Origin of the sequence: Sporosarcina sp. HYO08 (assembly GCF_001563475.1) — a bacterium.
In the GTDB taxonomy this organism is placed as follows: Bacteria; Bacillota; Bacilli; order Bacillales_A; family Planococcaceae; genus Sporosarcina.
Genome location: NZ_LPUT01000031.1, coordinates 1 through 57,671, shown reverse-complemented (window position 1 = coordinate 57,671; position 57,671 = coordinate 1). Strand labels below are relative to the sequence as shown.

The 57,671-nt window shown below is 41.4% G+C and carries 54 protein-coding genes, 1 tRNA gene and 2 rRNA genes (1 of these 57 running past the window's edge); 12 read left to right on the top strand and 45 right to left on the bottom strand.

Features of this window, described 5'->3' with window-relative positions; translation table 11 throughout:
- The 5 genes from AU377_RS15590 to AU377_RS14785 all read right to left on the bottom strand — a co-directional run.
- On the bottom strand, nt 1-100 hold the 5' portion of the coding sequence (locus AU377_RS15590; RefSeq protein WP_156450464.1) for a hypothetical protein. Its footprint begins 56 nt before the window's first position; the window shows 100 of its 156 coding nt (coding positions 1-100); its start codon is at nt 98-100; its stop codon lies off the left edge, out of view.
- Between the two features lie 168 nt (nt 101-268).
- The gene (locus tag AU377_RS14800) at nt 269-2,956 is read right to left on the bottom strand and encodes a hypothetical protein (protein ID WP_156450463.1); all 2,688 of its coding nucleotides are present in this window, start codon (nt 2,954-2,956) and stop codon (nt 269-271) included.
- An 82-nt stretch (nt 2,957-3,038) separates the two neighbouring features.
- Nucleotides 3,039-3,350: a hypothetical protein gene (locus tag AU377_RS14795; RefSeq protein WP_067408616.1), complete on the bottom strand. Its 312-nt coding sequence runs from the start codon at nt 3,348-3,350 to the stop codon at nt 3,039-3,041.
- Nucleotides 3,343-3,912: a hypothetical protein gene (locus AU377_RS14790; RefSeq protein WP_067408614.1), complete on the bottom strand. Its 570-nt coding sequence runs from the start codon at nt 3,910-3,912 to the stop codon at nt 3,343-3,345. Before AU377_RS14790 ends, AU377_RS14795 begins: the two co-directional genes overlap by 8 nt.
- A 79-nt stretch (nt 3,913-3,991) precedes the next feature.
- Entirely contained in the window at nt 3,992-4,648 is a 657-nt protein-coding gene (locus AU377_RS14785; protein WP_067408611.1) for a hypothetical protein, read from the bottom strand.
- A 175-nt stretch (nt 4,649-4,823) separates the two neighbouring features.
- Between AU377_RS14785 and AU377_RS14780 the strand changes: the two genes are divergently transcribed.
- On the top strand, nt 4,824-5,732 hold the full coding sequence (locus tag AU377_RS14780; RefSeq protein ID WP_067408609.1) for a hypothetical protein: 909 nt from the start codon (nt 4,824-4,826) through the stop codon (nt 5,730-5,732).
- 250 nt (nt 5,733-5,982) lie between these two features.
- Nucleotides 5,983-6,648, top strand: a complete 666-nt coding sequence (locus AU377_RS14775) for an exosporium glycoprotein BclB-related protein (RefSeq protein ID WP_172794074.1) — start codon at nt 5,983-5,985, stop codon at nt 6,646-6,648.
- A 251-nt stretch (nt 6,649-6,899) separates the two neighbouring features.
- Here AU377_RS14775 and AU377_RS14770 read toward each other — a convergent pair whose 3' ends face one another.
- The gene (locus tag AU377_RS14770) at nt 6,900-7,577 is read right to left on the bottom strand and encodes a hypothetical protein (RefSeq protein WP_067408605.1); all 678 of its coding nucleotides are present in this window, start codon (nt 7,575-7,577) and stop codon (nt 6,900-6,902) included.
- Nucleotides 7,578-7,881: 304 nt separating this feature from the next.
- On the opposite strand from AU377_RS14770, the gene AU377_RS14765 reads away from it, so the two are divergent.
- A complete protein-coding gene (locus tag AU377_RS14765; RefSeq protein WP_067408604.1) occupies nt 7,882-8,565 on the top strand; it encodes a hypothetical protein in 684 nt (227 codons plus the stop codon).
- A 332-nt stretch (nt 8,566-8,897) separates the two neighbouring features.
- Here the strand turns inward: AU377_RS14765 and AU377_RS14760 are convergent, their stop codons facing one another.
- The 4 genes from AU377_RS14760 to AU377_RS14745 form a co-directional block, all read right to left on the bottom strand.
- A complete protein-coding gene (locus tag AU377_RS14760; RefSeq protein ID WP_067408602.1) occupies nt 8,898-9,554 on the bottom strand; it encodes a hypothetical protein in 657 nt (218 codons plus the stop codon).
- Between the two features lie 198 nt (nt 9,555-9,752).
- Nucleotides 9,753-10,229, bottom strand: a complete 477-nt coding sequence (locus tag AU377_RS14755) for a thioesterase family protein (protein WP_067408600.1) — start codon at nt 10,227-10,229, stop codon at nt 9,753-9,755.
- Between the two features lie 63 nt (nt 10,230-10,292).
- Complete coding sequence (locus AU377_RS14750; protein ID WP_067408598.1) at nt 10,293-11,255, bottom strand: 3-hydroxyacyl-CoA dehydrogenase NAD-binding domain-containing protein; 963 nt, start codon at nt 11,253-11,255, stop codon at nt 10,293-10,295.
- A gap of 1 nt (nt 11,256) precedes the next feature.
- Entirely contained in the window at nt 11,257-12,150 is an 894-nt protein-coding gene (locus AU377_RS14745; protein WP_067408595.1) for a 3-keto-5-aminohexanoate cleavage protein, read from the bottom strand.
- Nucleotides 12,151-12,511: 361 nt separating this feature from the next.
- Between AU377_RS14745 and AU377_RS14740 the strand changes: the two genes are divergently transcribed.
- Genes AU377_RS14740 through AU377_RS14725 form a run of 4 tightly spaced genes read left to right on the top strand, consistent with a single transcriptional unit; the run spans nt 12,512 to nt 15,949 of the window.
- Nucleotides 12,512-13,663: a betaine/proline/choline family ABC transporter ATP-binding protein gene (locus tag AU377_RS14740; RefSeq protein WP_067408593.1), complete on the top strand. Its 1,152-nt coding sequence runs from the start codon at nt 12,512-12,514 to the stop codon at nt 13,661-13,663.
- A gap of 1 nt (nt 13,664) precedes the next feature.
- Nucleotides 13,665-14,318, top strand: coding sequence for an ABC transporter permease (locus tag AU377_RS14735; protein ID WP_067408591.1), 654 nt, complete (start codon nt 13,665-13,667; stop codon nt 14,316-14,318).
- Nucleotides 14,319-14,334: 16 nt separating this feature from the next.
- Complete coding sequence (locus AU377_RS14730; RefSeq protein WP_067408589.1) at nt 14,335-15,249, top strand: osmoprotectant ABC transporter substrate-binding protein; 915 nt, start codon at nt 14,335-14,337, stop codon at nt 15,247-15,249.
- A 16-nt stretch (nt 15,250-15,265) separates the two neighbouring features.
- Entirely contained in the window at nt 15,266-15,949 is a 684-nt protein-coding gene (locus tag AU377_RS14725; RefSeq protein ID WP_067408587.1) for an ABC transporter permease, read from the top strand.
- 79 nt (nt 15,950-16,028) lie between these two features.
- On the opposite strand, the gene AU377_RS14720 is transcribed toward AU377_RS14725, so the two are convergent.
- On the bottom strand, nt 16,029-17,795 hold the full coding sequence (locus tag AU377_RS14720; RefSeq protein ID WP_067408585.1) for a choline/carnitine O-acyltransferase: 1,767 nt from the start codon (nt 17,793-17,795) through the stop codon (nt 16,029-16,031).
- Between the two features lie 215 nt (nt 17,796-18,010).
- On the opposite strand from AU377_RS14720, the gene AU377_RS14715 reads away from it, so the two are divergent.
- Nucleotides 18,011-18,964 carry an alpha/beta hydrolase gene (locus tag AU377_RS14715; RefSeq protein ID WP_067408583.1) on the top strand — a complete coding sequence of 318 codons (954 nt, stop codon included), beginning with the start codon at nt 18,011-18,013 and terminating at the stop codon, nt 18,962-18,964.
- A 62-nt stretch (nt 18,965-19,026) separates the two neighbouring features.
- Here AU377_RS14715 and AU377_RS14710 read toward each other — a convergent pair whose 3' ends face one another.
- Nucleotides 19,027-20,106 (bottom strand): Rpn family recombination-promoting nuclease/putative transposase, encoded by a 1,080-nt coding sequence (locus AU377_RS14710; RefSeq protein WP_253724506.1) that lies wholly within the window; start codon nt 20,104-20,106, stop codon nt 19,027-19,029.
- A gap of 356 nt (nt 20,107-20,462) precedes the next feature.
- On the opposite strand from AU377_RS14710, the gene AU377_RS14700 reads away from it, so the two are divergent.
- The gene (locus tag AU377_RS14700; RefSeq protein WP_067408577.1) at nt 20,463-21,506 is read left to right on the top strand and encodes an AI-2E family transporter; all 1,044 of its coding nucleotides are present in this window, start codon (nt 20,463-20,465) and stop codon (nt 21,504-21,506) included.
- A gap of 256 nt (nt 21,507-21,762) precedes the next feature.
- Here the strand turns inward: AU377_RS14700 and AU377_RS14695 are convergent, their stop codons facing one another.
- From AU377_RS14695 to AU377_RS14640, 12 genes are all read right to left on the bottom strand, one after another.
- Entirely contained in the window at nt 21,763-22,242 is a 480-nt protein-coding gene (locus tag AU377_RS14695; protein ID WP_067408575.1) for an antitoxin YezG family protein, read from the bottom strand.
- 7 nt (nt 22,243-22,249) lie between these two features.
- A complete protein-coding gene (locus tag AU377_RS14690; protein ID WP_067408573.1) occupies nt 22,250-24,085 on the bottom strand; it encodes a T7SS effector LXG polymorphic toxin in 1,836 nt (611 codons plus the stop codon).
- A gap of 293 nt (nt 24,086-24,378) precedes the next feature.
- A complete protein-coding gene (locus AU377_RS14685; RefSeq protein WP_067408571.1) occupies nt 24,379-24,654 on the bottom strand; it encodes a hypothetical protein in 276 nt (91 codons plus the stop codon).
- Between the two features lie 9 nt (nt 24,655-24,663).
- Nucleotides 24,664-26,406, bottom strand: a complete 1,743-nt coding sequence (locus AU377_RS14680) for a ribonuclease YeeF family protein (protein ID WP_067408569.1) — start codon at nt 26,404-26,406, stop codon at nt 24,664-24,666.
- Between the two features lie 119 nt (nt 26,407-26,525).
- Nucleotides 26,526-26,828, bottom strand: a complete 303-nt coding sequence (locus AU377_RS14675) for a YwqI/YxiC family protein (RefSeq protein ID WP_067408567.1) — start codon at nt 26,826-26,828, stop codon at nt 26,526-26,528.
- 18 nt (nt 26,829-26,846) lie between these two features.
- Complete coding sequence (locus AU377_RS14670; protein ID WP_067408565.1) at nt 26,847-27,209, bottom strand: DUF5082 family protein; 363 nt, start codon at nt 27,207-27,209, stop codon at nt 26,847-26,849.
- 24 nt (nt 27,210-27,233) lie between these two features.
- The gene (gene essA / locus AU377_RS14665; RefSeq protein ID WP_067408563.1) at nt 27,234-27,755 is read right to left on the bottom strand and encodes a type VII secretion protein EssA; all 522 of its coding nucleotides are present in this window, start codon (nt 27,753-27,755) and stop codon (nt 27,234-27,236) included.
- A gap of 4 nt (nt 27,756-27,759) precedes the next feature.
- Complete coding sequence (gene esaA / locus AU377_RS14660; protein WP_067408561.1) at nt 27,760-30,588, bottom strand: type VII secretion protein EsaA; 2,829 nt, start codon at nt 30,586-30,588, stop codon at nt 27,760-27,762.
- Nucleotides 30,585-35,066, bottom strand: coding sequence for a type VII secretion protein EssC (gene essC / locus AU377_RS14655; protein ID WP_067408559.1), 4,482 nt, complete (start codon nt 35,064-35,066; stop codon nt 30,585-30,587). The genes esaA and essC overlap by 4 nt, the downstream gene beginning before the upstream one ends.
- A 65-nt stretch (nt 35,067-35,131) precedes the next feature.
- Complete coding sequence (essB, locus tag AU377_RS14650; RefSeq protein ID WP_067408557.1) at nt 35,132-36,451, bottom strand: type VII secretion protein EssB; 1,320 nt, start codon at nt 36,449-36,451, stop codon at nt 35,132-35,134.
- 15 nt (nt 36,452-36,466) lie between these two features.
- Entirely contained in the window at nt 36,467-36,706 is a 240-nt protein-coding gene (locus AU377_RS14645; RefSeq protein ID WP_067408555.1) for an EsaB/YukD family protein, read from the bottom strand.
- 93 nt (nt 36,707-36,799) lie between these two features.
- Nucleotides 36,800-37,093 (bottom strand): WXG100 family type VII secretion target, encoded by a 294-nt coding sequence (locus AU377_RS14640; protein ID WP_067408553.1) that lies wholly within the window; start codon nt 37,091-37,093, stop codon nt 36,800-36,802.
- A 530-nt stretch (nt 37,094-37,623) separates the two neighbouring features.
- On the opposite strand from AU377_RS14640, the gene AU377_RS14635 reads away from it, so the two are divergent.
- Nucleotides 37,624-38,175, top strand: coding sequence for a DUF420 domain-containing protein (locus AU377_RS14635; RefSeq protein ID WP_156450462.1), 552 nt, complete (start codon nt 37,624-37,626; stop codon nt 38,173-38,175).
- Nucleotides 38,176-38,232: 57 nt separating this feature from the next.
- Here the strand turns inward: AU377_RS14635 and AU377_RS14630 are convergent, their stop codons facing one another.
- From AU377_RS14630 to groES, 8 genes are all read right to left on the bottom strand, one after another.
- Complete coding sequence (locus AU377_RS14630; RefSeq protein WP_067408551.1) at nt 38,233-38,670, bottom strand: GNAT family N-acetyltransferase; 438 nt, start codon at nt 38,668-38,670, stop codon at nt 38,233-38,235.
- Between the two features lie 110 nt (nt 38,671-38,780).
- A complete protein-coding gene (locus AU377_RS14625) occupies nt 38,781-39,770 on the bottom strand; it encodes an aliphatic sulfonate ABC transporter substrate-binding protein (RefSeq protein ID WP_067408549.1) in 990 nt (329 codons plus the stop codon).
- Between the two features lie 26 nt (nt 39,771-39,796).
- Nucleotides 39,797-40,549: an ABC transporter permease gene (locus tag AU377_RS14620; protein WP_067408547.1), complete on the bottom strand. Its 753-nt coding sequence runs from the start codon at nt 40,547-40,549 to the stop codon at nt 39,797-39,799.
- A complete protein-coding gene (locus AU377_RS14615) occupies nt 40,482-41,324 on the bottom strand; it encodes an ABC transporter ATP-binding protein (RefSeq protein ID WP_067408545.1) in 843 nt (280 codons plus the stop codon). The genes AU377_RS14620 and AU377_RS14615 overlap by 68 nt, the downstream gene beginning before the upstream one ends.
- A 108-nt stretch (nt 41,325-41,432) precedes the next feature.
- Nucleotides 41,433-42,359, bottom strand: coding sequence for a cysteine synthase A (gene cysK / locus AU377_RS14610; RefSeq protein ID WP_067408543.1), 927 nt, complete (start codon nt 42,357-42,359; stop codon nt 41,433-41,435).
- Between the two features lie 126 nt (nt 42,360-42,485).
- Nucleotides 42,486-43,766: a mechanosensitive ion channel family protein gene (locus AU377_RS14605; protein WP_067408542.1), complete on the bottom strand. Its 1,281-nt coding sequence runs from the start codon at nt 43,764-43,766 to the stop codon at nt 42,486-42,488.
- A 286-nt stretch (nt 43,767-44,052) separates the two neighbouring features.
- Nucleotides 44,053-45,681, bottom strand: coding sequence for a chaperonin GroEL (groL, locus tag AU377_RS14600; RefSeq protein WP_067408540.1), 1,629 nt, complete (start codon nt 45,679-45,681; stop codon nt 44,053-44,055).
- Between the two features lie 58 nt (nt 45,682-45,739).
- Nucleotides 45,740-46,024, bottom strand: coding sequence for a co-chaperone GroES (gene groES / locus AU377_RS14595; protein ID WP_067408538.1), 285 nt, complete (start codon nt 46,022-46,024; stop codon nt 45,740-45,742).
- A 186-nt stretch (nt 46,025-46,210) separates the two neighbouring features.
- On the opposite strand from groES, the gene AU377_RS14590 reads away from it, so the two are divergent.
- Nucleotides 46,211-46,948 (top strand): CPBP family intramembrane glutamic endopeptidase, encoded by a 738-nt coding sequence (locus tag AU377_RS14590; RefSeq protein WP_067408536.1) that lies wholly within the window; start codon nt 46,211-46,213, stop codon nt 46,946-46,948.
- A gap of 33 nt (nt 46,949-46,981) precedes the next feature.
- On the opposite strand, the gene tatC is transcribed toward AU377_RS14590, so the two are convergent.
- The 3 genes from tatC to AU377_RS14575 form a co-directional block, all read right to left on the bottom strand.
- Entirely contained in the window at nt 46,982-47,782 is an 801-nt protein-coding gene (gene tatC / locus AU377_RS14585; protein ID WP_067408535.1) for a twin-arginine translocase subunit TatC, read from the bottom strand.
- A 21-nt stretch (nt 47,783-47,803) separates the two neighbouring features.
- Nucleotides 47,804-47,986, bottom strand: coding sequence for a twin-arginine translocase TatA/TatE family subunit (locus AU377_RS14580; protein ID WP_067408533.1), 183 nt, complete (start codon nt 47,984-47,986; stop codon nt 47,804-47,806).
- Between the two features lie 64 nt (nt 47,987-48,050).
- Nucleotides 48,051-48,704 carry a redox-sensing transcriptional repressor Rex gene (locus tag AU377_RS14575; RefSeq protein WP_067408531.1) on the bottom strand — a complete coding sequence of 218 codons (654 nt, stop codon included), beginning with the start codon at nt 48,702-48,704 and terminating at the stop codon, nt 48,051-48,053.
- A 118-nt stretch (nt 48,705-48,822) separates the two neighbouring features.
- On the opposite strand from AU377_RS14575, the gene AU377_RS14570 reads away from it, so the two are divergent.
- Nucleotides 48,823-50,754: an ABC-F family ATP-binding cassette domain-containing protein gene (locus AU377_RS14570; protein ID WP_067408529.1), complete on the top strand. Its 1,932-nt coding sequence runs from the start codon at nt 48,823-48,825 to the stop codon at nt 50,752-50,754.
- Between the two features lie 508 nt (nt 50,755-51,262).
- On the opposite strand, the gene AU377_RS14565 is transcribed toward AU377_RS14570, so the two are convergent.
- The 10 genes from AU377_RS14565 to AU377_RS14520 all read right to left on the bottom strand — a co-directional run.
- Nucleotides 51,263-52,618 carry an arsenic transporter gene (locus AU377_RS14565; protein WP_067408527.1) on the bottom strand — a complete coding sequence of 452 codons (1,356 nt, stop codon included), beginning with the start codon at nt 52,616-52,618 and terminating at the stop codon, nt 51,263-51,265.
- A 266-nt stretch (nt 52,619-52,884) separates the two neighbouring features.
- The gene (locus tag AU377_RS14560; protein ID WP_067408525.1) at nt 52,885-53,562 is read right to left on the bottom strand and encodes a hypothetical protein; all 678 of its coding nucleotides are present in this window, start codon (nt 53,560-53,562) and stop codon (nt 52,885-52,887) included.
- A 79-nt stretch (nt 53,563-53,641) separates the two neighbouring features.
- Nucleotides 53,642-54,115, bottom strand: coding sequence for a hypothetical protein (locus AU377_RS14555; RefSeq protein WP_067408523.1), 474 nt, complete (start codon nt 54,113-54,115; stop codon nt 53,642-53,644).
- Between the two features lie 175 nt (nt 54,116-54,290).
- Nucleotides 54,291-55,313: a tRNA (adenosine(37)-N6)-threonylcarbamoyltransferase complex transferase subunit TsaD gene (gene tsaD / locus AU377_RS14550; RefSeq protein ID WP_067408520.1), complete on the bottom strand. Its 1,023-nt coding sequence runs from the start codon at nt 55,311-55,313 to the stop codon at nt 54,291-54,293.
- A complete protein-coding gene (gene rimI, locus AU377_RS14545; protein ID WP_067408518.1) occupies nt 55,310-55,762 on the bottom strand; it encodes a ribosomal protein S18-alanine N-acetyltransferase in 453 nt (150 codons plus the stop codon). The genes tsaD and rimI overlap by 4 nt, the downstream gene beginning before the upstream one ends.
- Nucleotides 55,755-56,465: a tRNA (adenosine(37)-N6)-threonylcarbamoyltransferase complex dimerization subunit type 1 TsaB gene (gene tsaB / locus AU377_RS14540; protein WP_067408516.1), complete on the bottom strand. Its 711-nt coding sequence runs from the start codon at nt 56,463-56,465 to the stop codon at nt 55,755-55,757. Before tsaB ends, rimI begins: the two co-directional genes overlap by 8 nt.
- Nucleotides 56,462-56,917, bottom strand: coding sequence for a tRNA (adenosine(37)-N6)-threonylcarbamoyltransferase complex ATPase subunit type 1 TsaE (tsaE, locus tag AU377_RS14535; protein ID WP_067408514.1), 456 nt, complete (start codon nt 56,915-56,917; stop codon nt 56,462-56,464). Before tsaE ends, tsaB begins: the two co-directional genes overlap by 4 nt.
- 154 nt (nt 56,918-57,071) lie before the next feature.
- A tRNA-Asp gene (locus AU377_RS14530) sits at nt 57,072-57,147 on the bottom strand.
- 94 nt (nt 57,148-57,241) lie between these two features.
- Nucleotides 57,242-57,357: ribosomal RNA gene (rrf, locus tag AU377_RS14525) — 5S ribosomal RNA — on the bottom strand.
- Nucleotides 57,358-57,544: 187 nt separating this feature from the next.
- Nucleotides 57,545-57,671, bottom strand: a 23S ribosomal RNA gene (locus AU377_RS14520); the annotation flags it as partial.

Below are 57,671 nucleotides of genomic sequence, written 5' to 3'. Positions count from 1 at the left end.
ACAACTCAACTTGTTGACTGCCCTTAATGTTTTTCACTATACAATAATGGTTATCCATCTTCTGGATTGTTAATTGTTCATTAATTTTAATTTGTTCCATGCTAAATCACTCCTTCACGTTCTCATATAATATACTGCCATAAATACTATATAAAAGTCAATCGTTAGTAATAATTATTATAATTAAGGTGAAGATTTAGTGAACACAAAGACAGCCCCAAAATGCCAGATGCTTTTGGGACTCTCTCGCTCTTCTTTACTATTTGTGTTAATCTTCCACGGCATCGTTCCTTTTCAACTCGCTAAGTTCCGCCGCAAGTTCATCTAGTTTTTCTTCCAAATCATTGACAAGAAGAATCTTGGCATCTAGTTTCTCTTCGTATTCGAATGATTTTGCTAATAATGTTTTAATTTGTTGTTCCAATTGAATCACCAGTTCCGAAGGCTCATCGGACTGTTTGGCATTTAATGTTTCAAGTTCCCGCAGTCGATTACTGCTTTGTTCAAGCTGGTTACGCAACTGATCGCATTGTTCTTTCAAATCTTTGACATTTTGTTCAAGTTCTTCGATTTTACGATTTTTCCTATCGATTTTACGACGCAACTGCTCTTTTGCCTTTTCAAATTGCATTTGGTTTTCTTTAGATAACCGCAGTGTACTCATTTGCTTACGGGCTTGGGCCATCTTTTCATGAATGAGTGTGGTAAGCTTCTGTTCGAATTGTTCAATTGTTGCTTGTTGAAGGATTAGTTGTTCATGAAGTGAAGATACTTGCGCGTCTTGTGTTTGGCTTCGATGTTCTTCAAGCTGATCGCGCAAACGTTCACTTTTTTCTTTCAAGCTTGATACGTCGCGATGAAGCTCTGCTATTTCCACATTTTTCACTGCTATTTCTTCGCGGAGTTGATGCTTTTCTTTTTCATGTTGGATTTGATCTTCTTTAGAGTTTTTAAACGTATCAATCTGTTCATTCGTTTGTTCCAGCTTGTCATGAATAAACGAGAATAGCTTCCCTTCAAATTGTTCAATCGTTGCTTGTTGAAGAGCCAGTTGTTCTTGAAGTGACAAAACTTGCGCGTTTTGTGCTTGGTTTTGGTTCTCCTCAAGTTGATTGCGTAAACTTTCACTTTGTTCTTTTAAGTTAAACACATCAATCTGAAGCTCTTCTATTTTCACATTTTTCCCTGCTATTTCCTCGCGAAGTTGCTGCTTTTCTTTTTCATATTGGATTTGATCTTCTTTAGAGTTTTTAAACGTATCAATTTGTTCATTCGTTTGTTCCAGCTTGTCATGAATAAACGAGAATAGCTTCCCTTCAAATTGTTCAATCGTTGCTTGTTGAAGAGCCAGTTGTTCTTGAAGTGACAAAACTTGCGCGTTTTGTGCTTGGTTTTGGTTCTCCTCAAGTTGATTGCGTAAACTTTCACTTTGTTCTTTTAAGTTAAACACATCAATCTGAAGCTCTTCTATTTTCACATTTTTCCCTGCTATTTCCTCGCGAAGTTGCTGCTTTTCTTTTTCATATTGGATTTGATCTTCTTTAGAGTTTTTAAACGTATCAATTTGTTCATTCGTTTGTTCCAGCTTGTCATGAATAAACGAGAATAGCTTCTCCTCGAATTGTTCAATTGTTGCTTGTTGAAGAGCCAATTGTTCCTGAAGTGACGAAACTTGCGCGTCTTGTTTTCGTATATGATCCTCTTTCAATTGTTCGCTTTGTTTTTTCAAATTCGAGATGTTTCGCTCAAGTTCTTCTATTCTCTCATTTTTCGATGCAATTTCATGACGCAACTGGCGTTCGTGTTCATATTGAACTTTTTCCTCATTAGATGCCCGCAACGTATCGATTTGTTTATGGGTTTGTTCTATTTTGTTATGAATCAGTAAGAGCAGTTTCTCTTCAAATTGTTCGATCGTTGTCTGCTGTTGGCTAAGCTGTTCACGAAGCGCTAAAACTTGCTCATTCTGTTGCTTACTTTCACGATTTGCAAGCTGATCGCGCAATTGGTCATTTTGTACCTTAAAGTTTGTAATATTGCGTTCAAGTTCTTCTATTCTTTCGTTTTTCAACGCGATTTCCTGATGTAGTTGTTGTTCTTTTTCAAATTGAACCTGTTCCCCATTAGATACCCGCAGCGCATCAATTTTTTCATTAGTTTGTTCTAACTTGCTGCGCATCAGGAAGATTAGCTTCTTTTCGAATTGTTCAATTGCGGTGGATTGCCTGCTAAGCTGTTCGTTAAGCGTAGAAACTTGCTCATCTTGTTTCCGTGTGCGGTCATTTTTAAGTTGCTCACTTTGTTTGCTTAAGTTTGAAATAGTCTCTTCAAGTTCTTCTATTTTACGATTTTTCAACTCTATTACTTGGGACAGTTGTCGGTCTTTTTCAATTTGAAGTTGCCCTTCATTGGATAGTCGCAGCGTCTCGATTTGTTCATGTGTTTGTTCCAACTTGTTATGTATGAGTAAGAGTAGCTTGTTTTCAAATTGTTCGATCGCCGTATGTTGGATGTTCAGTTGTTCATGAAGTGAAGAAAATTGCTCACCTTGATTTTCTCCCCGATCCGCATTGCGTTCTAGTGCAACTTCCACCTGTTTCGTAAGTTCCGCCAACTGTTTGTGTATTAGTTGTACATCGTTTGCAGAATTTCTTAATTTATGAATCGATGTGATATACTTTTTTCGCTGCACTTCATAGGTCTGAATTTTTTCTTGATACGCATTGGCCTCTACTTTAAATTCCTTCATAGACTTATAATATTTTTGCTTCAACACTTTTTGCTCTTTTTTTAATTGGCTATTTTCTTGTTCGAGTTGTTCAACTAGTGAATAGTAGTAGTCATCGTCTTTGTGCTTTTTCACTTCGTGTTTGTACTTTGCCAATTCCGCCCTTAAAAAAATGATCATTTGTTGCAGTTGAATGGGGTCGCTATTTTTAATGTATTCACTATTCACGTCTGTTCCTCCCGTCACAGAAGTTCCCCAAGTATTAGATACATGTTAACTGTTGGCTACAAGTTGATGACTACTACGGACATCAATTCTCTTTCAACAACGTGTTCAACTCTTCAAATTCCTTTTTGTGCTCCGCAATGACTTGTTCAAGTTCATTCATAATTTTCAAATGATCTAATGTTTCATTCGCTGAAGCTTTTTGTTCGGAAGCTTGGCTTTTCCTATCCACTAAAAGATAGCGCAGCAAAGTTTTCAACGTGTCACTTTCTAAAAAAACAAAACTCTGATCTTTGTCCTGTTTTCCTTCTTCCCGACCCTCAAACCGGTTTTCTATTAACTGGCGGACCACATTCGTCGCCGCTTGTTTTTGCTCTCTTTCCGATGATTCACCCATTTTCACCCTCCCGTATACGTACAGTCCCATTCAGACTAATCGGATTCATAACAGCGATGCCTTCTTTTATCTCATCACAATAGGTATAAGCCATAACACTTCCGGCATACGATTCTTTTGGAGACCATCGAATTTGAAAATCAGAGAAAGAAATTCTTTCACCTGGTTCAATAGATTGCTTCCCCAACGGCTTTAGCCAAAATTCCTCCTGATCTTCCTTGGCATTCATCCGTTCCCATCCATTTGCTGGCTTTAACGATTGTTTAAAATCTCCATATACATATTTTCCAGAAAAGGAAAACGGAGATTCTTTAGGCAGTTGAATGAGTATAACAGGATTCGTAATAACCTGATCCCCCATATTATGTATATGAAAAGTGCCAAAGCATATACTTTCCTCTTCTCCATCGTGTGCAATGTCTAGTGAGTACGTAAAATAACAGATGATCTGTGAGCGCTTAGACTGTCGCTGTTCAATGATCCATTTTTTCAGTTCACCAAGATAAGCCATCGTCTGCAGATGGAGCTCTGTAATCTTCCCTTCTATGTCATGTCCAGACATTTTCAACCTCTTTTCTAAAAAAATAAAGAGAGGGATTATCCTCTCTTTAAGATATGCTTGGCAATTCAACTCTATTCTTTTAGCGGCAATGGCCGAAGTCTGGAAAAACATGAGGACATTGCTCTGGACGTCCAGGTGAAGGGCAAGCCGTTGGTAAATCTTCCCTTGGCTCGCAGTAGTTAGCATGAAACTCAACAGTGACTGGATATGTTGATTGAATGCTCTGGCACGTTGTAACCGAGATGGCTAGGCCTGTAAAGTCAATCGCCCCGCCTCCAGTAACCAAAGTAGCAGTACCGACCGAGCAAATAAAGCACTCAAGCGACGTATACGTTACCTCAACGCTTGTTCCTTCTGGTGCACATAAGACGACTTGTTCGCAACGTGTAACTGGGATTTCTTCACTACTTGTATACGTTACGCCATTCGCCAATGTTACTGAAAGCGTAACGACAAAATTCTTTTGAATATGAAGCTGTTGTAACACGACAGTTCTTCCATTAATGGATAATGTGCGATCTTCGCGGCTTAAAATGACAACAGGAAAATCGTCAGCAGGAGTTACTTCACATTGGTACGTTGCGCCAGCGAGTTGTGCATCAGCTGGAAGTCCAGTAAACCCAATCGTTTCTGTCAATGTAATATCGAATGATTTTTCTTTGACAATCCAATCATAGACCTGATCAACATTTATACAAATCAACTCTCTGTCACCGTGATAATATTTTTCTTCCATGGTTTTAGACACCTCCCAAGTTTCAAACTTATTCGTAGCGTATGATGTTAAAAGTTTTGTGTCTTGGCGATTGCTGATCTTTTAAAAAATATTGTGTTTTTCCCGTAAAACAAAGAGTCACTTAAAGAGATGTGCACCAATAGAATAATAATGTACTGTAAAGGGGTGAAATCTAATGGCTAATGCCAAGTTGAATTTCGAAAATGACATAGAAAAATTAAAACAAAAAATCACTTCCTATAAAGAAACTTTAATATCGTTAAAAGCGGGAGATATCATTGATGATTATTTGTTAATGAAAGATGAACACAGCAGCCTTAAATCGAAAGCGGGAAATTTGGAGGGACGGACGGAGAAGATGGATGAAAAACAAATTATGCAGCATGAAGATTACGAACAAAAAGCAGAACATTTTTCAGTCCAATTAGAACAGCTAAGTCATGCAATTGGTCAATTAAATGAGGGGCTTTCATCGTTCACGACAAATTTGAACAATAAGGACAATCAGATTCAGCAAACAGAACGAACAGAATTGGGTATTACCCAAGATCCTTCTAATTTTAATACATCAGAAAAAAATAGGACGCCAATCAAATTACCAAAAACACCTTCTTTTCAATCGGATACATTTTTCACTTCCTATAATGAACTAAGGGAAGTTGTCAATTCCGCCAAAAACGTGAATGAGATTTCAGCTAGTCAATCACTTGACCACAATCTAGATTACAAAAATGAGCAGCAATCGTTACCCAACCATCGTTTCCCTTCTGCAAGCAATCTCCCACACCATACATCCAATAGATCTTTTAGAAACTTTAACGCACCTACAAAGAAACACATCATTCAGGCCGCCGCTCCACAAAACTTTTCACAGAACAATCACACCCAACACGCAGATGTTAAGACGAATCACACACCAAAAACGACTGTTGAAACTTTCAATAAAGTACATGCGATTGTTGAAAATGAAAAAAAGATCAATACGCCAAACATTTCGGATACAACGAAAAAGAAAGACAATGATGGCTTATCATTCTTCAAATTCTTTTCGAAAATGAATTACTTTAAAACACCTAAAGACTAATGCACAGATTTCTATAAAAAGTCGGGTATTCATCTAACCCTCGACTTAATAGATCATTAGGCGCCTCTGTTACAGGGGCGTTTTTTCTTTTTCAGGAGATTAGTTGCACTAAGTTCTTCGTTTCACAACTCAATTTACGGGATTTTCAACAGAAGAGACTAAATAAATGGAAAAAATTACTTTTTCAAAGTCGAATGCCCGTCCTTTTTTCCACTTCGTGAATGGATTAACAAAGAAAGGAGGTGATATTATGAATTTTCGACATCATGGATGTGGATGTAGCAGTAGACGTAGAAATATTAGCGCCATGGGCAATGGATCACTTGCTTGTAATCGCGGACCAATTATAGCGGTTGACGTAAATTGTCTTCCCCCATCGAATGGTAATGGTCCTACTCCTCCGGCAGTTGCTGGCTCCATTATTCCATTTGCATCCGGAGGTCCAATGATTTTAACTTCCCTTTTGGGAGGAGCTTTGGCAAGTCTGGGAGGGCTTGTTGGGTTCGGCAGTAACTTTGTCACGGCTAGTGCCCTAGGGCTGACGATTGACCTAGGTGCTGCTGGACTTGAAAACTTTGCTTTTGCTGTTCCTAGGGCAGGCAACGTGACAGCCATCTCCGCGTACTTTACAGCAGCGGCAGGTATTAGCATTCTCGGGCCAACAACGGTAACTGCTGAAGTTTATCGTGCACAAGCAGGGAGCAACACCTTCAGCCCTACAGGTGTTGCTGTGGATTTGGCACTTCCAACTGGCTTAGTTGTAGGTAATCCACCTGTTTTCGATAGTGCTTCGGACTTCAACGTTCCGGTAGCTGCCGGGGAGCGACTATTGATGGTGTATTCAGTGAATACAACTGGTCTTAATGTTTTGACGGTCGTGGCCGGAACTGCTAGCGCAGGAATTACGATCGAATAACGCAATAAGTCGACAGCAAAAGAATGTTCAATTCCTGGACAACTGTTTAGGATAATCAAACCGACTGCTTTCACATTGTGAAAGCGGCCGGTTTTTTTACGTGCATAAGCAATAACAAGTTCCAATAAGCTTAAAACTGTATTAGTATTTGTAATTTACCCCTGCATTTTTAGCAATCAATAAAAATAAAGAGAGGATCTTCCTCTCTTTGGAATATGTTAGGTACTGACGTTCATCATCATTAGTCTGTTTCAGTGGCGGCGATGATCAGTATCCGGGAAAATGGCTGGGCATTGTTTGGGATGAGTCGGCGCAGGACAAGCAGCAGTCGGAAAATCTTCTCTTGGTTCACAGAAGTTCGCTGAAAATTCAACAGTGACCGGGAATGTTGATTGAATGCTTTGGCAAGTTGAAACTGAGATATTAAGATCAGTGAATCTGATTGAATTTGGCGTCACATTTGGCGTACCCGCAACAAATTCGAGAGCTCCCGTACTGCAAACGAAACAATCTAAATCGGTATACGTAACTTCAACGTCTGTTCCCTCAGGTGCGCATAGTGTAACTTGTTCACAACGTGAAACTGGAATCCCCACACTTCTGAGTGTTCCGCCTGCCACCGTGACGATCACCGTTAGAGTGAAATTCTTTTGAATGGTGAGTTGTTGAAGACAGACCTTTTTCCCATCAATGCAAAACTCTCGATCTTCACGATTTAGAATGACGACAGGATCCATTGCCGCAGGCGTTACTTCACAGGTTACGACTGCGTTGGCAAGTGATGTGTCTGAGTGCAGGGCCGGAAAAGCAATAGCTTCCGTTGGGGAAATATCAAATGACTTTTCTTTTACAATCCAGTCGTATACCTTGTCAACATTTATACAAATCAACTCTCGCCCATGCCCTTCATTACATCTTTTGTCTTGCATGCTTAAAAGCACCTCCAAAGTTTTCTCTTTCGTCGTATCATATGATGCAAATGAGTTAGCGTCTGGGCAAAATTAGATTTGAGAAATTTATTAAAATGGAATCGTCTTACTATAGATGCTCATTGTGGATGATAATAACGACTTTATATAAGATCCCACGAATCAACAAATCGTGATCAATAAATTTATCGGATGTCCTGATAACCTGTCAGAACAGCCGTTTTTTCTTATTCTTCCTTGAGTTGATAGCCCGTCCGAGCCGTGATTCCTTGAATAGTATAGCAAGGAAAGGAGGTGTTATAATATGTCAATTTTTCACCGTAATGATGGATTTGGCGGCTGCAGTGGATGTGGTAGACGTAGTAGACGTCAGGAAGATCACCAGTGCACACCTGGTTTTACTTTTAAACCAATTGGTCCATTTACTGCGATTGACAGGAGGTCTACACAGAGTCCTTGTCCGCCGGCATGTGACATTCAAACAAGAACATTCACAAATCCTGCTAACATTGTTATACCTGACAGCGGCCCAGCAACGCCTTATCCATCACCAATCACCGTCTCAGGGATGACAGGTAATATTGTTCAAGTTACTGTGAGACTTATCAATTTAAGCCACGAATACCCAGACGATATCGATATAATGCTTGTCGGACCGAGTGGACAGAATGCAACCATTATGTCGGATGTAGGGGGCAGTGATGATGTTACCAATATAACTCTTACACTTGATGACTTGGCACCAACTGCAATGCCGGGTAACAACACCCTGTTCACGGGCACATTCAAGCCAACCAACGCCGGCGCTGTATTTGATAACTTCCCAGATGCCCCATCGCCATCTGGAGGCTCAATGTTAAGCTCCTTTAACTTTACAGATCCAAATGGGACATGGAACCTTTATGTCATCGATGACGAAGGTTCGGACAGCGGGAGTATTGCTGGCGGATGGGAGTTAACCATCACAACAAGCAACTGTACTCCGTAATATCTTCGCTCCGTACCTCTGCCTAGCCTTTCAAAGCATCTTTAACCTCCCAATCGAATAGAAAATTATCCTACTATTCGATTGGGAGACATACATAAATTGAACATTCAAATCGATTCTATTTACCAACAACGCTACCTGAATCTGCTAAGTCGTAAAGATCTAACAGGTTTCAAGAAATAAAAATGACCCACCATTGTACGCATTATACCGTTGCGTAACAAGGTGGGTTCTGTTGTTTTAACTATTCAGTATCGGATCAACCACAAATACCGTTCGATCCTTACCGGCAGAACTTCTACACATTTCATTGTGTTCTGAACGTATTTGTTCTACGCTAACTTTAAAATCACAATAGAGGCGCTGTCAACTGGGATGCCGTTGTTGTCGCTTGGCGGGACCCTATGATTCAGGTTAGTCGCGCCATCGATATTAACTAGCGTGAGAATATCCCCTTGATCTAGAGGCGTGATCACCTGACCACTGTACGTTTGATTACCAGATTCTGCTCCATACGCGGAACCTGGTATTTCAGTGTTAGTCATACCATCATTCCGAAATAAAGCAAATGCAGAAGTTCCTTGTTTAGCAAATACTTCATAAGTGATAAGATACGTACCGGATTCGTTAATTATCATTGCTGATGTGTTTACGGCATGTGATAAAAACGGTGGCAGTGGAGTATTCCCGTTATGATCAAAAGTGACTGCCTCATTTTGATCAAGATCTTGGTTGGTAGTGTCGTAAAGAAAGGCAAAGCCAAGTGAGCCTCCTGGTGGGCCTTGGTTTCCTGGTGGGCCTTGGTTTCCTGGCGGGCCTTGGTTTCCTGGCGGGCCTTGGTTTCCTGGCGGGCCTTGGTTTCCTGGCGGGCCTTGGTTTCCTGGCGGGCCTTGGTTTCCTGGCGGGCCTTGTGGTCCTTGTTTACCTTGTTTCCCTTGTTGACACGGGTTGGAACTGCATGGGTGAATTCGTCGTTTACGTGAGCTCAAAAAAATCATCTCCTTTGTTCTATCATTGGTAGTCTATTCGGCTAATGATCCTTTGCTTTAGGTTATGCCCCGGATTCCTTTATTAAATGCATTTCTAAGAAACTTCAATAGATCGATAAGTCGTTAAACTGCCGATGTTTCCCCATACAAAAAGTCGAACGACCTCCCCCATAAAATGCAAGGATGGTCGTTCGACATTCATTTTTTTCTTATTCCAATTCTACGCCCTACTTCCTTAGGCATTGTCCAATTCGCATGCATCCCTTGCAAATCCGTGACATTTTTTTGTATAGGTGCTGGAAATGGAGCTGGACGCCCCCCGGCTAGATTCATTCCCATAAGCATTTGCTCGCTCGTTGCGATCCGATTGCCGTTCGTGTCTTCCATGATGAAAAATACGTGTAATCGTTTTTCATCTGCGTCTAACAGCTGCAGATTGACTTTGAGCAGTTGCCCTTCATGTGCTTCATCCAAATAACAAAGATGCGTTTCTAAAGTAAAGATTGAGTACTGAAATTGTTCACGGAATGGCGCGTCAATCCCAAGGTCAATCATGAACTGATCGACTGCCATACTAAATACAGCCGCATAGGCAGCATCGTTCATATGACCATTGTAATCTACCCAATCTGTACGAACCTTTTCTTGAAGAATGGGATTTTGAATGATTGACACCGAATCCACCTCCAATTAATCAATTTCGCCTATACGAAGAGCCAGGCACTTCTGGGGCGACCTTTAAATCGGTCCGTTCAAATTAGCTGCCGGCCAGTATTTTTCGAGTATTTGCGTCAGTTCGATTAAAAAATCATCTCTTCGTTTTTCCAAGTCTGAAATGGCGTGTCCAATTGTTTGCTGTTCACAACCCGCGATGACTTTTTCTTGAAGTTCTTCCGTCAGTTCCGGTGCTACGAGTTTTGTCCATGGAAGTTTTAAAGCAGGTCCAAATTGCGCGAGCATATGCGCCATTCCTTTTTGACCGCCAGCTAAGTGAAGTGTTAAGAACGGCCCCATGAGTGCCCAGCGCAATCCCGGTCCGTAAACGATGGACGCGTCAATTTCTTCCGTCGTTGCCACACCATCATTCACAAGATGCAGTGCCTCGCGCCAAACCGCCTCCATCAAGCGATCCGCAACATGACCATCTATTTCCGTAGAAAGAATAAGTGGTTTCATCCCAATGGAATGATAAAATTGCTCCGCCCTCTTCACGACTTGCGTGGATGTTTTTTCACCGCCGACCAGTTCCACAAGCGGGATTAAATAAACAGGGTTAAACGGATGTGCAACAATAATTCGCTCAGGATGCGCGCAGTCTGCCTGTAAAATACTTGGCTTAATACCCGAAGTACTTGACGCAATAATCGCATCTTCCTTCGCATGCCGGTCAATTTCCGCCAAGATCAAGCGTTTCATTTTTTCTTGTTCTGGCACGTTTTCTTGAATCAAATCAGCCTCTGCAACCGCCTGCACAAGATTTGCTTCAAAATGAAAGCGGTCTTTTGAAGATCCGTCGACTATCCCCTGTTTCACTACCGAAGGCCAAGCACGTTCAATTGCATGGCGGACCCGCCCTTCCGCATTCGGTGCAGGGTCAGTCGCAACGACGTCATATCCCTGTGATAAAAAACGAATAATCCAACCGTTTCCGATCACGCCTGTTCCCACTACTGCGACACGCTTAATAGGATCAGCAGTCATGTTACCCTTCCCTCTCGTGCGGATTTCTTAACCCTAACTGTACACGTGCCTCTGCTGGCGTCATTGGCGTTGCATTTAAACCATTCATAATAGATACAATTCGATCAACTAGCTGGGCATTGGTTCCCAAAACGCCCCGATCCAAATATAAATTATCTTCTAATCCTACTCGGATATTTCCACCGAGCAGCATGGATTGAACAGCCATTGGCATTTGCTGACGCCCAGGTCCGAATGCTGACCAATGAGCATGGGTCGGAAGTTTATCATGCATATATAGCATGGTTTCCGCATCCGCATCAGCCCCCCAAGGAAGCCCTAAACAAAATTGAAACATTGGATCCCCATCGATTAGACCCTCGTCTACTAACTGTTTAGCGAATCGCAAATGACCTGTATCAAAACATTCTAGTTCAGGTTTTACACCGCTTTTTTGGATAAGGCGGGCATGCTTGCGAAGCCATTCCGTCGGGCTAATATATACCTGATCGCCGAAATTTAGACTGCCGCAATCCAGCGTACAAATCTCAGGCAACAAGTCGCCAATCGGTTGGTGTCGTTCTTCTGGCGTTTGCATAAAAGTGCCGGGGCCTCCTACTGCTGGATCATCCAAACTTGGGATCCAGTCACCGCCGCCACCAGCAGTCATATTAATAATCACGTCTGTTTCCGATGCTCGAATTCTTTCAACGACTTCTTTGTACAAGGCCGGATCGTGGCTTATACCACCAGTTTCGGGATTACGAACGTGAATATGGGCAATAGATGCACCAGCTTTTGCAGCTTCAATTGCCTCATTTGCAATTTCCTTCGGTGTAATCGGTATATATGGGCTTTTTTTTGCCGTATCTGCCGCACCAGTTACAGCACAAGTGACGATTACTTTGTGGCTCATCATAACTCCCCCCTTCTTTGCATGTTATGTCGGACGAGTAATTTCATGATTTTAAAGTGGGGATAAAATTAAATTTCCGGGTTAAAGTTTTTCTGCCCACTGTCTAGGGAAAACTAAATTGAAAAACACGTATGCGGAACAATCTTTTATGAAAAGTTTTGGGGCAATACAATGGCAAAACCTTTCATCGATTGTCAATGTATGTTAATTTGGATAAGTATTTACCATGCGGACGTTTGACAAAAAAATACTAAATTGGCAAATCGTGTAGTTTATTTTTTAAATTTGAGGTGCATTGATTTTCCACAAAAATAACTAATTTCTCATCAATTACTATTCATAAACAACGGAGGTGCCTTATATGCTTAAATTCGAAAATGTATCGAAGGTATACAAAGGAGGAAAAAAAGCGGTTAATAATATAAATTTGCATTTTAAAAAAGGCGAATTTATTTGTTTTATCGGACCTAGTGGCTGTGGTAAAACGACGACGATGAAAATGATTAACCGACTGATTGAACCGACTTCAGGAAGTATTTATATTGACGGTGAAAATATTTTAGACCAAGATCCTGTGAAGCTGCGCAGGGAAATTGGCTACGTTATTCAACAAATCGGCTTATTCCCGCATATGACGATCCAAGAAAATATTGGGCTTGTGCTGAAATTACTCAATTGGCCAGAAGACAAACGGAATGCCCGCGCACGTGAACTGATTAGCCTCGTCGATTTGACACCTGATTATTTAGATCGTTATCCGCATGAGCTAAGCGGTGGCCAGCAGCAGCGAATTGGTGTTTTACGTGCATTAGCCGCGGATCAGCCGCTTATTTTGATGGACGAGCCTTTCGGAGCGTTAGACCCCATTACACGCGATTCCTTGCAAGATGAATTTAAGAAGCTTCAACAAAAGCTAGGGAAAACAATTGTTTTTGTTACCCATGATATGGACGAAGCATTGAAATTGGCGGATCGAATCGTTATTTTACGTGATGGCGAGTTAGTTCAGTGCGCTACGCCGGATGAAATATTACGCCATCCAGCCAATGAATTTGTTGAGGAATTCATCGGTAAAGAAAAATTGGTGCAAACAAAACCTACCATTCAAACGGTCGAGCAAATCATCAACCCGAATCCAATTACCATTACGAAAGATCGTACGCTCTCAGAAGCCATTCAACTGATGAAGCAAAGTCGAGTCGATTCCCTTCTAGTTGTTAACGAACAGCGCGTGTTGGAAGGTTTTATAGATGTAGAAATGATTGACCAAAAACGAAAAAAATCGACATTGGTCGCGGAAGCTTTCGAATCAGAAATGTTAACGGTAGCAGAAGGAACGCTCGTACGTGATGCGATCCGCAATATTTTAAAAAAGGGCATGAAATATGTGCCTGTCGTCGACAATGAAAATCGTCTTGTCGGTATCGTTACGAGAGCAAGCCTTGTAGATATTGTCTACGATTCTATTTGGGGCGATGAAGATGACAACAATCCAACTAATGGAGGGAGATGAGATGGACAGCATTACGAGTTTTTTAAGTAGTAATGGTTCCGAGATGTTAGTAAAAACATGGGAACATTTATACATCTCCTTAGCCGCCGCTCTATTAGGGATTGCCGTTGCCGTTCCGTTAGGTGTCGCTTTAACGCGACTGCCAAAAATCGCCGGCGTTGTAATGGGGATTTTAGGGATTGTTCAGACATTCCCTAGTTTTGCGATCCTTGCCTTTTTCATCCCGCTATTTGGGGTTGGTAAAATCCCAGCGATCATTGCCTTGTTTTTCTATTCCGTTTTGCCGATTTTGCGCAACACTTATATCGGGATCAACGGTTTGGATAAAATATTGCTGGAAGCAGGCCGCGGGCTTGGCATGACCGGATGGGAAAGAATTCGTTATGTGGAATTACCGCTGGCGGTTCCCGTCATTATGGCTGGCATTCGTTTATCGATCGTCTATTTAATCGGTTGGGCGACGCTTGCTTCCTATATCGGTGCAGGCGGGCTCGGGGATTATATTTTCAGCGGACTGAATTTATATCAACCTGAATACATTATTGCCGGGGCGGTTCCCGTAACCATTCTGGCTTTATTGACAGACCTTTTATTAGGCCGAATTGAAGATTGGGCGATCCCAACTGGTATGAAAAAATTAAAAGAAGCGAAATAGGAGGGACTCTACCAATATGTTGAAATTAAATAAAAAACTAATCATTTTAGCTGTTTCGTTGGTCCTCCTGTTAAGCGCTTGTTCGCTGCCTGGATTAGGAGGTCCTTCCAAAAACACAATTGCAGTCGGTACACTTGGCACTTCTGAATCTCAAATAATGGGGCAAATGGTTCGATTGCTCATTGAACACCATACAGATGCAAAAGTGTCGATGGTGAATAACTTAGGATCATCGATTGTCCAGCATAAAGCGATGCTGAATGGCGATGTCGACATTACGGCTACCCGCTACACTGGGACCGATTTATCAGGTGCATTAGGCATGGAGCCGATGAAAGATCCACAAAAAGCGCTTGAAGTTGTTCAAACAGAATTCCAGGAAAGATTCGACCAAACTTGGTTTGACTCGTATGGATTTGCGAATTCCTATGCGTTCACCGTTCGGAAAGAAGTTGCCGAGCAAAATAATTTGCAAACCGTTTCTGACTTACAACCGCTTGCGACTAGTTTGAAATTCGGTGTCGATAATTCGTGGTTAAAAAGAAAAGGTGATGGCTATGAAGGTTTTGTCGAAGAATACGGCTTTGAGTTTGGCGAAACGTTTCCGATGCAAATCGGCTTAGTTTACCAAGCGGCTGCCAGCGGAAAAATGGATATTGTCCTTGCTTACACAACGGATGGTCGTATCAAAGCTTTTGACTTAAAAGTATTGGAAGATGACAAACATTTTTTTCCGCCTTATGACACTTCTTTAGTCGCTCGAAATGATGTGTTAGAAAAATATCCCGAACTGCGTGAGATCCTTCAAAAATTATCAGGACAAATCTCGACAGAAAAAATGCAAGAAATGAACTATGAAGCAGATGGATTGATGAAAGAACCCGTGAACATCGCGAAAGCATTTTTAGAGGAAAATAATTACTTCGAATGATGGGAGGTGACCCGCTATGAAAACAACTGAAGAGATTTTAGTTTATTATTCCCATAACGCTTGGTACGTATGGGAACAATTTTATAAACATTTACTGATGTCCGTATACGGCGTATTGTTTGCAGCGATTGTCGCCATACCAATCGGCATCTTAATCGCGCGGTATCGAAAACTTAGTCCTTGGGTACTTTCTTTGGCCAACGTAATTCAAACGATTCCTGCTTTAGCGATGCTAGCGGTGCTTATGCTTGTGATGGGACTTGGACCCAATACGGTCGTATTTTCACTTTTCCTCTATTCCTTATTGCCAATTATAAGAAACACTTATACAGGCATTTTAAATGTGGATCAAGCCTTGCTTGAATCAGGGAAAGCGATGGGCATGACGAAATTCCAAGTGCTGCGCATGGTTGAATTGCCGCTTGCCTTATCGGTTATTATGGCTGGGGTTCGAACTGCTCTTGTCATTTCGATTGGGGTCGCAACGATTGGAACATTTATCGGCGCAGGTGGGTTAGGCGATATTATTTTACGCGGGACAAACGCGACAAATGGAACGGCCATTATTTTAGCCGGCGCCATTCCAACTGCGCTCATGGCAGTCATTGCGGATATTGTCATGGCTTGGGTAGAACGAAAGCTGTCGCCGAATAAAAAGCGGAAAGGCTTTATTCCAAAACCAGAAGAAAACGCAGCATAAGAAAATAGAAAAATAACGACCTCCACCATTACAAACGTGGAAGGTCGTTATTTTTTTCGGTAAATGTTTTACTATCCGTTCACTGCTCGCGATCGGCAATTGTTCTTAATTCGTGTAATGCATCGATTAAATGCCTCATTAATTGTTGACAAATATGTTTGTCTTCCATATGGCTAGAAATGTTAATGGACATCGAATTTTCCAATAAGATGTACGCGACACCGAAGCCCCCTTTTACGACAGGGGCAAACATTCGGTATTTCACATTGTCATAGGCCATTCCGCTCGTTGAGATGGAATCATGACGCAATGTGACATATCCTTCGTCCTTGAAAATCTCTGGCAACGATGGAATACCAAGCTCTGCGCCAAACAAATGATAGATTTTTTCTAAACCGTACATATGTCTTTCAACACCAAAGCCTTTTTGACAATCATGGATCCGCGCGGAATGGGCTGCGCCGGCTTTATTCATGAGTGCATATAGCCTATCAACCGTTTCTTGACGATCATCCAACGCTTCTACAAATCTGCTCTTTTCCATACTTGTTGCGCGTGCGCATTCTGTTCTTCCTTCGTAGAAGTAACGAGTTGCCACTGGCTCATACACACTTCTAAACTCGCCAAATGTTCGGTATTGCGCCACTTGCAATGCGATATGGAAAAAGGCATCGGGACTAAAACGCAAACTTTTAATCTTCTCTGCTCCAAAGTCCATGAATGTTTGGGAATGAAGAAAATAGCGTTTCTTTCGCTGTTCATGGTCTTCGTGAAATTGAATGAATAAGTCCTGAAGCTCTTGCGTCAATTCCCATTGTTGCTTTTCAATATTTGGCTTTGCAGGCAGCTGAACCAGTTGTGGGGAAGGATCCTTTTTCAATCCTTTACTGATGTGTCGAATGACTGAATAAATCGATGTGCCGTCTACGGCAGAATGTTCAATGTTAAAGCCTAATTTTCCGGCCTTTGTAATAATGATTTGGATCGTTTTATCAAAGTATTTATTGTCCTCATGTAACATTAAGTTTTGGATTGCTTCTTCCGCATTTTCACTTTTTTCGTCAATTGAAATAACAACAAGCGCATCGGCAATCGTTTGCAACGTTTTTGCGTTTACTTTGGACAGCTTCAGCTTATCATAAGCTTTAGCAGCCTGATCCCTTTTAGCTGTCGTGAAAATCCCAACGTTGACCCCTTCCTCCCGCTCATTGCGGAACATCTCCTCAATCACTTTAGCAATGGCTTCGCCTGGATAGAGGTCGCCTTCTTCATTCGTTACATCTATTTTATATACGTTGTTTTGATAAAGAAGGATGACGTGGTTATTTTTCTTTTCATACTCCGCAACAAAAATCTCATCTCTTTCAGGACGTGGAATTCTAACTGAGCGGAAGAATTTCTTATATTGGCTCATATCGAGCGGCATCCCTCTCACAATTGCCGGCTCTATTTCCTCGTCGATGATCATGTGATAATATTGCGCGCTTAAATAGCAAACTTGCCCAATCATTTCCGAAAGTGCATATCGTTCTTTATGGTTATTTGTTAATAGGACATTAAAATTCATACTCGATGGCAAGGAATCACGATGTTTTAAATACAAATCATCCCAGAAAGGTTTTAACCAACTGCCTGACCTATTTTCTTGCCACTCCAGCAATTTTTCTTGGAGCTTTTCCGCTTCTCCATTTTCCACAAAAAAGCGCTCGATCACTTTCGTTGTTTGTTTATATTGATCCACGCTTACTAAAGGCTCAATCCATTCTAACAGCTTAGATTTTGTCATTTCTAAGGGTGGGATTGGTAATGTTGGTAATTCGTTTTGATAAGTAAATGTCTTTTTCATAGCTCATCTCGTTTTCTTTACATAATAGTTACGATTGTTATGCCGTATCCCCTATTATATCAGCATTTGTTGAATATGGCTTGCAAATACAGGGGCGCTGCGAATAGGTATAGTGATAACTTTACGGTAAAGCAGAAGGTTTTAGCTAGCAAATCGAGAAGTAGTACAAAACAGTACTGGGGATTTAATTTAATAATAATAAGGGGTTATGCCTAATGACTATTGATGAATCAGTAAAGTACATTCTTGAATATTTGCCCGATTATCCCGCAACATTGACACCGGAATTGATCGTTCAAATTCGAAAGGATCAGTTACTGCTCCTTCCCGAAGAGGCTGATCGGCCAAAAGTGAAAAAGATTGAAAATCAGCTGATTGATGGACCACACGGCGATATTCCTATACGAATTTATACACCTGATGGACAAAGGGAGATATTTCAAGCGGTCGTCTACTTTCATGGCGGCGGCTGGACAATTGGAAGCGTTGAGACACATGATGTCGTATGTCGAAAGTTAACAAATGCAACCGGCTGCAAAGTCATTTCCGTCGACTATCGACTCGCACCGGAACACCGCTTTCCAAAAGGGTTAGAAGACTGCTATGCTGCAACACAATGGGTGTTCGACAATGCTGATTCATTGCAAGTGAGTCAGCACCATATTTCGATCGGAGGAGATAGCGCGGGCGGCAATTTTGCAGCGGCCATAACGTTAATGGCGAAAGAACGGAAAGGACCAAAACTCAAATCTCAGCTATTAATCTATCCCGCGACGGATGCTTTGCGATCCATTACGGATTCACCCTACGCATCCATACGTGAAAATGCCGCCGCTCCGATCTTAACAAGTAAGCTAACAAAAAGCTTCTGGGATTACTATCTTTCAAATGAAAGTGACGCAGCAAACAAGTACGCCTCACCGATCAAAGCCGAAGATTTAAGCGGATTACCGCCGGCACTCATCCTCACAGCCGAATGTGACCCCATTCGGGATGAAGGAGAAGCATACGGAGAACGATTGCGAGAGAGCGGTGTTGACGTCAAAATGATCCGATACGATGGTCTTATTCACGGCTTTGTTCAATTGCCCCTGCCGATAAATGAAGAAGTCTTTCAAAAGATGGGCATGTTTTTGAAAGAAAGCGTGCTGTCTATCCCTACCAAGTAAAACACATCCCCCTAACCGGAACACAGCCGATTAGGGGGATATTGCATTTGGGTGCCTGTTTGTTATTGAAGATACTTCTTAATATCCTCTACCGTTTGAGAATCCCAAATATCATCAATTAAAAGCTCTAAAGCTATAGTGTCTAACTTAAAGATCCCTTCTTTGACCTCTTCAGGAACAGTATAGAATTTTTTTGTCAACAATCGAATGGCTGTTTTGGCCAACGCTTTGGTCCCACCTATTTCCAGGCCTTGTTGCATACCTTGTTGCATACCTTGTTGCATACCCTCGTCTCTCCACATATCAGCTAATGTCATTGCTATTTCACTCCCTTCAGGATAGGTCTTTTCAAATTTTTTGATGATTTTTTCCACATCCTTTTTCGTCAAGTCTTTTGCGGCACTAAAGATATATCGCATCATCGTTTCAAAATATTCCACGCCTGTTTGCTTATCTTCCAATTCATTCAAGTAGTGGATAGAGCGCAGGATAGATTGTAAAAGTTCATTTTTATCTTTCGTGAATATATCTCGAAAAAGTGTCAATAAGATCCGTGTTTGTGCTTTTCCTTTGATATCTTCGTCGTCATAGGTGGTTAAGTCATAGATTAAGTAGTCGAAGTTTGGCACATAAATTTTCAATTCTTCCGGAAGATCTTCGTATCCATCTAGCATGGCGCCCAAATTAGAAGGTATGCGCCAGTTGAACCTGCTATGGTGAATGACGAGCGGAATGATAATTGGCAGTTCCTTCGCTTCTTCTTTGTTCATTTTAGCTTCCCAAATTTCAACCATGTATTTTAATAATTGAAATGCAATTCCTTTGTCTGAGTAACTTTTATGTTCAAAAAGAAAATAAAGATAGCCCTCTTTGTTACAAATATCGACTTTGAAAAGTAAATCAGAGAAACTTTCTTCCAGTTCTACGTTGATGAAACTGTCCATTTGTGGATCTAAGGTGTCCACATCGATGACGCTCATGATGTTTTCTGGTAAGTAATGGGTGAGGAAATCCTTTGCTGTCGATACATTGCCTAATGTTTCTTTGAAAAATTTATCGTGTGGATTTTGTATCTTCATGAATAATATTCTCCCTCCTCTACCTATACTTTCAGTCAATTCTTCTTGCTTTACATTATACAATCTAGCCATATTCTTTTCCAATCATGTTGGGATAGGATCCATTTGAGCTTTCTTGCCATAGCCGCCAATACCAACACAAAAAAGCTCCTCGACCGATTCCTCGATCTTGATCCGATACGATGGTCTTATTCACGGCTTTGTTCAATTGTCCCTGCCGATAAATGAAGAAGTCTTTCAAAAGATGGGCATGTTTTTGAAAGAAAGCGTGTAATTGCATGAGTGATTGTCACTAATAATATTAGACTTTCTGGGTGCCTTCTCCCTTGTAATCTTTAACAGACAAGTAGATACTAATAGTATAGTAGAAATCTAACCACTTTTTAAATGAAAATTCAACATGAGGGGCATTGTTTTATATGGAAGCAATCACAGAATTCTTCAAAAGAAAAGAAGTAAAGCGAGTTATTATTTTCGCGTTGATTATCTTCATCCTTTTTAGTGTCAGAAGCATGATGAATTTACTCTTACTCACTTTTATTTTTTCATTTTTAATGAATCGACTCGTCAACTTTGCAGCGAAGCGGGTTCGGCTTAATCATAAACTAATTGTCATAATGCTTTATACATTGATCGTTGGCATATTGACGGTCGGGCTTGTAAGATACTTGCCGCTGATCACATTGGAAATCAGTCAACTGATTAAGCAAATGACGAATTTCTTCACGCAACCGCATGAAAATCCATTGCTTAGTATTGTCGAATCGATTATCTCCGGTGAGCAGATCAAAGCTTACATCGAAAATGCTTTTTCATTTTTACTAAAGTATTTTTCAGATATTAGTAAGATCAGTATCCAAGTACTCATTGCTTTGATTTTAAGTTTGTTTTTCCTTCTTGAAAAACCACGCTTAATCGAATTCACAAGCAAATTTAAAAACAGTAAAATTGCTCCGTTCTATTATGAAATTGAGTTTTTCGGAAAAAAGTTTTCACGCACGTTTGGGAAAGTGATCGAAGCACAGTTCATCATTGCACTTGTCAACACATTTTTAACTGTCATTATCTTGATCGTACTTGGCTTCCCACAAATTATTGGATTGGCGATTATGATTTTTTTCTTAGGACTTATACCCGTCGCCGGCGTCATTATTTCTCTGATTCCACTCACAATTATTGGTCTGACAATTGGCGGGTTCTTGACTGTCATCTACCTGCTCATCGCCATTATGATTGTCCATGCGATTGAAGCGTACATTTTAAATCCGAAGCTGATGTCATCTAAAACGGATTTGCCGGTTTTTTATACATTCATCGTACTGATCTTCTCGCAAAACTTTTTTGGCGTCTGGGGCTTGATCATCGGAATTCCGGTGTTTGTCTTCCTGCTAGATATCCTCGATGTAACAGACAAAGATCCAAATCAGACACAATCCATTCAAAAAGACAAGGTGGATTACTAATGCCCCTCCAATAAAAAAAGAAACCTTGAATGGTATATTTGAACTGAACCCTAAAAAGTGGACACTTTAAAAAAGTACCCTTTTTAGGGTTCAGTTCATGGCAACTAATCAAGGAGATATTCTAATGATTGTTAAAACAAACGAGATGTTGTGTTTGTCTCGTTACTAGTACTAAATATGACCATAGTTGAAAGGATTGGAAGTCATTTACGCAAAACTACTAGCGAGACTTTAGTTTTAGAGGTTCCTTTCCTCATTACTTATTTTTACTATTTACATAATCCTGTACAAACTTTCTGTTCCTCTCATTTTGAGGTAGTAATCCTAAAAATTGATATTCAAAAATCATTTGACGTTCAGTCGAAGAAATTGATGAATTTATTACATCCTCATAATCATAATGAATTTTTATCTTTCCTGGGTATCTTAAAATTAGGGTTAAATTTGTCCAAGGCTCTTGACCATTCTCAATAAATATTTTTCTTAATTCATTAAATTTCTCTTGTAGTTCTAACAATAAATCATCATAAATTTTTTCACTTACATTATATTCTTCAGGTATATCATGTGAATATATAAAATCCTCATTCTCGGAGGTATTAAAATAAAAGTATACTTCCCTAGAACCATCTAATATTTCGGCATACAAGTAAATCTCATACCATTCATCTTCAGGTATCATATCTAAAACATGTTCTGCTATCGCAGGGTATAACTGGTCCATCTGTTGTTCCATAATTTTACTAACCCCCAATTTGATTTTTTATTGTTACCTTTTTTGTCCTTCCGCCGTCTATTGCATACTCGACCATGAAACTATCTGGTCTTGCAGAATTACCAGTGTATTGAGGCTTTATTTTTACTTTTGCACTTCCTTCTTCCCTATTTAAGGCAGCTGCCCACTCCTGTTCCATCTGATGCCATTTTCCGCCTGCTTGATTTATTTGTGAATTCATCGGAACTAAATTATCAATATCTCCAGAACCTTTGAATTGACTACCAATTAAGTGCCCACCGTCATCTCTCTCCGGGTAATTACCTCGAATGCGGTCCGTTTCTCCTACATTGCTTTGAGCATACGGATTTCTTTTTCCTTTTCCAAGTTGTAAGTCGGCATCAACACTTTCAATACGGCCAAACTCGTTGGTTTCATAGGTATATCCTTCTTTTGTTTTATATCTTACATTCGATTGTAATACTTTTTTATTACCTACCCTACCAATATGCGTTCCATAAGCTACCTCAATTTTAGTTCCTTTACCCATTACCATATCCTTAGATTCAATCGCCTTCGCCTGCTGAATCACCTGTTCTTTAACAACAGGCCCATTCATCACATTAAACGGCACCGGTGCATCCCCCGCCATGGCAAACTGCGTGCGGGGATTGTAAGGCATCAGCCTCAACAAATCCGATGACTGTAGCGCGTTTTGCACAGTTGCCGTGCCTTTGTTAATGGCAGTCCCTGCCCTAACAGCACCTGCTTTTCCAAGGTTGCCCGCGCCCTTTGTTCCTACAATGGATGTCACTGCTGTCCCGGCCGCGTATGAGAACCAGCGCGAACGAGAATAGGAGTCTCCATTGATGACATCCCTTTCATAGGATTCAACAATGGCATTTTTCAAATACGTATACGTTTCTACCGGATGTGTGACGGCATGGACGACGCCTTCAATCGACTCTTTGGGATTGGTAACGAAATCCCAGATCCCCGATACAAAGTCTTTTCCTGCATCCCACAGGCCTGCGCCAATTCCTTTGGCAACATTGGCGCCGACATTGCCTTCAACAGCTTCCTCTTCAGAAGACGTACTGACACCCATCAGACCTCCAGCAGCCGGGACGTATGGAAAGCCCAGCGAGCCGTCTATTCCTTGCATTGATTGAAGACTGCCAAGTGGCATTGTACGGTGGATCAAATCTGTCCATAATGTATTGGTAGCAGATAACATCGCCCAGCGATCCGCTGAGAAATTGACACCTGTTAATCCTTCCTTAAATAACCCTTGAAGATCCGCCAGCCACATTTCCATCGTGGCGAGGTCTTGCTCGATCGTTGTCAAGGCATATGTTTGACTTGCGTCAAATTCGTATAGTCCCGTGTTCGTATCATCTCGTTTTATTTTAGCATGCCGGACCCCCTCTTGCACTTCGCCGTCGTCTAAATGCGGCAAAGCAACGATGTCTGAAACTTGATCCATAATCCCATTCGCTTCTAGTGTCAAACTGTCAGTGAGCTGTGCGATTTGCTGTAATCCTTGTTCGATTTCCCCCTCCAAGAAGCTTTCTCGGATGAAGCCTGCAGCATCCGGTTCAAACCCTCGAAGGGCTGCTTCCATAGCTTTCAAGACTTGTGTAAAGCTCTCCTGAAATGTCATCAGAAATTGAAGAAAGGGCAAGTGGCATTCTTCATAAAATGCCCGGATCGCATCTCCGCCTTGCCCTTTTAGCGCTTCTTCCATCGCAACAAGCGCACTGATCGTATTAGAAACTGCCTCTATTTCATTCCGTTGACGACTAAGCATCGCGACATTTCGCTGAATTCCTTCTTGCAATAAATCGACATCTAATACTTTCATAAGTATCTCTCCCATAATTCCCCGACATGATTGATACCCAAGTCCTTTTTATCTTCTTTAACATAATACTAGTAGACTTCTTTGATCAGCATAGCAACCGATCAAGGAGATATTTTGTTAATCGTTGCCATTTCAAAACTTTATCTTGGAAAGTAGCGCTTTTTGAAAAAATATCCCCCGACTAGCGTAATAGCTGATCAGAAGGATATTGAATTTACTGGACAAAAACAACTATGAGTATTTGAATGACGTTGGTGCCCAGATGCGATTAAACTTTATTAAATTTCAGGAGACTATTGTGATAGTAATTCTTTATTTATTTTTTCAGCCTTATGCAGTTCTTCTAGTAACGGGTTTAGATAGTCGCTATAACTATCCATATAAGCACGTACACCGCCAATAATATTCATTTCTTTAATATCTTTATTATTTTTCAATATATCCAATGCATTTTTATATCTTATATATATAAGTTGTAAGACCCCACTATTGATTTCCGTACCGTAATCTTTTTCAAGATAATTGATCACTATTTTTATTTGTTCGATTAACTGCTTTTGCTTATCCATTTTATCCTCCTATCGGCTCGGAACTTCCCTTATCTCTTTAATCCACTCTGAAGGCCATCCTTGAGGTAATAGTATTTGATCTCCATTCCCTTCTAATAATGCCCCTGTTTTTGTAAATTGCTTTTCAACCCTACCAATATTTAGAATTTGTCCTTCGGGCACTTCAATAACAGCTTCAAATTGTCTGGAATTTTTCCAATCTGGTACTAGAGCCGTACTTATTTTTGCATTTATTCTATTTCCAGCTGGGCTAGTAGACACAAATGATCCATCAATTTTTGCGCCACCACCGTAAGTTCTATACAATGTAACATTTTCTTTTGTCATTACAGTTCTATAATTTCCATCAGTAAATGACTCGCTAATCCAATTCGGTAAATCCACTTTTTCAATTACTTTTACTTTATCATCAATTTTAGTTGAATACTTTCCAAAGTTTTCAACTTTCCCCGTACCTTTAGCTTCAATGACCTTCGCTTTGGAAATTAATTGTTCTTTTATAACAGGACCATTCATCACATTAAAAGGTACATCGCCTGGCATTGCTACTTGCATTCGCGGACCGTAAGGAAGAAGCTGCGCCATTGATGACTGTATCGAATTTTGCGCAGTTGCTACACCTGTTTTTAATACGGGCTTCGCCGCTGCCACAGTTGTTTTAGTAAGCGCCCCTGCACCTTTCGTTCCTACGACAGAACCCACTGTTGTGCCAATAGCGTAAGAAAACCAACGCGAACGTGAATAGGCATCACCATTGATGACATCTCTTTCATATGATTCAACAATGGCATTTTTCAAATACGTATACGTTTCTACCGGATGTGTGACGGCATGGACGACGCCTTCAATCGACTCTTTCGGATTGGTAACGAAATCCCAAATACCTGATACAAAGTCCTTACCAGCATCCAAAAGACCTGCGCCAATTCCTTTGGCAACATCAGCCCCGACATTCCCTTCAACGGCTTCTCCTTGAGATGACGCACTGACACCCAACAGGCCTCCAGTAGCCGGGACGTATGGAAAGCCTGGCGAGCCGTCTATTCCTTGCATTAATTGCAGGCTGCCTAAAGGCATTGTGCGGTGAATCAAATCTGTCCATAATGTATTGGTAGCAGATAACATCGCCCAGCGATCCGCTGAGAAATTGACACCTGTTAATCCTTCCTTAAATAAACCTTGAAGCTCCGAAAGCCACATTTCCATTGTGGCGAGGTCTTGCTCGATCGTCGTCAAGGCATATGTTTGACTTGCGTCAAATTCGTATAGCCCCGTGTTCGTATCATCTCGCTTTATTTTAGCATGCCGGACACCCTCTTGCACTTCGCTATCGTCTAAATGTGGCAAGGCAACGATGTCTGAAACTTGATCCATTATACTGTTCGCTTCGTCTGTTAAACTTTCAGTGAGCTGCGCGATTTGCTGTAATCCTTGTTCAGTCTCCCTCTCCAAGAAGCTTTCTCGGATGAATCCAACAGCATCCGGTTCAAACCCTCGAAGGGCCGCTTCCATAGACTTTAAGACTTGCGTGAAGCTCCCCTGAAATGTCATCAAAAATTGAAGAAAAGGCAAATGACATTCTTCATAAAATGCCCGGATCGCATCTCCACCTTGCCCCTTCAGCTCTTCTTCCAGTGCAACAAACGCATTGATCGTACTAGAGATCGCTTCAATTTCTTGACGCTGACGACTAAGCATAGCGACATTTCTCTGAATTCCCTCTTGCAATAAATCGACATCTAATACTTTCATAGCAATCGCCCTGCCATTCCCCAAATATGACCGACGTCAAGCCGACAACTCTCTTTTTCTATAAAGAACTTTCTGTAACTGAACATCTAATCCCTCCCCAAGAAGAAACCCGCATGATTTTACCGGATTGGCCGTGGGCCGCCAGAAACAGCTCTGCCAATCCCCGAACCAATTTCCTCATCCGATTCGCGCAAAAACTGCACAGAATTTTCAGTTGTTTGAATGTTTTGTTGCACTACTTCTTGGTATTTCGTCAACAGCGTTTCCAACTGTGTAGAAAGTGTTGTTAATTTGGTCACTACATCAAGCACATTTCCCGTAATAGGCAGCTCTGCCTTTGGATTAAGTGCTTCGACCGCACTTTTCATTTCACCAAGTTGGCTTTCAACATCTGCATAGATCACTTTGATTTCTGTAGACACGTTTTCCCCTCCCCGTCATTATGATTGAGTGGCCCTTGCCCTCCTTGCCGCCTGTTCCGCCAACAAACGATCGATCGTTTGCTGAATTGAAATGACTTCAGCTTGAAGGGCTGCAATTTTTGTGGCAATTGCATCATAGACTTTCGCAAATTGTGCACCGGCAATTTCCAAATAAGGCGTATGAATTCCGGCTTCACGTATATCTTCAAATTCAGACGCATGCTGACCATGCCAAGTAGCCGTTGTCAGTTCTGGTTCCAAGCATTTATGCTCATTGTCATTAAATTCCCCTTGCTTCGACTGTAATGAACTTTTACAGGCATTGAGTCGTTCAATTTCTTTTAACTTCTTTGCTTTCAGATTGATATAATAAGCGATCATGGTCTATTCCCCTCCCACTTCCTCTTAAGGGTTCCTTTTTCTTGTTTTAATTGCAGCCCGGGACTCCACTGCCAATTTTGGTATAAAAAATGTAAACAAGACGATTAACACAATGACAATCATACCGATAAAGATCGTTGTTCTGATCGATGTGCCAGCCGGCTCGTCTGCCGGCATTTGCACACTGTCTTTCTTCTTTAGATTGATTTCATTCTTAAACAACCCAATTTCCCGGGATTTGACTGCCACCGTACTTGCTTTTTCACGATTTGACGATTGAAAAAGATAAGAACGATCGCTCCGATCCGGCAGCTTCTGACTTCCATCAAATTGGATGTCGAATTGCCGAACGGGAATGGTATTCTTCATTTCTATTTTCTTTTGATCATGCAAATAATCGGTGTTCTTCTTAAACTTTAGCCTTTCATAAAGTAAAGGCTCTAGATCTTCTATCGATTCATTTGAGTCGGCTTTCCCAACGATTGCTGTCAGCGTCCATCCGAACATACTTATGAATAAAGCGATACACATGATCTTTATTTTCATACGTTTATTCCACCGCGGAATGATCGATCATTCGATTTCGATTGATAAAATAAGAAATGGTCAGCATGACAATAGCGATCGCACCTGTAATTGTCACTCCCCAGCCAAATAGTGTTTCTGGGTCATATTTAATCGATAGGAAGACTTTTGAAAGCACATCTGGCATATTGATTTCCGGAACACCCAGAATGAGCAACGGGCTAATATACACACACATCAATACGATGCTTGCAATCCATCCCGCAGTCGGACTCATATCGAGCGCTGTCCGGATCACTGCTGCGCTTGCCAATAGCAACAGTACTGTGAAAATCGTCCATTCGATGGCACGATCATCTCGTAAAATGTACATATTGACACTGTACAAACTAATGACTAATCCAACGAGCAGCGATAGCATGGCAACCATCCCTAAACGAATGCCAAGCGATCCTTCTTTGAACCTGTGGCTAAAGAAGCCTATTAATAGACTGCTAATGAGTAAGATGATAAACAAAATCATCGGCGGCACTTTTTTCATTTCAGCCGCCACAGCAGCCTCGCCTTTTACTTCGAGCGGATTGACAAAATGGTTGAATACATAACCGTTTTCCTGGCCATCTACATAAGTGTTGGCTAAAAATGACTGGATGTCTTCTGCAAATGCAGACATCGCTTCTAAGTTGGTGTTCCATTTTGTATCAAATTCATTTGACGTGTTTTTGATCCCATTCGCTTTTCCGTGAAGATCAACTGCATAACTAACCAGTTCATTTTGCCGATCCGATAACGATGTCATCAAGGTGCTAAGTGACAACAGCTGATGACCGACATTTTGTTGTCCCGCCGTAACTTCCCCTTCTCCGACAGTTTGAGCAGGCTCACCTGATGCAATCATGTTCGACGGTGTTCCAATCTGCGCCAGTAAAACTGCCGCCTGGTCATTAATCGAATCTAGGTCTGTCATCAACGCAGAATGTTGTTCTTGCATCGATGCCTCGTACCCGGACATAATAGCCGCAAATGTTGAACTTAAGTTACTCATGCCCAGCTTCGTTTCCGGAATCCCTTCTCCGACAGACGCCCAGCCTTTAAGTTCTTCTTCATTGATTTCTACAACGTTTGCCAAGAGCGTTGTCAAAATCTCGTCTTTTAACGTTTCATCCCGATGAATCCCTGCTTTTTGTTCATCCAGCATGAAGCCTAGCTGCTGCAATTTTACGTAGTAGGCTAATAGTGCATCAGCTTGCTGGCTTGCGGGGCCTTGCGCAAAAAGCTTCTCCAACTGTTTCCGCTTATCGGTTGATAGCGCCGCATGCTGCAATAATGCAGACTCTTTAGTACGTATTTCATACAGTAATTTTGCTGTGTCATGTGAATAGTTCTTCAAAATATATTGGATAGATTCATACTCTGCATACAGCGATGCAAAACCTGCATACAGATTCTGGTATTCCGTCGCAGCTTTTGCATAATCCTCACGATCCGCACTGACCAATCCGTTCCAACTACTTGCCGCTTGCGTTAGATTGTCCGACACTGTTCGCAACGCCGCCTCAAGTTGGGTCAGCTCATTTGCCATTTCGGATTCAGGATCTTCTTCCGTCACTTTCAACTTTAAAGCCGCGACAGCTGCCGCCAATTCCGTCATTTTCGTCTGCTCGACTGATAGATCCGGTAATGCTCTCGCAGATTTTTCTTCTGTTTTTTTCTGCAGTTGATCGCTGGTCGCTTGCGCGTGCTGGCGATCAAAGAGGTTCGTATTTCCAACTACCGTTTGAGAAGATCCGCCTTTTCCTTCTGCGATTCCTTTTTCTAATCTCCTCAAAATGGATTCGTTATAACGGTCAATCGCAGCACCCTGTACGGCGATCAGTTCTTCTAATTGTCGATTGACTTGTTGTTTTCGTATCGCAGTCAGTGCCTCAAACTTTTCTTTGTTGGCGTCAATCACTTCATTCACTTGTTGAATTTTCCCATTGAGTTGGTCATTACTTTCTTCAAGTACAAGCACAGACTCATTAAATTGCTGCATCTGGGTAGCAGCGGCAGCTTGAATTTTTTCTAAACTGTTACTCTGGACTTCTAATAGTATTTCTTTTTGAAGTTGTTGGAAGTCTTTGTACTGTTCAACATATTGGACAAAACCGTTCAGCTGCTCTTCAAATGTTTGCGCATCTTCAATTCGGGCATCATGCGTGCTGCTGGCAGTTCCAATTGTCGTTCGGAGCTCTTCCATTTGATCTTTCTGTCGCTTCATCTGTTCCGCAAGCGTTTCAGACTCCGGCTTATAATACGAAGTCAAGGCATCAAGAAATTCCGTTTCTTTTGTTAAAAGATTCGAGAATTCCTTTTTAATATGATCCATTTCTTGCGCAACGTAACTCCAATACAATGTAGAGATTTTTTGGTTCACACGCCCTGTTGCTGATTCGATTTCTTGCAACACTTTCTGTTTTGCAGAACCATTACCTTGACGTTGAACTTGATAAGAAAACTCCGCTTTCTCCGGATTTTCCTGATCATAAGACATAACGTTTTCCGAAAAATCGGATGGAATATAGACAATCGCATCATACTGATTGGCTTTCAATCCATTGACAGCCGCCCCGCGCGCCATTACTTTCCATTCGTACGGCGAGTCTTCCGATAAAATGGAGACGACTTCTTTCCCCATTTCGATCGTCTCCTCATCCTTTGCATCGCCAAGGTCTTCATTGACAACGGCAATGACCCGCTTCCCTGAACCACCGAAGAGGCTCCCCCCTACTAATTGAAAAAACAATATAGGGACAGCCAATATCAATAGAATGCCTGCTATGAGTTCAATGACTCGTTTTTTACTGCTGTTCATTGCATAATCTTCCTTTCAACCTTGCATAACGGTGTTAACACTTTTGTATCATTGCCATTCAACAAGTAATGGGCATACCCGATCGGAAGTTCTTGTTCCCTTCGTTCGTATGCAACTGAAAAAAGTGTCTGCTCGGACTTTTTCATAAAAATGAGCGCTTGACGAACGAGCTTTAGCTCATTTGTAAATGCGTCGTAACCTTTCGTAATTTCCGCGTTATTGCCGGAAACAATGACATTGAAGCCTAAATGTGTGTAGTTTTTCATCATCTTACTGAGTCGATCCTGAATGCCAATATCCGCCACTTGTAAAAATCTTGAATAACCATCAATGACGAAATACGAAGGAACGATTTCTCCCGCACCTTCCCCTCTCTGCATTCGTTCCACATAGATTTGTTCCATTTGACTAAAATACTGCTCCGCTACTGTTAACCACGCGGTCAGCTGCTCTTTCGTTTCTAAGTAGTCAATATTTTCTTCATGTGCAAATGCAGACAAACCGCGCTCAAAAGAATCAAAAATCACGACGAAAGCTTTTTCCTGCTCCACGATCGTTTGAATCATCCATTTCAGCATATTGGTCTTTCCACGCTGCGCTTGTCCAATCAGTAAACAATGACGATTTTTTTGGAAATCGATGGCGATGGGCTGTACGGTTTCCTCATCCAATCCAATTGGAATAAGGCCTGCTTTTTTCGGTTGATCAAGATACGTCACAAAATTGAGGGTTGTCAATTCATGCGGCAACATCGGAATTGGCTTCGGTGAATCAATTTGGTAATATTTGCGCTTCATTGTTTGGACGATTTTCTTCACAGATTCCAACACTTCAAAATCGTTGTCACCTTCTGCCGGCAAGTATATTTGTGAGAAGAATGATGCTTCTTTCTTGATCACTGCCCTGCCCGGGAAAGGTTCCTGATCAAACGGCACGCGCCCAACTACCGTAAATGCTTCCGATGCATCCATTAAGTAATGGACAATTTTCGTCTTTAAGTTATTCATTAGTGATTGCCTTACAGATAGCGCTCTTGTTGCGCTGATAAACAAGTAAATCCCAAGCGATTGTCCGTCTCGGCCCAGTTGATTCATCTGTATTTCAAAGTCTTCCATTTCTTCTCGGACGATATCGTAATTATCAATGACGATATACAATAGCGGGTAAGGGATAGATGCCACTTCGTTATACATGTTAATATTGCTGACTTCCGCTTGTTGGAATGCCATCTTTCTTTTTGCGATTTCCGATTTTAACAATTTCACTAATTTATCTCTTTTTAGTTCTTCGTCTAAAGTGAAGTAGTCTGCCGTATGCGGAAGTTGACGAAGCGGCAGTAGAGAGCCGTTACCATAATCAAGGATGTAGAAATTCGCTTCAGCCGGAGAGAGATTGTCTGCTATACCAAGTAATGCGGTAAGAAGTGTATAAGATTTTCCATATCCAGAAGATCCAAACACCCCTAAATTCCCGTCACTCATCAGGTGATACATAATCGGTGTTTGACGCTGTTTCTCTGGTTCATCAATCATGCCAATCGGTACTTGTAACTGATCCGTAACCGTCCTTTTATGGCTGGCAATCCTAAACGGCAATGGCGGTAACCATGGACTCGGTAATCTTTGAATGTCCATATCTCTCTGCGTTTCAGCGATTTTAGCCGTTACCGCTTCAATTTCCGTCAATTTTGTTTTCTTTTTCCCCGGATTCGCCTCGATTTCGGAAAGTGGATCGTATCCAAGATCTGTCACAATCGCAATTTCATCTTCTCCATCAACTGTCTCTTCCATATAAGGGGCCCCACTCCAAGCCGATTGGAAAAGCTCATACACTTCATTGTTGCCGACTTGTAAGTAACCGCGGCCAGTTACCGTAATGGAAGCCGCATCAGCGTTTTTCAAGATTTCTTTACTATCCGATGCGTCCTGCACTTTTAATGCCACTCGGAAACGGGCGTTACTCCAGATCTGGTCATCGATAATACCGCCGGGCTTTTGCGTTGCCAAAATAAGATGTACACCAAGACTTCGGCCAATCCGCGCGGTACTGACAAGCTCCCGGATGAAGTCTGGTTCCTCACTCTTCAGCTCAGCAAATTCATCTGAAATAAGGAAAAGATGCGGCAACGGTTCTTCCGCCTTCCCTTCTTTATACAAAGTCGTATAATCATCGATATGTGTAACTGTATACGTATCAAAAAGACGCTGTCTTCTTTTTAGTTCACTATTAATAGAAGCAAGCGCACGCATACTAAAGTTCTTACTTCCTTCAATATTCGTAATCGTGCCGAGCAGATGCGGAATATGTCTGAACGGCTGTGCCATTCCCCCGCCTTTATAGTCAATTAATAGAAAAGCAACTTCATGCGGGTGAAAATTGACGGCAAGTGACAAAATGTATGTCTGCAGAAATTCACTTTTCCCCGAACCGGTCGTTCCGGCTAAGAGCCCATGCGGTCCGTGTGCCTTTTCATGCAGGTTCAGTTCGACAAGATCCGTTTTTCCTTTAAAGCCAACGGGTACAGCGAGTGACTTCGCCGACTCATTCGTTAACCAATTCTGTTCAATTGGCAAGTCTTCTACTTCGTTTACGTCAAACATTTCCAAGAACCCAACGGAATTTGGAATGGAATTTGTAATGCCGACTTGGTGATTCAATGTCTTTAGCATTCTTGCAAAACGTTCATTCGTTGCACGTTCGTATGGATCCAATCTAAAAGGAATGCGGACTGCTTTTTTAGCATCGATTAAGATTTCTCCTTCTTGCTCATTCACATACTGGATCAGTGTATGGACATTTTCGGTCATTCTCTCTTTGGCAGAAGCTGCGAAAATCACAGATATCCCGAGTTCTGCATGATCTTTTCCTTCCAAATACTCTAAAATGACGTGTTCGGCGAGTAATTGATAGTCAGATACGATAAAGACAAGATGCGGCGTGAAAACAACTTTTCCTTTATTTTCATCGACATCGCGCTCTCGAATCATTTCGTAAATCCTCGATAAAAGCTGATCCCTTGTTTGCTCATTATGGATGAGCCCTTTCGCATGCATATGTGGCAATGTAAAATGTGGAAGCCATTTCATCCATTCCATTTGTGCATAATGCGTATGGTTAAAAATATGGATCATGCGAACATCGTGATAACTGTGGAAAAAAGCAAGTTGACCAATGAGCTGATGGAGTTCGCGCTTAATGACAGCCTCTTTACCGATCAGGCCAACGATTCCTTGGGACAAGCCAGCTGTGATGGGTGCATCAGGAATTTCCTTAAATGCAGTTTCCATTCGTTGAGATTGTTCTAACAGATCATCCACTTCCCTGTTCGCCAAATCATTTGTGGCTAACGAAATGTCATAACTTGACGGCACATTGCCGGTTCCCAATCGAAACTCGAGAAGGTCATGACTATCCATCGTCTTTTCCCAAATCCTGCCCGACAACTGGTTTGTCATATGCTTCATCCGTTCGAAGGATGGAAAATGGTAGTCTAGTACATCCTTCTGCTGTTTGGAAAGCGCATAGAGCTCCTCACGCATATTTTTAAGATAGGCTGTATAGACACGCCTTCTTTTTTCCTCATTCAGTTTTCTTCTTTTTTTCTCTCTAAAATATTGTACAGTTGACGTGACAAGCGTCATCATAAACATCGTTAACGAAATGATGATGAAAACGCCTCGGGGGATTAAAAATGCTACAAGTCCTAGAACAATTAACATGACTAGGGGTGGAGTAATGATGAGCCAGAGCCCGCGACCGGAATGTTCACTTTCTTGCGAAGGAAATGTAATGGAGACTTTTTCCTCCGGCAAGTCATAAATCATTCGGGGTGTACGTCTATAGGCCGGGTACACTTTTGCCGTTTCGGATTGGGGCACGTCAAATTCAGGAAGCTTTGAGTGAAAATTAGCAACAGACAACACTTCCAGCACATCTTCGTCTACTAATTTCACTTCCATAAATGCCCATTGAATGACATCGCCCTTTTCTACTATCGGGTTTCCCTCCTGCTGTTCCCCATTCAAATAAAGTGGACAATGAGGCGGCATCTGCACCTGCCAGCCTGCCGCAGTTTTTAATAATGAAAAACTGCCTGTTTCTCGATGATGATTGGCATTTTCATCTTGACTAATGGATGCTGTTGGATCACTTAGTCCGAATGTTATTTCGTTTTCAAAGCCTATATAAAAAGTTTCCCGATAACGCCAAGCCGATGTTAAGTAAAGATGTAATACTCTTCCTTTTCGTGGTACGGATATTGGCGTTTCTTTTGTCAAAAAACCTAGTCGCTGATTGTCTTCTGAAACAAAAAAACCATCCTCTCCAGCGTCAATTGTCATCGGACCCCGCGGAAATGGGAACGTCAGCATTGTGATATCATCGGCAATATCGTTGCCAATGGATAATTGTTTCTTCTCGTACTCGTTAAATTCGAGTCGTTGATAATGCCGATCATAAAATAGCCAAAGTTGTAACACGGCATTCACCTTCTTCTATTAATCAATTACGCCTCGGCGTTCCGCTGATTTACGTTAAATCTATTTTAAGTAGCCGGTTGCCCCTCTGTGATCTGTTCTTGTTCAGGCTCCGGCTCTTTTGTTTTCGAATCGTCTTGCACTTCTTCTGGCTGCTCCGTTATTGTTTCCTGGGGAGCAGTGGTTTCTTGTTTCTCTTGCTTTGGTTCTTCTTTTGTTTCCATTTCACTTTCTTGTTCTAGCAGTTTTTTGTACTCGTCGACTTCATCATCGATTTCTTTCAGCAATTGCTGCTTCTTTTCGCCTGATAGTTTCTTTTCAGCTTGTATTTCTTCGCGCCTTTTCAATAGGCCATAGGTGATCAGTTCACCATCTTCCATCGAACGGGCTAAGTCAACTGCTTTCGCCGCTTCTCCCCGTCCTATGTAAATCCAATATTTTAAGTAATCCTCATCTGTTCGAAGGGTAATATTCATCAGCACATTTTTCTTTTGTTCTTCTTCCAGCCTTTCATTCACCACATAGGAATGGGCAAGTTCATACAAAACAATGTATGGCATGCTTTTCACGCTTTGCGGTGATAGTACTGTAACGACTTGACTGTAGTTGTGTTCTAAAAAATGTGAATGACTTTGTAGATACGCCTCGTGTTTCGGCTTGTTGTATATAAAGTAATAAATGGTAAATAAAAGTGCGGGAATAAGCAATGCCCCAAGACCAATTGTGACAAGCTTAAAAATTTCCCACTTTTTATTTGGAAGCGCTATGTGCTGTTTCTCTTTTTCCTCAAGCAATTTAATTTGTTGTTGAATATATTGCAATAATGCTTCATGGTCGGTCATTGACATAATTGCCGCTCCGACTTCATTTAACTTCAAAGCATCACTGTATTTTACATATTCATCGAATGCAACGGCTCCATCTACCACGGCAGCAACTGTTGCTCTGGATTCCAGCCAAACACGTTCTTCATCTTTTACGAGCGGCGGCAATCGATCCACTACCCCATAATGAAGAAAATGAGGTGTCATACCGGTGCTATAGACGATGTTTTCTGGACAAACAACGAGCGTCAAACGGTCATACACATGCGCTCTTACTTTCTCGATCAGTTGATACGCAAAAATCCATCTCGACTTCTCGTCTTCCAACTGGAGTTCATCGAACCTTTTCAATGATTCAGGTATTTGTGCGGTGATAATTAACTCATCCTCAGACATATGAGTTTCTTTTCGGATGGCTGTTTCTACTTCTTTCAAAAAATTAATTTCCGCTTGATTTTTTAATCCGATCCGCTCATTTTGAAATATGAAATTGGTTGTATGTTGTTCTTGATGGATGTCTGCGTCAAGAAGGCTTTCTAAATAGCCGATCACTTTTTTGGACATGATACGATTTCTCCTTCAAATGATTTCAAGCCGATCCCCTGTCGTGATCCCACAGTGTGCCAACGTCAAATCTCCTGGGAATAGTTTGTCTTTATTGACCACACGAATCCAATGTCCTTCACGCTGTTTTTCTGTAATTGACTGCGCTTGTCTAGCAATATCAATCATTTTTTTGATCGTGTGGTAATCCGATAACCTAAGGTCAAATGCATCCCCGTCGTAATTTGTAAGATCGACTGTAATTTCTATATACATTTTTCCACCTCATTATTTTTCCACCTCATTAAAGGAAGGAGCGTCTTCTACTTGCGAGAAAGACGCCCCTTAAACCGATAGTATGATTGGAACTTAACCGCGAATTTGGCTAGCAACTTGCTGGTCTGCATCTTGTAATGCTTCTCCAGCACGATTCAATTGAATGCCAACTTCACTTAACAGTTCACGCATTTCATTAAAATTTGGCTTTAGGCGCTCGTACTGCTCCGCAAATGCAGCACTTGAAGCCCCTTCCCACGCTGATTGCAACTCACCAATCATACCGTCCAGGCGGCCGATTTGAGTAGCAACCTCGCCTGATTCATGTTGGTAACGATTGGCCATTGCTGCCAGTTCTGCTGGTGTAACGCGAATAATTCCTGACATTTGCCCCATCTCCACTTCACAAATAAATTTTATAAAATAACTGAAAGAAACGGATTGCCTAGCAACCATTCCTAACCAGATATTTTCAATTAAAAATCTCTTCCTTAATAGGATTATCACACCCATTTTTTGGTGTCAAAGCAGCCAAGTGACATGAACAGGCAGTTAGACACCATGCCATTTGACATAAAACTTCCAATTCCCCAAAAGAAATATCATTCTTTTCATTATGTAGACATAAAACCGGGAATTCCCGACTATAAAACTATGTTTTAACAATCATTTATTTAGGAAACATATAAAAAAACAGGATCTTAGATGCATTTTCCAAAAATATGGATATTTCCGATTGAAAGTACCTATATTTTTTATTTAGTCACTTCTTAAATCCTTCACATCTAGACTACGAAGATGCGGGCGATTATAAGGTAAAACCGAAAAGACTGTGAACCTTTTGTGAATCCAATTAAATACTCCTATAGTTATGCTAAAATTTAGGAAACACATTAAACAATGACGGAGCGAATGCAGTGATAAATTATAATACTAATCGAACTAAACATGTTAAACGCAATTACAAACCGGCCATCATCACAATCTCTGCCATTTTAATCGGGGCGATTGGTGTTCTTTCCGGAATGCCGGGTGTTGAAGATTTTGATGCATTTGATGTGACCATTCTTCCACTTATGAATGCTATTTTGAACAGCTTCACATTTTTGTTTTTAGTTGGGGCGCTAGTTGCTATTTTGAAAGGGAACGTTACAGTCCATCGCCGTTTTATTTACGCAGCTTTTGGGACGACATTCTTTTTCCTCCTCACATATGTCACTTTTCACTTCTTATCTCCATCTACGCCTTACGGAGGAGAAGGCATCATGGCAGCCATTTATTATTTTATTTTGATCACGCATATCATTTTGGCAGCCGCCATTGTTCCACTTGCGCTTACGAGTGTTGCGCGTGCTTGGAATATGGAAAATGAACGCCATAAAAAAATTGCGCGCTGGACAATGCCCATCTGGCTGTACGTTAGTTTAACCGGCGTTTTGGTCTATATTTTGATCTCTCCGTATTACTAATCAATGAAGAAAATGAAACGAGCTCCCCAAGCCTGTATAAGGAAAGGGAGCTCGTTTTTATTGATTAAATTTTTTCAACATCAAAACATGAGGAATCCCGTCTTCGAGAAACTCTTCTGATGCCGTCTCGTACCCGAGCTTGCGATAAAATCCTTCTGCATGTGTCTGACCGTGAAGTTTCACACTGCTCATGTTATTTTCTACCGCAAGTTCTTCTAACTTCTGGATAATAATCTTTCCAATCCCTTTACTTCGAAAAGGCTTCAAGATACAAATCCGTTCAAGTTTCCCGACTCCTTCAACAAAACGCAAGCGGCCTGTGCCAACTGCTTGGTCTTGATCAACGACAAGCACATGTTCACAAGGGGCATCTAGTTGATCAAATGCGTCGAATTCATCTTCAAGCGGGACCCCTTGCTCGTGGACGAATACTTCTTTTCTAATGTCAAATGCTTGGTTAAGTTCAGTCTGAGTGGTGATTTTTTTAGCTTGCATCGTTTTCTCTCCCTACTTACACTTCACTTTTTATTATTTAAAATATCATGCTCCCGTTCCAACAGTAAAGAGGAAGCCTCGGCTGATCTCGGCTTCCTCTTTTGCATCGTTTATTTTAAATAGGAAAGATCAATAAGACCTTCGATATCGTTGCTTGAGATGTAACCTGCTTCTTGACTAATATCCGCCATTTCTTGAATGACTTTTTCATTTACTTCAGTCGTGACTTCTAGTTTCGCGAACGCCGCCGCTGTTTCTTCTTTATTAATTTCTTTACCTGTCAGCCCTTTAATATGTTGAATGACTAACTCCTGAGCTTCTTCCGGGTTTTGTTGGATGAACTCAACTGCTTTTTTATGCGCTGTTAAATAGGCCTCTACATGCTCTTTGTTTTTTAAAAACTCATCGCTGGCCGCTACGACTGTATTCGTCGATTCTTTCCCCCAAGCAAATTCATCCCAATCAAGGATCAACTTTCCTTTTGCTTGTGATTCAAGGATATTTCCCCAAGGCTCTTGTGTAGCCGCTGCATCTACCGAATTTTGAACAAAAAGTGTTGCCGTATCTGCCGGAGCCGCTGCAAAAAGTTCGACCGTTCCCCCGTTGCTTGTCGTCGTTAAATTGACGGCTTGCAGTGCCTTTCGAAGCATAACATCTTGTGTACTGCCAATTACCGGAATGGCTACTTTTTTACCGTCAAGATCAGCAAGCTTTGAAACACCGCCGCCCTCACTAGCGACAAGTACTGCTCCCCCATTGACCGCACCCGAAATAAGGCGGAATGTTGGGTTTTTCACGTAAAAGTTTAGCAATGGCCCCGGACCAACTGTGCCGACATCGATTGATTTTGTCGTCATTGCTTCCATGAATAGCCCACCATTGCTCACCGTTTTTGTTTCAATTTTAACCTCTTCCCCAAAGGCTTCTGTAAAATAGTCATTTTCAAGCGCAACGATGGTCGCAATATGGGTTAGATTCGGGAAATACCCGATTTTGACTGTTTCGCTACCGGACGATGAAGAACCTTTTTCTCCGGCGCAAGCGCCGAGAATTCCGATGATGAAGATGAAGATAAAAGTGAAAATGATTCGTTTTTTCATTGCTACCTACTCCCTTTTGATAAGGATCACGCTAGACCCCATTTTTTCTGTACGGATCGTTCTAAACGGATAAATACGACATTATCCATAATCGTTCCAATGACTGCGATGATGATCATCACCGAAATGACAAGATCCATCTGCCCAAGTGAGCGACCCGTTTCCAGCAGTTGACCTAAACCGCCCCCCGCGCCGAGCAGTTCACCTGCCATTAGCGCTCGCCAAGAAAATGCCCAAGCGATCCGGAGTCCGGATAGTAATTGCGGAACAGATGCCGGTAAAATAACTGTTCGGATAAAATGAAAGCCAGTGGATCCGAATGTTTTCGCGACCCGTTGATAAAGCGTCGGGACATTTCGAAATCCGCTCGTCGCGCTGACAGTCATCGTCCACGTCGCGCCTATGGTAACGATAAAAAGAATTGAAAAATCGTTTAATCCAAACCAAATGATCGCAAGCGGAAACCAAACGATACTTGGAATTGATTGCAAAGCGGTTACGAGAAAACCAAGTGTATCTTCAACCAGTTTATAGCGCCAGATGAGATAACCCATGATTAATCCTAAAATAATCGCTACTATAAATCCGACGAGAAGACGGCTCATACTCTTCCCAACGGCTGCCAATATTTGACCATTTACAAGACCATTGAATAGCGTCTCCAGCACTTGCGTCAAACGAGGAAACATAAAATCCGGAAGAACCGAAAGTCTAGATGTGACTTCCCAGATCACCGCTATCATCGCGATGAAGACGATTCGTCTTAAAGCTGTAGTCATCTCCCATTTCCTCCTTCAACACTTTTTCAATTTCCGCTTCCAATATTGATAAAATCCTTTGTTCTGTACGAAATGTGACGCTATCCGGCGACACGCCATCTGTCGTAGTCGGCACTGGAATGATTTCTTTTATTTTTCCAGGGCGCGTACCGAACACGATCACTTTTTGTGAAAGTAATACGGCTTCCCGGATGTTATGGGTGACGAAGAAGATGGTCACTTTCGTCTTTTTCCAGATGTCCAATAACTCCTTATGAAGTACCATTCTCGTTTGTTCATCCAAAGCGGAAAAAGGTTCATCCATTAATAAAATATCTGGCTCCATAACGAGTGCCCTAGCGATGGATACGCGTTGTTTCATTCCCCCTGAAAGTTGATGGGGATAAGCATGGATATATTTGCTGAGATGCACCATTTTCAAAAATTCGATCGCTTTCGCTTCCGCCTCTTGTTTCGGCATCTTTTTCAACAGTAGACCGTATGTGACATTTTCCAGGACAGTGAGCCACGGAAAAAGACCGGCTTCTTGGAATACGACAACCCGATCAGGCCCTGGCTTTTCTACTTTTTTTCCGGAAATGGTAATGTTTCCTTTATCGATTTTCTCCAAACCTGCAATCATATAAAGGAGCGTCGATTTACCGCAGCCGGATGGACCGACGATGGAAACAAAACTCCCTTTTTCCATTTCAATATGAATGCCATCCAGCACTTTGGTACTTTCCTGTTGATCATTGCTAAAACTTTTTTCAATCCCATCGATTGTTAAATACATCATCCCACCCCATACTTTTCTAATCTATTTAGTCGGAATTATATGCAAGGAAGTGAGAATATTCTCCTCTTCCCATGTTAAGCATTTCAGATATCTCATGCTGAATGATCATATAAACAAATCACTAGATAAATAACGTTCTCCTGTGTCAGGCGCAATGCAGACAACCGTTTCGTCCGGGGTCAATCTTTTTGCAACTTGCAATGCGGCATACACGGATGCCCCGCCGCTTGGACCGAGGAGGATGCCTTCACGTGCAGCTAAATCTCTAACAGTTTGATAGGCGTCTTCGTCTTCAATTTTAAAGATTTCATCGTAAATCGTTGTATTTAATATCGACGGAATAAATCCTGGGCTCGTTCCGACAAGTTTGTGCTTCCCTGGTTTTCCACCGGATAATACAGGAGATCCCGCTGGCTCAACGACATGCACTGTAATGGCTGGATCGTATGCTTTCAACGTTTCTCCCGTTCCTGTAATTGTTCCGCCAGTACCTGCCGTTCCAACAAATGCTGTTAGTTTTCGATCCAGAGATTCGATTGCCTCGATGATTTCTGTCGCTGTCGTCGTTCGGTGAATATCGGAATTTGCTTCATTTTCAAATTGCATCGGAATGAAGCTATTTGGGATCTCTGCTGCAATTTCTTCCGCCTTTTGAATGGCCCCTGGCATTTTCAAATCACTCGGCGTCAGAACAACTTCGGCACCGTAAGCCTTTAATATATTAATCCTTTCAATGGTAGAAGAATCTGGCATGACGATAATAGCTTGATAACCACGCGCCGCTGCATTCATGGCAAGACCAATACCCGTATTTCCGGAAGTCGGCTCGATAATTGTATCTCCTGATTTTAACAAGCCATCCTTTTCTGCTTGGACGATCATATTATAAGCCGCCCGATCTTTCACGCTGCGACTCGGATTAAAATATTCAAGTTTCACATAAACTTCCGCACCCGTTTGATCGGGAAGACGGTTCAATTTCACTAAAGGTGTATTGCCAATCAACTCTGCAATATTATTTACAACGCGCAAGACGCTCATCCCTTTCATCGATCTTGATGTTTGATTGATTATATCACATACAATCCCAATAATACATACAAGATTACAAGGAATTAAGGAGTTAGATATAAAAAATCCCCCTGACCGATCAATCGATTAAAGGGACTCATTCTCCGTATTAAATTTTGTGGTAGGTGCCAACATCTCGGAATCACTCATCCATCTAAAATCACTACCCGCTGGATTTTGAAATATACGGAGCCCGAATTCTCCTGCCACCGCAAACAGATGATCAAAAATGTCAGCTTGCACAGTTTCATACACCGTCCATTTCACGTCATTCACGAAAGCGTAAATTTCTAACGGCAGTCCTGTCTCCCCCGGTGCTAACTGCCGAACCATTAACGTCATTTCCTGATGAATGCCAGGATGTCTTTGAAGATATAGAAGTACGTACGCCCGAAAAACGCCTATATTCGTTAATGCGCGCCCATTCACAGCATTATTCAGGTTAATCTTATGCCTAATATTATATTCCCTAATTTCACGTTCACGTCGGTTAATATAATCCGAAAGAAAATCGATCGTTTTGAAATACTCGATCATTTCTCTTGTACAAAATGTAATACTTGTTGTGTCAATATATAATGAACGTTTAATACGCCTTCCCCCAGATTGCTGCATCCCCCTCCAATTGATAAAGGAATCCGAAATGAGCGCATAACTAGGAACCATCGTCAATGTACGGTCAAAGTTACTGACGACTACCGTATTTAAGGAAATATCAACAACATCCCCATTCGCGCCATATTTAGGCACTTCAATCCAGTCACCGACCCGAACCATATCGTTGGCCGATAATTGAACACCTGCCACAAGCCCTAAGATCGAATCTTTAAATACTAACATAAACACTGCGGAGAGAGCACCGATCCCACCTAGCAGGATGACAGGACTTTCTCCCATTAAATTGGCAATCACCAAAATGGCACCTATAATGATGACAAGTATTTTAGTAACTTGTATATATCCTTTGATTGGCTTTGTTTTTGAGATTTCGTACGTTTGATAAACATCCTGAATGACACTTAAAAAGCTATTGATGACATTTAATGCGACCAGAATTATATACGTAAGCGCAGCCGTTTCAATGAGCTTCTGATACACTGGAAAAGTAGCAGCAAAGTAATAAATAATAAGAGCTGGTACAAAATGAGATAATTTATGGAACACTTGTCTTTCCAACAAAATATTATCCCATTTAAAATTGTTCTTTTTCAAGATGTGAGTGATCAATCGAATGACCACTTTTTTCGTTATAAAATTAGCGATGATACAAATGGATGTGATCACAGTAATCATGATTGCGATTGAAAGATAGTCAACCCAAGCCGAATTCATACCGTAACCTATAAGCCGGTTACGAATAAAGTCCATTTTCGATTCCCTCCGCACGATTTATTTCGGTTCTTATGATAATTTTATATGCATTCATCATGTAGTGTCTATTATAACAAAATAGAGAAGTTAACTCTTTGATGAACCATCAGATGGACGAACGTTATTCCCGACTCTTTAATATTTTAGACAAACAAAAAAGGCTTCCCAAAAGTCTAGTAACTTTTGAGAAGCCTCAATTATATCCTCAATGGTTAGCAAAATGTTAGCATTCCACTCTCGTCTTACCCACAAACCTTTGTAGATCAAGGCTGGCAAGAAGTTATTACATCATGCCGCCCATTCCGCCCATGTCAGGCATCATTGGTGCTACTTTGTCTTCTGCAATGTCTGCTACAACAGCTTCAGTTGTCAGAAGCATTGCTGCAACAGATGCTGCGTTTTGAAGTGCGGAACGTGTTACTTTTGTTGGGTCAACGATACCCGCTTGAACCATGTTCACCCACTCGCCGTCTGCTGCGTTGAAGCCTACGCCGACTTCTTCGCGTTTTAGGCGGTCAACAACGATTGATCCTTCAAGACCAGCGTTGTTTGCGATTTGACGAACTGGCTCTTCTAGTGCGCGAAGAACGATTTTCACACCTGTTGCTACGTCGCCTTCTGTAGAGTTGAGAAGCTCTTCTACTTTACCGTAAACGTTAACAAGTGCTGTTCCACCACCGGAAACAATTCCTTCTTCAACTGCTGCACGCGTTGAGTTCAATGCGTCTTCGATGCGTAGTTTACGCTCTTTTAGTTCTGTTTCAGTCGCAGCCCCAACTTTGATCACCGCAACGCCGCCAGCTAGTTTCGCTAGGCGCTCTTGAAGTTTTTCTTTGTCGAACTCAGAAGTTGTTTCTTCAAGCTGTGTACGGATTTGGTTCACACGACCGCTAATGATCTCAGAGTCGCCATTTCCTTCAACGATTGTTGTGTTGTCTTTTGTAACAACAACTTTTGCAGCTGTACCAAGCATTGTAATATCAGCAGTTTTCAGGTCTAAACCTAAATCTTCTGTAATCACTTGACCGCCAGTTAGGATTGCAATGTCTTCTAGCATTGCTTTACGACGGTCACCGAATCCAGGTGCTTTTACCGCCACTGCGTTAAATGTACCGCGCAATTTGTTAACAACTAGCGTTGCAAGCGCTTCACCTTCAACGTCTTCAGCAATCATCAATAGCGGCTTCCCTTGTTGAACAACTTGCTCAAGTACTGGCAAGATTTCTTGGATGTTCGTAATTTTTTTGTCAGTAATCAAAATGTAAGGGTTATCTAGAACCGCTTCCATTTTGTCTGTATCTGTTGCCATGTATGCAGATGCATAACCACGGTCGAATTGCATTCCTTCTACAACATCTAGCTCAGTTGTGAAGCCTTTTGACTCTTCAATTGTAATAACGCCGTCGTTGCCAACACGCTCCATTGCATCTGCGATCAGCTTACCAACCTCTTCATCGCCTGAAGAAATAGACGCAACTTGTGCAATTTCTTCTTTGCCTTCGATTTCATCAGAAATGTCTTTCAGGCCTTCTACTGCAGCTGCAATTGCTTGTTCGATTCCTTTACGAATACCAACTGGATTTGCACCTGCTGTAACGTTTTTCAATCCTTCACGGATCATTGCTTGTGCAAGAACGGTTGCAGTTGTTGTTCCATCGCCAGCAATTTCGTTCGTTTTAGAAGCAACTTCTGCCACAAGTTTCGCACCCATGTTTTCAAAAGCGTCTTCTAATTCGATTTCTTTCGCAATTGTTACACCGTCGTTTGTAATAAGTGGTGAACCAAATTTCTTCTCAAGCACAACGTTGCGTCCTTTTGGTCCAAGTGTTACTTTAACAGCATCTGCTAATGTATCTACACCACGAAGCATTGCGCCGCGTGCGTCTTCATTAAATTTAATTTCTTTAGCCATTTAAACGTTCCCTCCTGAATTTTCGTGTATTTGTTCATTAATCGATCATCAATTCGAATTAACCGATGATCGCTAAAATATCACTTTCACGAAGGATCAAATATTCGTTTCCTTCATACTTCACTTCAGTTCCTGCATATTTTGAGAAGATAATGTGGTCGCCTTCTTTAACTTCTAGCTCAACGCGCTGACCGTTTTCAAGAACGCGTCCAGTGCCTGCCGCAACTACTTTCCCCTCTTGCGGTTTCTCTTTCGCAGAATCTGGTAATACGATACCGCTTGACGTTTTTTCTTCCGCTTCGATTAGTTCGATTACGATACGGTCACCTAATGGTTTCAACAAGTGAAACAACCTCCTCAAAGTTAATCATCTTTTTAGCACTCATCTAACAAGAGTGCTAACACAATTTCTATATTAATGAACATTAGTATGAATTGCAAGTGAAATCACTTTTTCACCTTTTCATTTTGCTAATCTCTTTCAAAAACGATAAAATAGACGTCAGCCACAATAGAAAGGGTGGATTTGTTGAAAAACGGAAAATTATATTTTTATCTCCTACTTACATACGTTGCTTTTCAAATCGTCAGTGTTTTTCTAGCACAACCTTTAATCACTTTTTTTGAAGGTTCAACGGATGATGTGAAAGAAGCAGCATACAAAGGGGTAGCTTGGTCGCTTTTCACGACCAATTTCATCACGCTCATTATTTTCCTGCTGCTCATGCGGACAAACAAATCGTTCTTGAAAAATGTCTTCGATGGGAAAGCGGTCTCCTTTTGGACGTCGGTACTCTGGGGATTTATCGGATTTTTCCTTGTGATGGGCGCTCAAATTTTGGGTGCGATCATTGAGCAAAGCATCGGGATTGAACCAGGATCGGAAAACACTGAGCTTGTTTCTGATATTGCCAAAGTGGCACCGATCATGATTTTACCAATCGCATTGTTCGCCCCTATCCTAGAAGAAATCGTATTTAGACGTGCGATTTTTGGAGGCGTCTACCGAAAGTCTAACTTTTGGATTGCTGGGGTCGTTAGTGCTGCAATTTTTGCAGTTGTGCACAATGATTTTGAACATATCATCATTTACTTGTTCTCCGGGCTTGTCTTCTCTTATTTGTACTACCGAACGAAACGATTAATGACTTCTATGATTGCTCACTTATTGTTAAATAGCTATGTAACGGTCATCCAGCTAAATTACGATAAAATACTAGAACTTCAAAAACAGTTACAACAGACATTTATACTATTTCTCCAATAAAAAAAGTCTTCCTGCATTGGAAGACTTTTTTTATTATTGTTTTTGCTGCCCCATGACCTCATCAATTTGTCTTTGTTGCTCCGCCCGAATCTCTTCCAATTGACGTTGCTCTTCCGCTTGCAAGTACTTGCGGTAGCCGAAACGCGAAATGAAAATACTAAGTTCATACAGAATAAATAGTGGAACTGTTACAAACAAATGTGAAAAAATATCCGGCGGTGTAATGAAAGCTGCGATGACGAAGAGTACAAAGTAAGCGTACTTCCGCATCTTCACCAATGTTTTAGGATTCAAGATCCCGAGTCTCGTTAAGAACAATAAAACGACTGGCAGCTGGAATACAATTCCAAAGGGAAGGAGCAGTTGGAATAGAAAGCCAAAATACTCATTAATCCCAATCGTTTGGACGATTTCAAGGTCTGTTGACAAATTCATCATAAACTTCATGACGTATGGAAAAAGAACAAAATAAGAAAACGCGATTCCCGCCACAAAAAGAAGAAATGTGAAAGGAATGTAGTTTAATGTAGCGCGTCTTTCTGTTTCATGTAGCCCCGGCGAGACAAAAGCCCATAGCTGGTACATGATGACCGGCGAGATGACAACAAAAGCGATAAATAGGATCACTTTTATATAAATCATGATCGGATCAAGGACATTAAATGCGTTTAATGTTACATATTCAACTTCACGATTATACTGCAAAAACTGAATTAGCGGTTTGGCCACAAAAAAGGCCCCGATGATCGCGACAATAAAGAAAACGACGATTACCATCAGCCGTTTTCTAATCTCATCTATATGTTCAATGACTGTTAAGTTTTTTTCATGCATCGGACAGACATCCTAACGTACTTACTTCACTTCTTCTTTCTGATCTTTCTTTTTTACATCCTCGTCTTCGACAAGGCCTTTCGTTGCGTTTTTAAATTCACGCAATGAAGAACCGAACGCCTTTCCGATTTCCGGCAACTTCTTTGGACCAAAGATCAATAATGCAATGACAGCAATCAGTATTAAACTTCCTGGACCTGGCATATCGGACACCTCCCTCGTAATATGTCTATTTTACACGAATTTTGCTTCAATTACTATTCACAAACTACGATAATTGTGAATCCTTTTCATCATTTTTCATGAAATATATCAATGTTTGCAATTCTACAGACAAGTCGATTGTATGTACACGGACATGGTCGGGGACGGAAAGTCGAACAGGCGTGAAATTTAGAATGCCTTTAATACCAACCTTCACCAAGCGATCTGTCATTTCCTGTGCTACTTCCGAAGGCACGGCAAGAATGACTAACCGAATGCCCAGTTCATCGATTTTTTGTTCCATCATATCTGAATGCATAGCTAAAGTACCGCTTTTCGCAACACCTTCAATCGGCAATTTCGGGTCAAATGCAATCACAATCCGGGTATTATGGTTTTTATGAAAATTATACTTTAAGAAAGCGGTTCCAAGACTTCCAACACCTACAAGCGCAACATCAGTTTCTTCGTCTTGGGCAAGAATGGAACGGAAGAATTCAACGAGATAGTGAACTTCATATCCATAGCCTTTTCGACCAAGGGCACCAAAATGAGAGAAATCGCGCCGAATTGTCGCCGCATCAATTTTCATTGTTTCACTCAATTCGCCTGATGACACCCGCCTCTTTCCTGCATTTGCCAAATTTTGAAGAAATCTATAATAAAGAGGTAATCTTTTCGATGTTGCATCCGGAATTTTTGGAATTTCTACTTTCATCTCTATCCCCATCCTTCCTAAGCCAATTCTATCGTACAGTAGATGTCGAATGTTGTAAAGTCGGCCATTGCGGAGTCTGACGCATTCGATTAAACTTAAGGAGAATGAGGTGTTAAACATGATCGTTTTACAAGTAAATGGACTAACCAAGTCATTTTCAGGTACTGATATATTAGAAAATGTTCGACTAGAAGTACAGCATCGCGACCGTGTAGCACTTGTTGGTCGAAACGGAACAGGCAAGTCAACACTACTTAAAATAATTGCCGGCGAAATGGCCTATGATGCCGGCGATCTGATCATTCCAAAGGACGTCCGAATCGGGTATTTGGAGCAGCATAGCGCCATTGATTCGAGGTTAACGCTTTGGGATGAGATGATGACCGTCTTTGAACCTTTGCAACAAATGGAACAACGGCTTCGCTCTCTCGAAATGCAAATGGCTGATCCCGCGGTCTATGAAAATCAGACTGCTTATGATCGGGTAATGAAAGAATATGATGCCTTGCAAATGACGTTTAAGGATGCTGGCGGCTATCAATTTGAATCCGATGCGCGTTCTGTTTTACATGGCATGCGGTTCTATCCAGAGGATTATGATAAGCTGCTCGACCAGTTTTCAGGCGGTCAAAAGACTAGACTGGCGCTTGCAAAAATGCTGTTAAGTAAACCCGATCTGCTCATTTTAGATGAACCGACAAACCACCTGGATATCGAAACACTTAGCTGGCTTGAAAAATATCTATCTTCTTACGAAGGTGCTATTCTCATCGTGTCGCACGACCGTTATTTCCTTGACCAAATTGTAACGAATGTCTATGAAGTATCTAGAAAAAGAGTGACGAAATATGTTGGAAATTATAGTGCCTACTTAGATGAAAAAGCGAAAAATTTTGAGCGTGACCAAAAGCTATACGAAAGGGATGTAAGTGAAAAGGCAAAGCTTGAGCAATTTATTCAACGAAATATTGCACGAGCATCTACTTCAAACATGGCGAAAAGTCGTCGTAAACTGTTAGAGCGAACGGATTGGATGGATGTACCCGAAGGAAATGAAAAATCGGCAAGCTTCTCCTTCTCAATCGAACGTGAGAGTGGGAATGATGTATTATCCATTGACGATCTTTCAGTCGGTTATGACAATGTACCTGTTTCATCAAATATTACATTACGTGTATACAAGCAGGAGCGGATTGCCATTATTGGGCCGAATGGAATTGGAAAGTCGACATTACTGAAGACCATTGTCCGCAAAAAAGAACCAATCGTCGGGCATATTCGATATGGCACCAATGTTCAGTTTGGTTATTACGACCAAGAGCAAGCAACGCTCATTGGATCGGGCACTGTTTTAAGTGAGATTTGGGATGACTGGCCAATGATGAACGAAAAAGATGTGCGTACTGTACTCGGTCGATTTTTATTTTCCGGCGAGGATGTAGAGAAACCTGTACAGTCATTATCCGGGGGTGAAAAAGCTCGATTGTCGCTGGCGAAACTGATGCTGCAACAATCGAACACACTTATCCTTGACGAGCCAACGAACCATCTCGATTTGGACAGTAAAGAAGTGCTTGAAAATGCCCTAGATGACTTTCCTGGCACAATTATCTTCGTATCTCATGATCGGTACTTCATTAATCGGATTGCCACTAAAGTCATCGAGGTGGGTGAAACTGGCGTTGTGGAGTACATGGGAGACTATGATTATTATATTGAAAAGAAATTAGAACAAGAAGAATTAGCTATTGTGTCAGAAAGCGGAAAAACAACACCTGCTCCTACTACTGATCAAAAAGTTGTGGATGACAAAGCTTTTAAAAGACAAGAACGACGCTTAGTCCGAGCCATTGCCGAGATCGAAAAACAGCTGGCAGAAATGGATGAACAAATGATATCTCTTCAAAATGAGCTTGTTCTTCCCGATTATGCAGACGACCATATCAAATTGATGGATTTGCAAGCCGAAATTGATGCGATCCAGGCCGAATATGATACAGCTTCGGAAAAATGGCTGACGTTACAAGAAGAACTCGAAGAATTACACTAACTGGGTCATTCACCTTGGGAATCCTCCCAAGGTGTTTTTTGTCGCACCTTGTCGGTAAATGATCCACAAACCTTTTTCTTTTCCACAATCTTATACACACCATGAAAACCTATAACATCGGATATGAACAATGTTATCCACGTTATCCACATCAATACCTGTCTTTATTCACATTAATTTTCCTTATTAAAGAAGTAGATATGAACAACTTATTTCCTTATACACATGTTATCCACAGATTGTGCATAAGTACGAATGTTCCGTATTGACAAATTATAAATATCTTGTTCTAAAAAAACAAGAAAATCGTCAATAGCTGACAACTTCCGTGTTTACCTTGTGTCATTATTCTGTTCTGTAAAGAAGAAGAAAGGACAAACTGATTAGTAGCTTTTCTATCTTCCCCTACATAGATATAGAAAGAACGGCTTAAACGAACAAAGATGGATTGAAGCTGTCTTCATCGGCATGCGTTTCCGCTCCGAACGGATTGGCACTGATACGTTCATTAAGAAAAAATCATTTGTACCCAAAGGTATAATAAAGTCAATGTTACGATCGTTGATATCGGGATGACGATTAACGATACGCTAAGGTAGTCCTTCCAGCTGCATTTAATCTGATTTCTTCTCAAAATATGCATCCAAATGAGAGACGCTAGTGTACCGATCGGCAATAATAGTGATCCGATGTCGCTGCCAATAATATTCGCAAGATAAATCGTTTTCAATGTAGTCGGATCCAACCCCATCTCCGTTAAGGTAATTGTTCCGATCATTAACGCTGGATGGTTATTAAAAAAGTTGGACAAAAATGATACTACCCCCCCCATAATAAAGCTCGCTTGAAACAATCCCTGATTTACAATCGGTTCACATAATTGAACGAGCAAAGCAGTGAGACCCACGTTATGCAATCCATAAATGATCACATACATCGAAAAGGCAAAAATAAGTATGTGCCAAGGAGTCTTTTTCAGGATGTCCAGTGGATTCGTCCGTAAAAGATACCATCTCCATATGAGCAGCGTAATTGACCCAAGCACTGCAACAATTTCAATCGGAACGTTGATAAATGAAGCAACAAAGAGTAAACATCTCATCAAAAATACAAAAAGTAATATTTTCAACATAAATTTTGTGCGTTTTTTCTTTGATTCAACAGGTATCGATGTCTTCAATGGATGAAAGTTTTTAATGAAAAAAGAGTCTTCGATATCCAAGATGGCATCAGGCAATTTTTTTGGCAGCCTATGCCTGAGTACCATGTACATGAGGTACGACATGAACAACAAACCTAACGTTGCCGGAACAAACATCATGGCCGTATGCATCCATAATGACATTTGCACGATTTCCAGAGCGATTAGATTGACGATATTGCTAACTCCGATTGGTGCACTGGATGCTGTGGCGATCAATGCACCGCTTAATAAATAAGGGATCCTTTGGTGGGTTTTCAGTTGAAAGTTTTTTAAAAGTAATATTAAGATCGGCGTCGTTATTAAGATGCTCCCGTCATTATTAAATAATAAAGTCATCAAAAAACAAAGTAACTGGATGTACCAATAGAGACGATGACCTGACCCTTTCGATAGATGCGCAAGTTTTGCTGCTGCCCAGTGGAAAAAACCGAAACTTTCCAATATAACTGCCATGACAATTGTGGCTATGATCGTAATAGAAGCCCCGCCTATTTTACTGATGATATCCATAATATCAGCCTTTGACACGAGCCCTATTAATAAGATCAAGCCTGCGCCAATCGAAGCTGGCCATGCCTCGTTCAAACCTCTAGGTCTCCAAAATATGACTAACATAGTAGTCAGAAATACCAAACCCGTGATGCCTATTTGAACACTCATACATATACCCATTTCCTTTCTTATTATCTCGCTATAGTTCGTCCGTTTCTTTGTATGTATATTCACCTTCATTTTCATGTGACGGGTGTATGTCCATGCTTGGTAAATTATGCATGTCTATAATAGTGCCATCATAAAAACGCCAATCCAATGGACAGGCGTTTTTTCATTATTTGGTAAGTCAGTGAATTAAAATAGGCCGTCGATCTATGCTCGTCAGCCTAAAAGGGTTTCATCTTTATGAATACAGGTTTTATAAACATCCTTCACACCTGGTGCACCGTTTTAATATGATCAATATTTAATAAGATCGAGTTTGCTCTTGTGGTCTGAAGTTCTGCGACTTGAAGATCGACATTACTTACTTTTCCAATACAACTTTTATGACTACCCACGTTAACTACGATGAGTTGATCCTTTAACTGATTCATTTGTTTTGCAAAGCTCTTGGCCAAATCTTCATACTTCTGTTGCCCCAATGGATTTTGTTGATCAATGTCGTATAGTTTTTCATTTTCCGCATAGGGAATTAGCCATTTGAGATGATTCATTGAAACATACATTGTCTTATAAACGGGCGAATCGAAAACAAAATAGTCATCCATGACGCACCTAATCTGTCCGTGCAATGATTCATGTCCTGCGACAAAGACTTCAATATATTTTCCAATCGCTTGTGAAATTACTTCCTTAAATGATAGTTCTTTAAAAGCTTTCCCTGTGATGATACTGGGGAACTCTGTTGGCGGAGTAATATCATTTTCGTTCTGGCGATCGATGATAAGGTTTTGAATATGTCCTAAAGGGATGTACACAAACTGTTTTCCATTGTAAATTACGATAATATCGCTGCCAATATCAATAACATTCCCATGTAACTTTTCCTTGCCTGAAACTTCTATTCGTACATACTCATTTACTAGACTCTGAACAATATGTTTCAAGTCTTCCTCTCCTTCTTCATAGCATATTCGTCGCTTCTAATGAGAAGCGACGAATGCGTCCAGACCCTTTATCTTATTTTTATTTTTTCCCCTTGCTGTTACCTTTGTTTTGCTTTTGCTCCTTTTTTTCGACTTTGGCACCATAACTAATATTTCGGATATGATACATTGCAACATGAATAATTTCTTCGTTTGCGACAATGGTAACAAAATCATCCGTCACTGTTTCCAAAACACCCTCTAAAGTTTCTGGTCCACCACGATTGATCTTTACCCAACGAAGTGGCAACTGTTCTAAAACACCTTTAAATTCTTTTGCTTGAATTAATTTTATATCACTTGGCATTTCTATATTAAGTGCCGCCTGCTCTTTCGAATTATACGTTAAGCTCTTAATATGCCTTGTATGATAATAAATGACCCCTTCTTCATCATGGAAAATTGTAATATGATCGTTGTCTGCTGCTAGTAGCCTTCCGATTCGTGATTCTGGTCCACCTCTATCAATTTTGACCACTTTATTAATAAGTGTGTCTAGCATTTCTTTGTTCATATGACTTCCCTCCTTTTATAGTTTCCTACTATCTATATGAGTTATGTATTCATATAGCCATGGATAGAAGCCTACATTTGATTATTAGAGTAAGTACATTTGACGAATTAAATTGATAGGCGTAAAAAAACCTTCTTAACGGCTTTCTATCCGTCAAGAAGGTATTCGCTGCGAGTTATTTTTTCCAAGAAGTCAGCGGCATGCCAGGTTTTCCGTTCATCGTAAGATCTCCACGGATTCCATCGACAAACATGGCAGACCCAGCTGCTGCAATCATAGCAGCATTATCGGTACAAAGTGAAATCGGAGGTACGTAAAAAGGTATTTCAGCTTCATTGAATACTTTTTCAAGTGAAGATCGCAATCCCTTATTTGCCGCAACACCGCCTGCTGCAATAACTTGCTTGACGCCGTATTCTTTTGCCGCCTTTAACGTTTTTGATGTCAGCACATCGACAACACTCGCCTGGAATCCGGCCGCCACATGTGCCCCGTTAACGGATTGCCCTTTTTGCTCTTGGTTATGTTTATAATTAATGACAGCAGATTTTAGTCCGCTAAAACTAAAATCATAGGAATCTGGCTCCAACCATGCCCGTGGAAACTCAATTTCCCCATCACTTTCATGAGCAAGTTTGTCTATATGAGGCCCCCCCGGATAAGGAAGTCCTAACACACGTGCCACTTTGTCATACGCCTCGCCAGCAGCATCATCCCGTGTTTCACCAATCAACTTAAACGATCCATGCTGCTCCATTAAGACGAGCTCTGTATGTCCCCCTGAAACAATTAATGCAAGCAATGGAAATTCCATTCGCTGCACGAGTTCATTCGCATAAATATGACCCGCGATATGATGCACACCAATAATCGGCCGCCCATTCGCGAACGCAAATGCTTTCGCCGCATTAATGCCAATCAATAACGCCCCGACAAGACCAGGTCCTTCCGTCACTGCAACAGCATCCAAATCTGAAGGTGTTAAATTGGCTTTTGCAAGTGCTTCTTCGATTACAAGTGTAATCTGTTCCACGTGATGTCTTGACGCAATTTCTGGCACAACACCCCCAAACCTTTGCTGACTCGGGATTTGAGAAGCAACGATATTCGAGACGATTTCCGTTCCATTTTTAACAACAGAAGCTGCGGTTTCATCGCAACTCGTTTCTATTCCTAATATAAAAAGATCTTTCTTCATTTAAATTCCACCCACATGACGAGCGCATCTTCGTGGTCGTCTGTATAATAGTTTTTTCTAATACCACCATCTTGAAAACCAAGCTTTCGATAAAGGTTCTGCGCGATCTCATTTGACACCCTCACTTCAAGCGTCATTAAACGAACATCGTTTAGCTTACAAAGTTCAATTGCTTTTTGCATAAGGGCCTCGCCAATCCCCTTGCCCCTCCACTGTTGAAGAACGGCAACATTCGTAATATGGCATTCATCTAATACGACCCACATGCCGCAATGGCCGATAATACGTTCCTGATCGACCGCCACAATATAATGTGCATAATCATTTCCAGTCATTTCATGCTCAAATATTTCTTTTGTCCACGGCGTTGAAAATGCTTCTTTTTCAATTTGCACGACGGAAGCGATATCCTCTTTAGTCATTTTTCGATATTGAATTTCTTTATTCACTTGCCGATTCCTTCCCTTGACGCTTTAGCCAATTCGCTTCAGCTTCGGCAATTCGCCGATATTGCGGCACGAATGTATGGACTTCTTCTTCTTTGTTTGTTCGCTGTGCAAGATCGATCAAAGCTGAAGCACGTGGAAGATTATACTGGGTTGACGCAAACAACGCTTGATTTTCAAGCTTTTCCTTTAGCACCTCTCCATGAAGAGCAACATCTTTTCCGATAAATAAAACCGGGCTTTCATGCTCTTTAAGCATTTGTGTGAGCGCCTCAATTGAATAATGCCCATCTTTAATCATTGAAATCCATTTTCCCGCATCATAACGGTAAACACCTGCGTAAACATTGTTTCTTCTTGCGTCTACGATTGGACAAATTAGCCCAGTGAAGTACATTGCGTTTGCAGCGAGTACTTGTAAACTGGATACACCTATAAGCGGCTTGCCCAAAGTCCAAGCAAGTGTTTTCGCAATGGTCACGCCGATTCTTACCCCCGTATACGAGCCAGGCCCTTCCGACACCGCAATGGCGTCAATATCAGCAGGTAATAATCCCGCTTTTTTACAGACTTCTTCAATCGTCGGCATGGCCCGCAGCGAATGATTGATCGCAAGTCCAGAATTATACTCGACCAAAATATTACCATCCTGAACGATGGCAACTGAAAGCGGCGTATTTGATGTGTCAATGCCAAGCCAAATCATAATGCTATCTCCTCACAAATCATTTCATATCGCTTGCCAATCGGGTGAAATGTAATTTTTCGTGTTTCCACACCGTCGTGATGAACAATGCGAATTTCCAGCCGCTCGCTTGGCAAATCTTCCTCGATAAGATGCGCCCATTCAACGACAGAAATCGCATCCCCATAAAATAATTCATCCCACCCAAGATCTTCATCACTATCCGCTAACCGATAAACATCCAAATGGTTGAATGGATGCGTTCCTTCATATTGTTTGATAATGGTAAATGTCGGACTATTGACTGTCCTCGTTATGCCTAAGCCTTTTGCTAATGCTTTTGTGAACGTCGTTTTACCAGCACCAAGATCACCTTCAAGCGTGATGACATCGGGTGGTGTAAGAAGTGTTGCAAGTTTAGCTGCAAGCTGCTCTGTTTCCTGTACAGAATGAACGAAAAATTCCTTAGTCATTTGAATTTCCTTTCTTGATGCGATGCATGTTCGATTATCTATAGTGTACCTAAAATGTTTCTTCTCGGAAAGTATGGAGCTTTTTCCCCACGTACAAAAACAATAAAAAACCGATTCTGGAATGATCCAAAATCGGTTGTGAATGTCATATAAATGGCGGTCCCGACGGGAATCGAACCCGCGATCTCCTGCGTGACAGGCAGGCATGTTAACCGCTACACCACGGGACCAAATTATGTAGTTCACTTCGAAGTAAGTGGCTCTTAGACTGTAAATAAATTAATAGTGAGCAGTTATAACCAAACCAATCGAAGTGAATAAAGTGCCTGGCGACGTCCTACTCTCGCAGGGGGAAGCCCCCAACTACCATCGGCGCTGAAGAGCTTAACTTCCGTGTTCGGTATGGGAACGGGTGTGACCTCTTCGCCTTCGTCACCAGACTATGAGCTTATTCGCTCAAAACTGAATAAAACAAACATTGGATGCACAATCGTAATCATTTACATACTGTCCAGCTACGACTCCCTGACGCTCGAGGTCATAAGCCCTCTTGCCTCCGTGGCTATCGCCACTACCGCAAGCCGTCTTATGCTTGTCGCGTCAAAGCGGTCGTCTCCGCTTTTCTTATAGGTTAAGTCCTCGATCGATTAGTATCTGTCAGCTCCACACGTCGCCGTGCTTCCACCCCAGACCTATCCACCTCATCATCTTTGAGGGATCTTACTTACAAATGTAATGGGAAATCTCATCTTGA

Excerpts from the sequence above, each read along its gene's own strand:
- AU377_RS14795 (WP_067408616.1), bottom strand. The coding sequence starts at position 3,350 with ATGGGTGAATCATCGGAAAGAGAGCAAAAACAAGCGGCGACGAATGTG.
- AU377_RS14790 (WP_067408614.1), bottom strand. The coding sequence starts at position 3,912 with ATGTCTGGACATGACATAGAAGGGAAGATTACAGAGCTCCATCTGCAG.
- AU377_RS14785 (WP_067408611.1), bottom strand. The coding sequence starts at position 4,648 with ATGGAAGAAAAATATTATCACGGTGACAGAGAGTTGATTTGTATAAAT.
- AU377_RS14780 (WP_067408609.1), top strand. The coding sequence starts at position 4,824 with ATGGCTAATGCCAAGTTGAATTTCGAAAATGACATAGAAAAATTAAAA.
- AU377_RS14775 (WP_172794074.1), top strand. The coding sequence starts at position 5,983 with ATGAATTTTCGACATCATGGATGTGGATGTAGCAGTAGACGTAGAAAT.
- AU377_RS14770 (WP_067408605.1), bottom strand. The coding sequence starts at position 7,577 with ATGCAAGACAAAAGATGTAATGAAGGGCATGGGCGAGAGTTGATTTGT.
- AU377_RS14765 (WP_067408604.1), top strand. The coding sequence starts at position 7,882 with ATGTCAATTTTTCACCGTAATGATGGATTTGGCGGCTGCAGTGGATGT.
- AU377_RS14750 (WP_067408598.1), bottom strand. The coding sequence starts at position 11,255 with ATGACTGCTGATCCTATTAAGCGTGTCGCAGTAGTGGGAACAGGCGTG.
- AU377_RS14745 (WP_067408595.1), bottom strand. The coding sequence starts at position 12,150 with ATGAGCCACAAAGTAATCGTCACTTGTGCTGTAACTGGTGCGGCAGAT.
- AU377_RS14740 (WP_067408593.1), top strand. The coding sequence starts at position 12,512 with ATGCTTAAATTCGAAAATGTATCGAAGGTATACAAAGGAGGAAAAAAA.
- AU377_RS14735 (WP_067408591.1), top strand. The coding sequence starts at position 13,665 with ATGGACAGCATTACGAGTTTTTTAAGTAGTAATGGTTCCGAGATGTTA.
- AU377_RS14730 (WP_067408589.1), top strand. The coding sequence starts at position 14,335 with ATGTTGAAATTAAATAAAAAACTAATCATTTTAGCTGTTTCGTTGGTC.
- AU377_RS14725 (WP_067408587.1), top strand. The coding sequence starts at position 15,266 with ATGAAAACAACTGAAGAGATTTTAGTTTATTATTCCCATAACGCTTGG.
- AU377_RS14720 (WP_067408585.1), bottom strand. The coding sequence starts at position 17,795 with ATGAAAAAGACATTTACTTATCAAAACGAATTACCAACATTACCAATC.
- AU377_RS14715 (WP_067408583.1), top strand. The coding sequence starts at position 18,011 with ATGACTATTGATGAATCAGTAAAGTACATTCTTGAATATTTGCCCGAT.
- AU377_RS14700 (WP_067408577.1), top strand. The coding sequence starts at position 20,463 with ATGGAAGCAATCACAGAATTCTTCAAAAGAAAAGAAGTAAAGCGAGTT.
- AU377_RS14695 (WP_067408575.1), bottom strand. The coding sequence starts at position 22,242 with ATGGAACAACAGATGGACCAGTTATACCCTGCGATAGCAGAACATGTT.
- AU377_RS14690 (WP_067408573.1), bottom strand. The coding sequence starts at position 24,085 with ATGAAAGTATTAGATGTCGATTTATTGCAAGAAGGAATTCAGCGAAAT.
- AU377_RS14685 (WP_067408571.1), bottom strand. The coding sequence starts at position 24,654 with ATGGATAAGCAAAAGCAGTTAATCGAACAAATAAAAATAGTGATCAAT.
- AU377_RS14680 (WP_067408569.1), bottom strand. The coding sequence starts at position 26,406 with ATGAAAGTATTAGATGTCGATTTATTGCAAGAGGGAATTCAGAGAAAT.
- AU377_RS14670 (WP_067408565.1), bottom strand. The coding sequence starts at position 27,209 with ATGATCGCTTATTATATCAATCTGAAAGCAAAGAAGTTAAAAGAAATT.
- essA (WP_067408563.1), bottom strand. The coding sequence starts at position 27,755 with ATGAAAATAAAGATCATGTGTATCGCTTTATTCATAAGTATGTTCGGA.
- esaA (WP_067408561.1), bottom strand. The coding sequence starts at position 30,588 with ATGAACAGCAGTAAAAAACGAGTCATTGAACTCATAGCAGGCATTCTA.
- essB (WP_067408557.1), bottom strand. The coding sequence starts at position 36,451 with ATGTCCAAAAAAGTGATCGGCTATTTAGAAAGCCTTCTTGACGCAGAC.
- AU377_RS14645 (WP_067408555.1), bottom strand. The coding sequence starts at position 36,706 with ATGTATATAGAAATTACAGTCGATCTTACAAATTACGACGGGGATGCA.
- AU377_RS14640 (WP_067408553.1), bottom strand. The coding sequence starts at position 37,093 with ATGTCAGGAATTATTCGCGTTACACCAGCAGAACTGGCAGCAATGGCC.
- AU377_RS14630 (WP_067408551.1), bottom strand. The coding sequence starts at position 38,670 with ATGCAAGCTAAAAAAATCACCACTCAGACTGAACTTAACCAAGCATTT.
- AU377_RS14625 (WP_067408549.1), bottom strand. The coding sequence starts at position 39,770 with ATGAAAAAACGAATCATTTTCACTTTTATCTTCATCTTCATCATCGGA.
- AU377_RS14620 (WP_067408547.1), bottom strand. The coding sequence starts at position 40,549 with ATGACTACAGCTTTAAGACGAATCGTCTTCATCGCGATGATAGCGGTG.
- AU377_RS14615 (WP_067408545.1), bottom strand. The coding sequence starts at position 41,324 with ATGTATTTAACAATCGATGGGATTGAAAAAAGTTTTAGCAATGATCAA.
- AU377_RS14605 (WP_067408542.1), bottom strand. The coding sequence starts at position 43,766 with ATGGACTTTATTCGTAACCGGCTTATAGGTTACGGTATGAATTCGGCT.
- groL (WP_067408540.1), bottom strand. The coding sequence starts at position 45,681 with ATGGCTAAAGAAATTAAATTTAATGAAGACGCACGCGGCGCAATGCTT.
- tatC (WP_067408535.1), bottom strand. The coding sequence starts at position 47,782 with ATGCATGAAAAAAACTTAACAGTCATTGAACATATAGATGAGATTAGA.
- AU377_RS14580 (WP_067408533.1), bottom strand. The coding sequence starts at position 47,986 with ATGCCAGGTCCAGGAAGTTTAATACTGATTGCTGTCATTGCATTATTG.
- AU377_RS14575 (WP_067408531.1), bottom strand. The coding sequence starts at position 48,704 with ATGAAAGTAGAAATTCCAAAAATTCCGGATGCAACATCGAAAAGATTA.
- AU377_RS14570 (WP_067408529.1), top strand. The coding sequence starts at position 48,823 with ATGATCGTTTTACAAGTAAATGGACTAACCAAGTCATTTTCAGGTACT.
- AU377_RS14565 (WP_067408527.1), bottom strand. The coding sequence starts at position 52,618 with ATGAGTGTTCAAATAGGCATCACGGGTTTGGTATTTCTGACTACTATG.
- AU377_RS14555 (WP_067408523.1), bottom strand. The coding sequence starts at position 54,115 with ATGAACAAAGAAATGCTAGACACACTTATTAATAAAGTGGTCAAAATT.
- tsaD (WP_067408520.1), bottom strand. The coding sequence starts at position 55,313 with ATGAAGAAAGATCTTTTTATATTAGGAATAGAAACGAGTTGCGATGAA.
- tsaB (WP_067408516.1), bottom strand. The coding sequence starts at position 56,465 with ATGATTTGGCTTGGCATTGACACATCAAATACGCCGCTTTCAGTTGCC.
- tsaE (WP_067408514.1), bottom strand. The coding sequence starts at position 56,917 with ATGACTAAGGAATTTTTCGTTCATTCTGTACAGGAAACAGAGCAGCTT.